This is a genomic window from Gallibacterium salpingitidis (assembly GCF_001678495.1).
GTDB lineage: Bacteria > Pseudomonadota > Gammaproteobacteria > Enterobacterales > Pasteurellaceae > Gallibacterium > Gallibacterium salpingitidis.
This window is the reverse complement of the sequence record NZ_JTJL01000005.1, coordinates 1-57671: the sequence shown is the minus strand read 5'-3', so window position 1 is coordinate 57671 and position 57671 is coordinate 1. Positions and strand designations below refer to the sequence as shown.

Annotated in this window: 52 protein-coding genes, 2 tRNA genes, 2 pseudogenes and 1 riboswitch; of the genes and pseudogenes, 22 read left to right on the top strand and 34 right to left on the bottom strand. The window is 37.4% G+C overall.

Annotated features, from left to right (window positions below):
* Nucleotides 1-10: 10 nt before the first annotated feature.
* The 4 genes from QS62_RS01760 to hflK form a co-directional block, all read right to left on the bottom strand.
* Nucleotides 11-1945 (bottom strand): DNA topoisomerase III, encoded by a 1935-nt coding sequence (locus QS62_RS01760; RefSeq protein WP_066104992.1) that lies wholly within the window; start codon nucleotides 1943-1945, stop codon nucleotides 11-13.
* Between the two features lie 70 nt (nucleotides 1946-2015).
* Nucleotides 2016-3311: an adenylosuccinate synthase gene (locus tag QS62_RS01755; RefSeq protein ID WP_066104989.1), complete on the bottom strand. Its 1296-nt coding sequence runs from the start codon at nucleotides 3309-3311 to the stop codon at nucleotides 2016-2018.
* Nucleotides 3312-3453: 142 nt separating this feature from the next.
* A complete protein-coding gene (gene hflC, locus QS62_RS01750; RefSeq protein WP_066105113.1) occupies nucleotides 3454-4347 on the bottom strand; it encodes a protease modulator HflC in 894 nt (297 codons plus the stop codon).
* A gap of 2 nt (nucleotides 4348-4349) precedes the next feature.
* Nucleotides 4350-5576 carry an FtsH protease activity modulator HflK gene (gene hflK, locus QS62_RS01745; RefSeq protein WP_066104985.1) on the bottom strand — a complete coding sequence of 409 codons (1227 nt, stop codon included), beginning with the start codon at nucleotides 5574-5576 and terminating at the stop codon, nucleotides 4350-4352.
* 260 nt (nucleotides 5577-5836) lie between these two features.
* Here hflK and QS62_RS01740 point away from each other — a divergent pair, with 260 nt between their 5' ends.
* Together QS62_RS01740 and QS62_RS01735 are read left to right on the top strand one after the other, a co-directional pair.
* The gene (locus QS62_RS01740) at nucleotides 5837-6703 is read left to right on the top strand and encodes a DMT family transporter (protein WP_066104982.1); all 867 of its coding nucleotides are present in this window, start codon (nucleotides 5837-5839) and stop codon (nucleotides 6701-6703) included.
* Nucleotides 6704-6744: 41 nt separating this feature from the next.
* Complete coding sequence (locus tag QS62_RS01735; protein ID WP_066104980.1) at nucleotides 6745-7302, top strand: YtfJ family protein; 558 nt, start codon at nucleotides 6745-6747, stop codon at nucleotides 7300-7302.
* Between the two features lie 55 nt (nucleotides 7303-7357).
* On the opposite strand, the gene QS62_RS01730 is transcribed toward QS62_RS01735, so the two are convergent.
* On the bottom strand, nucleotides 7358-7621 hold the full coding sequence (locus QS62_RS01730; RefSeq protein ID WP_065237022.1) for a GrxA family glutaredoxin: 264 nt from the start codon (nucleotides 7619-7621) through the stop codon (nucleotides 7358-7360).
* A gap of 152 nt (nucleotides 7622-7773) precedes the next feature.
* Between QS62_RS01730 and nfsA the strand changes: the two genes are divergently transcribed.
* Genes nfsA through QS62_RS01715 form a run of 3 tightly spaced genes read left to right on the top strand, consistent with a single transcriptional unit; the run spans nucleotide 7774 to nucleotide 10316 of the window.
* Entirely contained in the window at nucleotides 7774-8493 is a 720-nt protein-coding gene (gene nfsA, locus QS62_RS01725; protein WP_066104975.1) for an oxygen-insensitive NADPH nitroreductase, read from the top strand.
* Between the two features lies 1 nt (nucleotide 8494).
* The gene (locus QS62_RS01720) at nucleotides 8495-9418 is read left to right on the top strand and encodes a RimK family alpha-L-glutamate ligase (RefSeq protein WP_066104972.1); all 924 of its coding nucleotides are present in this window, start codon (nucleotides 8495-8497) and stop codon (nucleotides 9416-9418) included.
* Between the two features lie 13 nt (nucleotides 9419-9431).
* Nucleotides 9432-10316: a ferritin-like domain-containing protein gene (locus tag QS62_RS01715; RefSeq protein WP_156550034.1), complete on the top strand. Its 885-nt coding sequence runs from the start codon at nucleotides 9432-9434 to the stop codon at nucleotides 10314-10316.
* Nucleotides 10317-10366: 50 nt separating this feature from the next.
* Here QS62_RS01715 and QS62_RS01710 read toward each other — a convergent pair whose 3' ends face one another.
* Genes QS62_RS01710 through QS62_RS01695 form a run of 4 tightly spaced genes read right to left on the bottom strand, consistent with a single transcriptional unit; the run spans nucleotide 10367 to nucleotide 14583 of the window.
* Nucleotides 10367-10825: a PTS sugar transporter subunit IIA gene (locus QS62_RS01710; protein ID WP_066104966.1), complete on the bottom strand. Its 459-nt coding sequence runs from the start codon at nucleotides 10823-10825 to the stop codon at nucleotides 10367-10369.
* 11 nt (nucleotides 10826-10836) lie between these two features.
* On the bottom strand, nucleotides 10837-12186 hold the full coding sequence (locus QS62_RS01705) for a glycoside-pentoside-hexuronide (GPH):cation symporter (RefSeq protein WP_066104963.1): 1350 nt from the start codon (nucleotides 12184-12186) through the stop codon (nucleotides 10837-10839).
* A 60-nt stretch (nucleotides 12187-12246) separates the two neighbouring features.
* A complete protein-coding gene (locus QS62_RS01700; protein WP_066104960.1) occupies nucleotides 12247-13770 on the bottom strand; it encodes an FGGY-family carbohydrate kinase in 1524 nt (507 codons plus the stop codon).
* A 33-nt stretch (nucleotides 13771-13803) separates the two neighbouring features.
* Nucleotides 13804-14583: an SDR family oxidoreductase gene (locus QS62_RS01695; RefSeq protein ID WP_066104957.1), complete on the bottom strand. Its 780-nt coding sequence runs from the start codon at nucleotides 14581-14583 to the stop codon at nucleotides 13804-13806.
* Nucleotides 14584-14786: 203 nt separating this feature from the next.
* Here QS62_RS01695 and QS62_RS01690 point away from each other — a divergent pair, with 203 nt between their 5' ends.
* Both QS62_RS01690 and QS62_RS01685 read left to right on the top strand, forming a co-directional pair.
* On the top strand, nucleotides 14787-15905 hold the full coding sequence (locus tag QS62_RS01690; RefSeq protein ID WP_066104954.1) for an ROK family transcriptional regulator: 1119 nt from the start codon (nucleotides 14787-14789) through the stop codon (nucleotides 15903-15905).
* A gap of 188 nt (nucleotides 15906-16093) precedes the next feature.
* Entirely contained in the window at nucleotides 16094-17575 is a 1482-nt protein-coding gene (locus tag QS62_RS01685) for a DASS family sodium-coupled anion symporter (protein ID WP_066104951.1), read from the top strand.
* A gap of 74 nt (nucleotides 17576-17649) precedes the next feature.
* Here the strand turns inward: QS62_RS01685 and QS62_RS01680 are convergent, their stop codons facing one another.
* Together QS62_RS01680 and QS62_RS01675 are read right to left on the bottom strand one after the other, a co-directional pair.
* Complete coding sequence (locus QS62_RS01680) at nucleotides 17650-18981, bottom strand: SLC13 family permease (protein WP_066105108.1); 1332 nt, start codon at nucleotides 18979-18981, stop codon at nucleotides 17650-17652.
* Nucleotides 18982-19227: 246 nt separating this feature from the next.
* A complete protein-coding gene (locus QS62_RS01675; RefSeq protein ID WP_066104948.1) occupies nucleotides 19228-20109 on the bottom strand; it encodes a VirK/YbjX family protein in 882 nt (293 codons plus the stop codon).
* 171 nt (nucleotides 20110-20280) lie between these two features.
* Between QS62_RS01675 and argA the strand changes: the two genes are divergently transcribed.
* From argA to QS62_RS01650, 5 genes are all read left to right on the top strand, one after another.
* Nucleotides 20281-21609 carry an amino-acid N-acetyltransferase gene (argA, locus tag QS62_RS01670; protein WP_066105105.1) on the top strand — a complete coding sequence of 443 codons (1329 nt, stop codon included), beginning with the start codon at nucleotides 20281-20283 and terminating at the stop codon, nucleotides 21607-21609.
* Nucleotides 21610-21657: 48 nt separating this feature from the next.
* Nucleotides 21658-21702, top strand: a riboswitch (PreQ1 riboswitch).
* A gap of 3 nt (nucleotides 21703-21705) precedes the next feature.
* A complete protein-coding gene (gene queC, locus QS62_RS01665) occupies nucleotides 21706-22362 on the top strand; it encodes a 7-cyano-7-deazaguanine synthase QueC (RefSeq protein WP_066104945.1) in 657 nt (218 codons plus the stop codon).
* A gap of 13 nt (nucleotides 22363-22375) precedes the next feature.
* Nucleotides 22376-22804, top strand: a complete 429-nt coding sequence (queD, locus tag QS62_RS01660) for a 6-carboxytetrahydropterin synthase QueD (protein WP_066104939.1) — start codon at nucleotides 22376-22378, stop codon at nucleotides 22802-22804.
* The gene (locus QS62_RS01655; RefSeq protein ID WP_066104935.1) at nucleotides 22804-23418 is read left to right on the top strand and encodes a 7-carboxy-7-deazaguanine synthase QueE; all 615 of its coding nucleotides are present in this window, start codon (nucleotides 22804-22806) and stop codon (nucleotides 23416-23418) included. Before queD ends, QS62_RS01655 begins: the two co-directional genes overlap by 1 nt.
* 87 nt (nucleotides 23419-23505) lie before the next feature.
* Nucleotides 23506-24366 carry a phosphoribosylaminoimidazolesuccinocarboxamide synthase gene (locus QS62_RS01650; RefSeq protein ID WP_066104931.1) on the top strand — a complete coding sequence of 287 codons (861 nt, stop codon included), beginning with the start codon at nucleotides 23506-23508 and terminating at the stop codon, nucleotides 24364-24366.
* A gap of 58 nt (nucleotides 24367-24424) precedes the next feature.
* Here the strand turns inward: QS62_RS01650 and mog are convergent, their stop codons facing one another.
* The 16 genes from mog to rsgA all read right to left on the bottom strand — a co-directional run bounded on the left by mog (nucleotide 24425) and on the right by rsgA (nucleotide 39300).
* Nucleotides 24425-24994 (bottom strand): molybdopterin adenylyltransferase, encoded by a 570-nt coding sequence (gene mog / locus QS62_RS01645; protein WP_066104928.1) that lies wholly within the window; start codon nucleotides 24992-24994, stop codon nucleotides 24425-24427.
* A gap of 6 nt (nucleotides 24995-25000) precedes the next feature.
* Nucleotides 25001-25471 (bottom strand): DMT family transporter, encoded by a 471-nt coding sequence (locus QS62_RS01640; protein WP_066104925.1) that lies wholly within the window; start codon nucleotides 25469-25471, stop codon nucleotides 25001-25003.
* Nucleotides 25471-25809: a nitrogen regulatory protein P-II gene (glnB, locus tag QS62_RS01635; protein WP_066104922.1), complete on the bottom strand. Its 339-nt coding sequence runs from the start codon at nucleotides 25807-25809 to the stop codon at nucleotides 25471-25473. The genes QS62_RS01640 and glnB overlap by 1 nt, the downstream gene beginning before the upstream one ends.
* 21 nt (nucleotides 25810-25830) lie before the next feature.
* Entirely contained in the window at nucleotides 25831-26991 is a 1161-nt protein-coding gene (gene rlmC / locus QS62_RS01630) for a 23S rRNA (uracil(747)-C(5))-methyltransferase RlmC (RefSeq protein ID WP_066104916.1), read from the bottom strand.
* On the bottom strand, nucleotides 26992-28026 hold the full coding sequence (nagZ, locus tag QS62_RS01625) for a beta-N-acetylhexosaminidase (protein WP_066104913.1): 1035 nt from the start codon (nucleotides 28024-28026) through the stop codon (nucleotides 26992-26994).
* Nucleotides 28027-28038: 12 nt separating this feature from the next.
* Nucleotides 28039-28398 (bottom strand): YcfL family protein, encoded by a 360-nt coding sequence (locus QS62_RS01620; RefSeq protein ID WP_066104910.1) that lies wholly within the window; start codon nucleotides 28396-28398, stop codon nucleotides 28039-28041.
* Nucleotides 28399-28409: 11 nt separating this feature from the next.
* Complete coding sequence (gene epmA / locus QS62_RS01615; protein WP_066104905.1) at nucleotides 28410-29390, bottom strand: elongation factor P--(R)-beta-lysine ligase; 981 nt, start codon at nucleotides 29388-29390, stop codon at nucleotides 28410-28412.
* Between the two features lie 76 nt (nucleotides 29391-29466).
* Complete coding sequence (locus tag QS62_RS01610; RefSeq protein ID WP_066104900.1) at nucleotides 29467-30264, bottom strand: TatD family hydrolase; 798 nt, start codon at nucleotides 30262-30264, stop codon at nucleotides 29467-29469.
* Nucleotides 30265-30277: 13 nt separating this feature from the next.
* A complete protein-coding gene (locus QS62_RS01605; RefSeq protein WP_066104897.1) occupies nucleotides 30278-30619 on the bottom strand; it encodes a SirB2 family protein in 342 nt (113 codons plus the stop codon).
* A 67-nt stretch (nucleotides 30620-30686) separates the two neighbouring features.
* On the bottom strand, nucleotides 30687-32174 hold the full coding sequence (locus QS62_RS01600; protein WP_066104893.1) for a carbon starvation CstA family protein: 1488 nt from the start codon (nucleotides 32172-32174) through the stop codon (nucleotides 30687-30689).
* A gap of 171 nt (nucleotides 32175-32345) precedes the next feature.
* Nucleotides 32346-32813: an anaerobic ribonucleoside-triphosphate reductase-activating protein gene (gene nrdG, locus QS62_RS01595; RefSeq protein ID WP_066104889.1), complete on the bottom strand. Its 468-nt coding sequence runs from the start codon at nucleotides 32811-32813 to the stop codon at nucleotides 32346-32348.
* A gap of 9 nt (nucleotides 32814-32822) precedes the next feature.
* The gene (gene nrdD, locus QS62_RS01590; RefSeq protein ID WP_066105103.1) at nucleotides 32823-34967 is read right to left on the bottom strand and encodes an anaerobic ribonucleoside-triphosphate reductase; all 2145 of its coding nucleotides are present in this window, start codon (nucleotides 34965-34967) and stop codon (nucleotides 32823-32825) included.
* 375 nt (nucleotides 34968-35342) lie between these two features.
* The gene (crr, locus tag QS62_RS01585; RefSeq protein ID WP_066104886.1) at nucleotides 35343-35843 is read right to left on the bottom strand and encodes a PTS glucose transporter subunit IIA; all 501 of its coding nucleotides are present in this window, start codon (nucleotides 35841-35843) and stop codon (nucleotides 35343-35345) included.
* A 74-nt stretch (nucleotides 35844-35917) separates the two neighbouring features.
* Nucleotides 35918-37645 (bottom strand): phosphoenolpyruvate-protein phosphotransferase PtsI, encoded by a 1728-nt coding sequence (ptsI, locus tag QS62_RS01580; protein ID WP_066104882.1) that lies wholly within the window; start codon nucleotides 37643-37645, stop codon nucleotides 35918-35920.
* 58 nt (nucleotides 37646-37703) lie between these two features.
* Entirely contained in the window at nucleotides 37704-37961 is a 258-nt protein-coding gene (ptsH, locus tag QS62_RS01575; RefSeq protein WP_065235270.1) for a phosphocarrier protein Hpr, read from the bottom strand.
* Between the two features lie 280 nt (nucleotides 37962-38241).
* A complete protein-coding gene (gene rsgA / locus QS62_RS01570; RefSeq protein WP_066104879.1) occupies nucleotides 38242-39300 on the bottom strand; it encodes a small ribosomal subunit biogenesis GTPase RsgA in 1059 nt (352 codons plus the stop codon).
* Between the two features lie 72 nt (nucleotides 39301-39372).
* Between rsgA and orn the strand changes: the two genes are divergently transcribed.
* The 3 genes from orn (at nucleotide 39373) to QS62_RS01555 (ending at nucleotide 40172) form a co-directional block, all read left to right on the top strand.
* Nucleotides 39373-39933 (top strand): oligoribonuclease, encoded by a 561-nt coding sequence (gene orn, locus QS62_RS01565; protein WP_066104876.1) that lies wholly within the window; start codon nucleotides 39373-39375, stop codon nucleotides 39931-39933.
* Between the two features lie 69 nt (nucleotides 39934-40002).
* A tRNA-Gly gene (locus QS62_RS01560) sits at nucleotides 40003-40078 on the top strand.
* 18 nt (nucleotides 40079-40096) lie between these two features.
* Nucleotides 40097-40172 (top strand) — tRNA-Gly (locus tag QS62_RS01555).
* A gap of 17 nt (nucleotides 40173-40189) precedes the next feature.
* Here QS62_RS01555 and QS62_RS01550 read toward each other — a convergent pair.
* The 7 genes from QS62_RS01550 to QS62_RS01520 all read right to left on the bottom strand — a co-directional run bounded on the left by QS62_RS01550 (nucleotide 40190) and on the right by QS62_RS01520 (nucleotide 49651).
* Nucleotides 40190-41173, bottom strand: a complete 984-nt coding sequence (locus QS62_RS01550) for an ornithine cyclodeaminase family protein (protein WP_066104874.1) — start codon at nucleotides 41171-41173, stop codon at nucleotides 40190-40192.
* 30 nt (nucleotides 41174-41203) lie between these two features.
* Nucleotides 41204-42544, bottom strand: coding sequence for an L-pipecolate oxidase (amaA, locus tag QS62_RS01545; protein ID WP_066104871.1), 1341 nt, complete (start codon nucleotides 42542-42544; stop codon nucleotides 41204-41206).
* A 52-nt stretch (nucleotides 42545-42596) separates the two neighbouring features.
* Entirely contained in the window at nucleotides 42597-44063 is a 1467-nt protein-coding gene (nhaC, locus tag QS62_RS01540; protein ID WP_066104866.1) for a Na+/H+ antiporter NhaC, read from the bottom strand.
* Between the two features lie 139 nt (nucleotides 44064-44202).
* Complete coding sequence (gene amaB / locus QS62_RS01535; RefSeq protein ID WP_066104863.1) at nucleotides 44203-45696, bottom strand: L-piperidine-6-carboxylate dehydrogenase; 1494 nt, start codon at nucleotides 45694-45696, stop codon at nucleotides 44203-44205.
* A 234-nt stretch (nucleotides 45697-45930) separates the two neighbouring features.
* The gene (gene hglS, locus QS62_RS01530) at nucleotides 45931-47337 is read right to left on the bottom strand and encodes a 2-oxoadipate dioxygenase/decarboxylase HglS (RefSeq protein WP_066104861.1); all 1407 of its coding nucleotides are present in this window, start codon (nucleotides 47335-47337) and stop codon (nucleotides 45931-45933) included.
* Between the two features lie 50 nt (nucleotides 47338-47387).
* Nucleotides 47388-48659: a 2-aminoadipate transaminase gene (locus QS62_RS01525; RefSeq protein ID WP_066104858.1), complete on the bottom strand. Its 1272-nt coding sequence runs from the start codon at nucleotides 48657-48659 to the stop codon at nucleotides 47388-47390.
* 74 nt (nucleotides 48660-48733) lie between these two features.
* Complete coding sequence (locus QS62_RS01520) at nucleotides 48734-49651, bottom strand: LysR substrate-binding domain-containing protein (RefSeq protein WP_066104856.1); 918 nt, start codon at nucleotides 49649-49651, stop codon at nucleotides 48734-48736.
* 262 nt (nucleotides 49652-49913) lie between these two features.
* Between QS62_RS01520 and tsaE the strand changes: the two genes are divergently transcribed.
* From tsaE to ggt, 7 genes and pseudogenes are all read left to right on the top strand, one after another.
* Nucleotides 49914-50399 carry a tRNA (adenosine(37)-N6)-threonylcarbamoyltransferase complex ATPase subunit type 1 TsaE gene (tsaE, locus tag QS62_RS01515; protein WP_066104853.1) on the top strand — a complete coding sequence of 162 codons (486 nt, stop codon included), beginning with the start codon at nucleotides 49914-49916 and terminating at the stop codon, nucleotides 50397-50399.
* A 56-nt stretch (nucleotides 50400-50455) separates the two neighbouring features.
* Nucleotides 50456-50773, top strand: a pseudogene (locus tag QS62_RS12210) (AMIN domain-containing protein); the annotation flags it as partial.
* Nucleotides 50774-50941: 168 nt separating this feature from the next.
* Nucleotides 50942-51868: pseudogene (locus QS62_RS01510) on the top strand (N-acetylmuramoyl-L-alanine amidase family protein); the annotation flags it as partial.
* An 8-nt stretch (nucleotides 51869-51876) separates the two neighbouring features.
* Nucleotides 51877-53757 carry a DNA mismatch repair endonuclease MutL gene (mutL, locus tag QS62_RS01505; RefSeq protein WP_066104847.1) on the top strand — a complete coding sequence of 627 codons (1881 nt, stop codon included), beginning with the start codon at nucleotides 51877-51879 and terminating at the stop codon, nucleotides 53755-53757.
* Entirely contained in the window at nucleotides 53747-54685 is a 939-nt protein-coding gene (gene miaA / locus QS62_RS01500) for a tRNA (adenosine(37)-N6)-dimethylallyltransferase MiaA (protein WP_066104844.1), read from the top strand. The genes mutL and miaA overlap by 11 nt, the downstream gene beginning before the upstream one ends.
* Before the next feature lie 161 nt (nucleotides 54686-54846).
* Nucleotides 54847-55128 carry an RNA chaperone Hfq gene (gene hfq, locus QS62_RS01495; RefSeq protein ID WP_066104841.1) on the top strand — a complete coding sequence of 94 codons (282 nt, stop codon included), beginning with the start codon at nucleotides 54847-54849 and terminating at the stop codon, nucleotides 55126-55128.
* A gap of 225 nt (nucleotides 55129-55353) precedes the next feature.
* Nucleotides 55354-57138 (top strand): gamma-glutamyltransferase, encoded by a 1785-nt coding sequence (gene ggt / locus QS62_RS01490; protein ID WP_066104839.1) that lies wholly within the window; start codon nucleotides 55354-55356, stop codon nucleotides 57136-57138.
* Nucleotides 57139-57671: the final 533 nt, after the last annotated feature.

Here is a 57671-nt window from a genome sequence, read left to right as displayed (position 1 = left end):
AACCATTATGTTACTCCTTTTTTTGACTCTTAAGATTTCTCTTTTGCTTAGTAGATTGAACCGGAATATTACGTAATAATTGTAATTTTTGTAGATCAATATTCCTGACTAAGTGTGGTAATTGCGTGGTTAGCTGCTGCATAAAAACTTGGTAATTTAATTGCTTACGGTAAATCTGATCTAGCTGAGATTCCCATTGTGCCGTCATATCAGGTTGTGTTGCAATATCTGGTAACGCTTGAATCAAAATACGTCCCGCTTCAGTACTATGAATATAACGCCCTTTTTTATATAAAAAACCTCGCTTAAAGAGTAATTCAATAATACCAGCACGAGTTGCTTCCGTTCCCAAGCCATCGGTTTCACGCAAGATTTTCTTTAGCTCTTTATCCTGCACAAAACGTGCAATACCCGTCATCGCTGATAACAGAGTCGCATCAGTAAAATAACTCGGTGGTTGTGTTTTTTTACTGACTACTTCGCCATCAAGACAATAAAGCACATCACCTTTTTTCACAGTGGGTAATGCTGCCGCTATTTTTTGTGGATCACTCTCTTCCTTGCCTTGCAAGCGCTTCCAACCAGCATTCGCCAGCCCTCGAGTTTGTGCAACAAACATTCCGCCTTCAATTGTTAAACCAATTTTTGTTTTATGATATTCCGCATCAGGATAAAACTGCATCAGATATTGACGAGCTATTAGCTGATAAATTTTTTGCTCTTGTGCATTTAAACGTAAATTTTGTTTTGCGGTGGGAATAATGGCGTGGTGAGCTTCCACTTGTTTATCATTCCAGCAACGATTACGTTGTTCAGCATTAAATCCCTCCACAAAGGTTTGATAATCTGAGCAATTCGCACTGATTGCAGCAAAAATTGCTTGCCGTTCGCCAAAATGTTCTTCGGGTAAATAACGACAATCTGAACGTGGATAAGTAATCGCTTTATGCGTTTCATACAAACGTTGGCAGCTATCTAACACTTCTTGTGCTGACATCCCATACATTTTCGCCGCATCAATTTGTAATGCCGATAAAGAATAAGGTAACGGAGCGGTTTCTGTTTCAGTTTTATTTTGGTATTCATTGACTAACGCAGGCTTCTGTTGAATCCGTTTCACTACGTGTTCTGCCAATGATTTCACTAATACCCTGCCTTCTTCATCTTGATAAGGCTCACACGCTTCACTCGGTTTCCATTGTGCTTTAAAAGGATAACCTTGAATTTGCGGCTGTTGTGTTACCGTTTCCGCAGAAAAATAGATATTTGCTTGCACCTCAAAAAAATCTTTCGGTACAAAATTTTCAATTTCTAAATCACGACGCACAATCAAGCCTAATACTGGCGTTTGTACCCGTCCAACAGATAATACGCCTTTATAGCCCACCTGTTGCCCTCGAATGGTATAGGCTCGTGTCATATTGATACCATATAACCAATCTGCCCTAGTACGAGCTAATGCAGAAATCGTCAGAGAACGAAAATCTAGATTTGTCTGTAACTTATTAACTGCTTTTGTTACTGCTGCCGGATTCAGATCGTTAATCAAACAACGCTGAATAGCATCAATCTTTGTTTTCGGTAAATTAAGGTAGGCAAACAGTTCATCAATTAATAATTGCCCCTCTCGGTCAGGGTCGCCTGTATGTACAATCACATCTGCTTGTTGTACCAAACGGCTAATGACTGATAATTGTTTTTCTGTCGCTTTTTTGGGTAAAAATTGCCATTTTTCAGGCATAATCGGCAAGTGTTCCAATCGCCATTGCTTAAAAGCTGGATTATAGCTATCTGGTTCAGCTAGTTCTAAAAGATGCCCAATACACCAAGTGACATAATCATTTTCACCGCAACGAATAAAACCATCACCCCGTTGATGCGGTTTTGGCAACACTTCCGCAACAGCTCTTGCTAAACTTGGTTTTTCGGCAATAAATAGACGCATAATTCAGATAATCAGATAAAAAAGATGGCTATTCCATCATAGGAATAGCCATCTATCAGCGATAAATTATTTAGGCAAATGGATCTTGTAAGATCATAGTTTGTACACGATCCGGACCAGTTGAAAGAATTGCTACTGGTACACCAGTGACTTCTTCAATACGTTTAATATATTTACGTGCATTTTCTGGTAATTGAGCAAGATCAGTAACACCAAAGGTATTTTCTGACCAACCCGGTAGAGTTTCATAGATTGGTTCTACTCCTTCCCATTTTTCTGCTGCTAATGGTGCATATTCGATGATTTCACCATTTGGCATTTTGTATGCCACACAAATTTTGATTTCTTTGAAACCATCTAAAACATCCAATTTCGTCATACAGAAACCAGAAATTGAGTTAAGTTGAATCGCGCGACGTACTGCAACCGCATCAAACCAACCACAACGACGTGGACGACCAGTTACCGCACCAAACTCATTACCTTTACGAGCAATTTCTGCGCCAACATCGTCAAATAATTCAGTAGTGAATGGACCACCACCAACACGAGTACAGTAAGCTTTAATAATACCAAGTACATAATCAAGATTACGTGGACCGAAACCAGAACCTGTCGCTACACCACCTGCAGTAGTATTAGAACTGGTTACATAAGGATACGTACCATGGTCAATATCCAACATTGTACCTTGCGCACCTTCAAATAGGATATTATCGCCACGTGCTCTTGCTTGATGCAGAATCGTAGTAACATCTGCCACCATGGATTTGATCACATCTGCAACTGCAGTAATGTCAGCTAATGTTTTATCGTAATCAACAGGTTCTACTTTGTAATAATGCACTAATTGGAAATTATAATAATCAAGAATATTTTTTAGCTTCTCTGCAAACATTGGCATATTGAATAAGTCGCCAACACGTAAACCACGACGAGCTACTTTATCTTCATACGAAGGACCAATACCACGACCCGTAGTACCGATCGCTTTCTTACCTAATGCAGCTTCACGCGCATGATCCATTGCTACGTGATAAGGTAAAATTAATGGACAAGCTTCAGAAATCAAAAGACGGCTGCGCACTTCAACGCCACGTGCTTCTAATTCACCCATTTCTTGCATTAACGCTGATGGTGATAACACTACACCGTTACCAATCATACAAGTAACATTATCACGCAAAATACCTGATGGAATAAGGCGTAATACGGTCTTTTCACCATTAATAATTAAAGTGTGACCCGCATTGTGCCCACCTTGATAGCGAACTACATATTTCACACGATCAGTTAATAAGTCAACAATTTTACCTTTACCTTCATCGCCCCACTGAGCGCCAAGGACTGCTACACTTTTTCCCATAATTTTACCTTTAGGTTCTCTCTATTTAGTTTAAAAAAGGTCATTCCAACGCAATACTTTACTACCGCTTATCTAAAACTACAAATCTAATCTATAGTTCCTTGATCATACATAAGAAAAGCCTCTATTCGAGGCTTTTACATTACTTTTGTTCTGTTGGACGCTGCATAAATTTGAAGAATTCGCTATCTGGTTTCACAATCATTAAATTGTCAGATTGCGCAAAACTCTTCTCATAAGCTTTTAAGCTACGAATAAAGTTATAGAATTCTGGCGCTTGTCCAAAACCGTCAGCATAAATTTTTGCCGCGACCGCATCACCTTCACCACGTAATTCTTGTGCTTTTTTATTCGCATTAGCCAAAATCACTGTCACTTTACGATCAACATCAGCTTGAATAAAAGCTGCTTTTTCACGACCTTGTGAACGGTGTTCACGTGCTACTGCATCACGTTCTGCACGCATACGTTGATAAATAGATGATGAAACTTCTTCTGGTAAATTGATTTGTTTAATACGCACATCAATTACTTCAATACCTAACTCTGCGGTACTGTCTGTTCCGGTATTTAATGCTTTTCTTGCATCTAACATCAATTCACCACGTGTACCAGATACAATATCTTTAATTGTTCTTGAACCAATCTCTGAACGGAGGCGGTCATTGACTTTACGTCTTAATAAGCTATCTGCACGCAAATAATCGCCACCACCTGTTGAAGTAAAGAACTTACCAAAATCAGCAATACGCCATTTCACATAAGAATCAACTAATAAGTCTTTTTTCTCAACAGTAACAAAGCGATCAGCTTGTCCATCTAAAGTTTGAATACGGGCATTTAAAATTTTAATTCCATCAATTACAGGAATTTTAAAATGTAATCCCGGATTATAAACAACAACTTTGTTATCTGCATCACGTTGCACCTTACCAAAACGCAACATAATACCTCTTGCACCTTCAGGCACAACAATAATACTGGTATATAAAATTATTGCGACGATAACAATAACTGGCATTAAAAACTTACGCATCATTAAAATCTCCCTTGACGATCAGCATCAATAGTTGGCTCTTTTACTTGAGTATTATTCGGCACTTTTGGCACATCTAATGTGTTCTTAGGTGCTTCATTACCATTGTTGCTGGTAGAGATTTCAGATGAAGTTGTTTTACCTTTCTTCATCAACTGTTCTAATGGTAAAACAGTTAAGTTATTACCGTTGTTATCCAATAAAACTTTCGGCGTTTTCGCCATCACTTTTTCCATTGATTCTAGATAAAGACGCTCTTTTAATAATTGTGGATTCGCCTTAAATTCAGGGATTAATTTAGTAAAACGTTCTGTTTCCCCTTTCGCATCTAGCACAATTTGTTCTTTATATGCCGTTGCTTGTTCAATAATTTGTTGAGCATTACCACGTGCAATTGGTTCACGTTCTCTCGCATAAGCTTCTGCTTCACGAATCAAACGTTGTTCATCTTCTTGCGCTTTAATTGCATCATCAAAGGCATCTTTAACTTCTTCTGGTGGGCGCGCAGATTGGAAGTTCACATCTAAAATTTCTAAACCCATATTGTAAGGTTTAATAATTTCATTTAAGGATTTCCACGTACGTTCACGCACAACCGAACGTCCTGTGGTTAAAATATCATCCATTGACATATGTCCAATCACATAACGTAAGGCACTGTCCGTTGCTTGGCTTAAACTATCTTGTGGATCAACAACATGGAATAAATAATTAGCAGGATCTTGAATACGGTATTGTACCGTCATTTCTACTGTCACCATATTTTCATCTTGTGTCAGCATAGAACCTTGCGTTTTTAACTCACTAATTCTTTCCACATTCACTGGTAAAACGGTATCAATAAAAGTTGGTTTCCAATTTAAACCTGGTTGCACAATTTTTTCTAATTTACCGAAACGCAATACCACGCCACGTTCCGCTTCCTTGATGGTGTAAAAACCACTGGCAATCCAAATGATCACTGCCGCAATCGCAGCAAAAATCACTAACTTTCCAAAACCTTTTGCTGAATTTGTCGTGTTGGCTGAACCTTTACTACCTTGTCCGCCGCCTTGGCTAAGTTTATTGAAAAACTTTGTCAATTCTTCTAATAAATCAGGTGGGTTGTCATTGTTTTGATTTTGATTGGGTTGTTGATTCTGTCCAGATGAATTGTTCTCTTTTCCATCTTTTCGATCCGAACTACCAGGCTTTGACCAAGGATCCTGTCCTGAATCATTCCACGACATATTTTTCTCCATTTAAAGGTAAAGATAATGAAATAATATTGATAAACAAATGTAATTTATCATACTTTTGCGCACTTCAGCATAAAAAAGCAAAAAAATGCCACAAAAATACAATTTTTCGACAAGCATTCAGTGTAAATAAACTTGCTTTATAAGTCTAACAGATTTCCTACAACAGATACCAACAATAAATAGGGTTGCGGCATTTTTATTTTCAGTCTTATAATGCCCATTCTGTTTTATCTGCATAGGCGTAATAGATGCTTCCGCTTTTTATTGCAATTGCAATCTGGGGGAGTTCTCTCCCCGTAGGCAAATTAGCTTACAATTCATTTGATCCCGTCATCTTAGTGCAATTTCGTTTCAGTATTGCAGCGCTAATTGTTTTGCCTACCTTTGTGCGCTTTTTTCGTAAAATTCCGCATCATTTATATAAAAGTCTAGCAATTCTTGCTTTTCTTAATTATCCGCTTGTCTTTTTATTGCAATTTATTGGTTTAAAATATACTTCTGCCTCTAGCGCAGTCACTATGTTAGGCTTACAACCATTAATTATGGTTTTTGTTGGTCATCTGTTTTTTAAAGAAAAAGCGAGCAAATTTGAATATATTCTCGGTTTATTAGCTTTTATTGGTATTGCTTTAGTAGTCAGTGATGATGATCCAAATAGCCAAATTGATGTGTGGGGTTGTTTTTTAATTTTAGCTTCTACGATTACTTTTGCTTTCACCGTTCGTTGGGCACAAGAAGTTATGAAGGAGATCCCTCCACGTAGTTATACCGCAGTGACCATTATGTTTGGTATGATTTTTTGTATTCCATTTACTTTATTACTCAATCAACAATGGCATTTTTCACCTTCATTCATCGATACAATGGCATTGTTATATTTAGGAATTGCTTGTAGTTGGCTGGCACCAAAATTATGGAATAACGGATTACCCTATGTTTCTGCCAATATTTCAGGGGTTATTTCGGCGCTAGAACCGATTTTTGGTATTCTATTCGCCATTCTGTTTTTACATGAACAAATTACTTGGAAGATTGGTATCGGAATAACATTAGTATTAGGTGTGACCTTTGTGTTTATCCTCTATTCCGTAAAAAAACAGCAACCAGCAACTTAATTTCAGTTTATTAACCCATCATTTTTCAACAAGGATTTAGAATGAAACGAGTACGACAACTTTTTATGCTGAGCTTAGTATTTCCATTTTCAGCAATGGCGCATAACTTAACGGTTGGACAAGCACCAATAGCCGTTAATAATGTCCAAAGCGGAGAAATCATCTTAAATGGTGATAAAGTGCAATATCAAGCCTGGAACAGTAATACATTGGCGGGCAAGGTACGTGTTGTACAACATATGGCTGGACGTATTTCTGTTAAATCAATGAATGATCCACTAATGGATAAAATTAAAGCCGCCCACTTTCCACACGACAAATATCAAACTACCACAATTGTCAATGTCGCTGATGCCACTTTAGGAATGAGTAGTATGGCGAAAAGTAAAACAGAAAAAGGGAAAAAAGAGTTTCCTTATACATCCGTTATCGTTGATGAAAATGGTAAAGTCAAAAATGCTTGGCAATTACGACCAGAAAATTCGTTAATTTTGGTATTAGATAAACAAGGCAAAGTGCAATTTGCTAAAGAAGGAAAACTGTCTGACGCAGAAAATAAACAAGTGGTTGATTTAGTTTCAAAATTAATCCAACAATAGGTACAAAAAAACGGAAAGGCATCTGCGCTTTCCGTTTTTAACTCTGATAAAAAAATTAAGCAACTACGCCAAATTTTTCTTTCATTAATGCTTCAAAATCTGTACAACCACCAATTGGTTTTTCATCAATGAAAATTTGTGGTACGGTTTCAACAGTTTTACCAACTGATTTAGAAAGATCTGCTTTAGAAATCCCTTCTGCAATGATATCTACATAACGATAGTCAAAATCTTCAACGGTATTTTTTAATTTTTCCGCTAATTCTTTTGCTCTTGCACAATATGGGCAGCCAGGGCGACCAAAAATAACTGTATACATAATTGACTCCTTATTTATCAATGAAAACGTAGCTATTCTACTCAATCTCAATAATAGATGGAAAACTATTTTAAGCATTATAACGATTGGTATATTATATCAATCCGCAAAATGACATCCGCAAGTTATTACATTCATTCGAGGTATTTACTATGTCAACAGAAGCCTTAGAGATACTACATTCTCATCGTTCTATTCGTAAATTTTTAGATAAAGAAATCGATAACGAAACTCGCCAGCAGCTGCTGCAATCCGCAAGAATGGCATCCTCTTCTAATCACTTACAGTGTGTATCTATTATTCGTGTCACCGATAAAGCAATGCGCCAACAGCTGATGCAATACTGCTCTAATCAAGAGTATGTCTATACTGCGCCTGAGTTTTGGGTCTTTTGTGTTGATTTTGCGAAACACGCTGAAATTTGTCCAGAAGCACAATTAGACTGGGCAGAAGTATTACTGATTGGTGCCGTTGATACTGGTATTATGGCGCAAAATGTATTAGCTAGCGCAGAATTATTAGGATTAGGCGGTGTTTACATCGGTTCTTTACGTAATGAAATGGAAAAAGTTGGTGAGTTACTCCAATTACCAAAACATACTTTGCCTATTGTCGGTATGTGCTTAGGTTATCCAAATCAAAATCCACCGCTAAAACCACGTTTACCTGCTGAACTAATGTTCTTTGAAAATCACTATCAAACCCTTGACCAGGATAAATTAGCGCAATTTGATCAAGTGACTGCCGATTATTATCAAGCTCGCAGCAATATTGATAATAATTGGAGTAAAAATGTTGCGAAGGCGCTTAATAAACCTGTGCGTCCTGCAGTATTAAGCTATTTACAAAAACAAGGCTTTGTGAAGAAATAACATGAGATTATTAATGTTATGTCGTGAACCACGCTTATACAGTTGCGTGCGTTTACAAGAAGCAGCGATTGAAAGCGGCCATCAAATTGATATTCTCGATCCTAACCGTTGTATTTTACAGTTAGTCTATCATTCGCAACCAAAACTCTATTACCAAGCGGCGAATGAACCTTTCTATCAAGAGCTACCGCACTACGACGGCATTATTCCCCGTTTTGGTACTGCTAGTACTGAAATGGGCTGCCGAGTATTACGTTATTTTGAACAGCGTAATATTCCAATCCTCAATCAGGCAGATGCTTTTGCTTTAGCTCGTGACAAATGGCAAAGTTTGCAAGTATTGCATCAACACCATTTACCGGTACCTACTACCAGTTTTGGTGGTTGTGAAGTGAATGCGACTGCGATTGCCGATAATATTGGCGCACCAGCAATCCTCAAAACGCTTGCTGGTTCACAAGGTATTGGAGTGATGTTAATGCCTGAAAATAATAGCACGATCAGTGTATTAGAAACCTTGAAACACGCCAATATCCCTGTATTAGCACAACAATTTATTAGTGAAGCTAAAGGCGATGATTTACGCTGTTTTGTCATTGGTCAGCGTGTGGTTAGCGCAATGGAACGACAAGGAAAACTTGGTGAGTTTCGTGCTAATTTTCATCGTGGTGGTAGTGCAATCCCTGCAGAATTGACTAATGAAGAGCGTGAATTAGCGACTAAAGCAACGCAACTTATTGGTCTGGACGTTGCCGGTGTCGATATTATTCGCACTAAACAAGGCCCAATGATTCTTGAAGTCAATGCCAGCCCAGGTTTAGAGTTAATCGAAAAAACCAGCAAATTAGACATTGCCTTACAAATGATCGCCTACTTAGAACGCAAAATTGCCGATAAGCATACACACTTAGCAAATAATACTTAAAGGAATAGTTATGATGAATGATGCAGCAGCGCAGTTTTGGCTAGCTGTTACGAATGCTTTAGCAGAAAAAAATCCTGATAAAAAATGCCAATTAGTCAATCAACTTATGGCGACCGATTGGCAGTGGGATTTACTTAATCAAGAAGAAAATTACCCAATAGTGACACCACAAAATGAGCTTGTTGGTATTCCTGACAAGCCTGTTTTAGTTGCGCCACAAGATGTACCAAAACGTTCATTCGTTACTCCGGAAGGATATGCTGCTACTTTCCACGCTATCGCCCATATCGAATTTAACGCGATTAATCTCGGTTTAGATGCTGCTTGGCGTTTTGGTTTAGCTGCCCAACAACAATTAGGTGAAGGAATTGCATTTGTTAAAGATTGGCTTCGGGTAGCACACGAAGAAACCTATCACTTTGGTCTAGTTAATCAACATCTACAAACGCTTGGCTATCAATATGGTGATTTTGAGGCACACACTGGTTTATGGGAAATGGCACAAGCCACTGCTCACGATATTTGGCAGCGAATGGCATTAGTTCCGCGTGTATTAGAGGCTCGCGGCTTAGATGCTACACCACCATTAAGAGAGAAAATGGCACAGCGTAAAGATTTTCGTGCAGTGGAAATTCTTAACATTATTCTTAATGATGAAATTGGTCACGTTGCTATCGGTAACCATTGGTATCACGCACTCTCTGCCAAACGCAATCTTGATCCTCTAACCAGTTTCTCTGATCTATTACGCCAATACCGTATTGTTATCTTTAAAGGTGTGGTAAATACTGATGCACGCTTACAAGCGGGTTTTACGCAATTTGAACTCGATTGGATTAAAGAAATTGAGGATTCGTTAAAGGCGGAAAGACAGAAAGTAGCATTGAATCAACAGTAACAAACAAGGCGTAATTACTACTAATTACGCCTTCTGTTATCTAAATTATTTTAGTTAATCGCAAAAGTTATCGCCTGCTCATCACCAAGCACAACATTTTGATTTTGTTTGTGTAATTGTACCTTTATATTTGGATTACTAAACACAATTGGTGAAATTAAGTCTTCATCACTGCGGATAGCTAATAGCGTTTTATCCACTTGCACCAAAACATCACCCTGTTTAACCTTCTGATACTTTTCCACTTTCATTTGAAAAGCTTCCGGCTTATTTGCTGAATTTAATCCTAAATGAATTAATACCTCTAAGCCATCTTTACGACGAATGATAAAAGCGTGTCCAGTTGGAAAAGCGGCTATCACAACGCCATCAAAAGGACTAATCACCTGCTCACCAGTAAGTTTAATGGCAAATCCTTCACCTAATTGTTTTTGCGAAAAATGTACATCTGGCACTTGTTCAAGTGATAACAATTCACCCGAAAACGGAACAATAAACTTTTCTGTCATAATGCTATCTCCTAATTTTGTTCTGCATAGGCAATTTGTTTTCTACGTAAATCTAACACGCGACTCATTTCTGCACGAATACCATCTAATTTATAAAAATACATACAGCCAATTACACCGACACAAATTACTAATGGAATCCAAATAAAGCAAAGTTCAATACTAAATAGTGCTGATGCACTTTGTTCAGCATTTGGTTGATAACCACCAGCTTTTAAAATCCAACCAATTAAAGCGCCCGCGACACCCATACCAAATTTCACAAAGAAACCTTGTAAAGCAGCTATCATCCCAGAAATGCTACGATTCTTTTCATATTCAGAATAATCAATAACATCAGGTTGAATCGCAAAGGTTACGCCAAAAATACCGTACATTCCTAAACCAGTAATAGCTAAACTAAGCACTAACATCACCGGTGAATTACTGCCGACATAACAGAGAAGATCACCCACAATATAGACTAATGAAAAGATGATAATTAACTTTCTTTGCGGGAATAGTTTTTGCAATCTTGGCAAAATTAACAACACCGGTAATCCAGATAAAATGCCGAAGAAACCAACAAAAATTAACCAATCAGTGCGTTGCAAATTGTAAGTAAAGTAATAGATTACTGATGTGTTACGTACTACATACAAAGCAAAATAGAGGAAATTAACGAATACTAAAATCCAAGTTTGACTAGTAATCCCTTTAAAATCATCTAAGACACTATTATTCGTACGCACAACAGTTGATGGCACAACTTCTTTAGTTTGCGAAAAGGTAAATCCAAAAATAAACATTGCTAACACACCATAAAGTGTCATCGTAATAAAATAGCCCTGTTTATAATCCCCTTGCCCGAAAAATTCGACTAATGGTGAAGTAATTCCCATCACCACTGCTGTACCTAGTAATGCACAAACCATACGACTTGACACTAAAACATTACGTTCATGAATATCTGAAGTTAATCTTGGCACAATAGTATTTAATGGAATATTCACAACGGTATAAGCTAAAGAGAGCATAATATAAGTCATATACGCCCAAGCGATCTTCCCAGCAGTACCAAAATCAGGCACATAAAACGTCAATGCAGTAAAGATCGCAAACGGAATTGCACCAATAATGAAATAAGGACGTCCTTGCCCCCATCGAGTATTAGTTCTATCTACAACTAATCCCATTAATACATCTGTCAGTGCATCTAATAAACGAGTGGACAAAAGCATTGTGCCCACTACGGCGGCTTCTATACCAAAAACATCTGTATAGAAAAACATTAAATAAGAGGCCATGGTTCCGAATACAAGATTACAGCCAAAATCTCCCATTCCATAACCGATACGTTTTAGCCAAACATTATTTTTCATACAAACTCCTTACGCTCTCTCGCTGTGAGTATTCATTACACAAAACTAGCTCTCCGCTTACTAAACAAGCGTGGATAGTTTCGCCATATCTGTTTTTAAGTTTTGATATATAGATTTATATAACTCGTAATATTGATTATATATTTCATGTGCTTGCGGATTTGGCATCACCTTCTCATCGAAAACTTGCCATTTTTTTACATCAGAGAAAGTCAAAACACCTGTACCCACACCAGCTAAAATCACATCACCTAAATTTGCTTCTGCATCATTTCGTGGACAAAGAACAGGATAGCCAGTCACATCGGCAAAAATTTGTCGCCATAATTTAGATTTAGTTGCGCCACCGGCAATAATGATATGTTCACCTTGATAGTCGCCAGTAGCTTCCATTGCTTGTCTAAACGAATAAGCCACTGCTTCCATAAAGGCTCTAAATAGATGAGCTTTGGTATGTGTTAAAGATAGGCCAACAATAGTACCTTTTGCATGAGAATCCCAAATTGGACTACGCTCTCCCATAAAATAAGGCAATACCAGCAAACCTTGGCTGCCAGCAGGAATATCTTTCGCTTGTTCATTCAACACATCATAAACATTACGTTGATGTGCTTTCGCAAACTCTTCTTCCCATTGACACAATGTCTCTTTAAACCATTTAATTATCGCGCCAGCGGTATTAGCGCCTGCAAAATAATAATTTAAGCGTTTTGCATCATATAAATATGGCCAAATGATAAGATCTTGATTTTGTGCTGGCTTTTCTGAAATCAGCGCACAACACATTGAAGTTCCAACCGTTGCAGAAAAAATATTCGGTTCAAAAATACCTAACCCAATACTTGCAGCACCACAGTCAATACCACCAGCGATCACTGGTAAATCAACCGGCAAACCTAATTCATCAGCGATCTCAGCTGTCAAATAACCAACAATATCGGTCGATTCCACAATTTTTTGCGGCATTTTATCTAGTGGAATACCAAGTTCTGCCATCATCTCTTCCGACCAGACACGCTGATTCATATCGAAAATTCCGCCAATATTACCGGCTGAAGAGTAATCAATAGCTATTTCATTTGTCAGCTTATAAATAACGTAGCTATTCGGTGGTAAAAACAGTGCTGTCTTTCCCCAATTCTCAGGTTCATTATTTTTCAACCATAACATTTTGGTATAGCCATAATAAGGATCGACGCCATTAAAGGTAATCCGTTGCAATTTAGCTAAATCAATATGTTGTTTTACCCATTCTGTTTCTTTATCTGCTCGGCGATCCATCCAGATCATACAAGGACGAACTTGTTGCATCTCCTTATCAAGCGGAATACCTGAACCACCATACAACCCACTGATGGCAATTCCCTTAATCTGGTTTACATCAATATTGGCTTTTTTAATCGTATTTTTAATTGAGTTTTTACTCGCTTCTAACCACACATCTGCCCACTGTTCCGCCCATAATGGTTTTGGTGTTAATACGCCATATTCTTGTAAATCTTGTGCAATTAAATTACCTGCCACATCCATTAAAATAGTTTTTGTGCCTGATGTGCCTATATCTGTACCTAATAAATACATCATAGTTGCTGTCTCCCTCAGTATTACTGTTATCCACTAGAAGCAAGTAAATGCGCCATCCACAATAAAATCTGCACCAGTGGTAAATGAACTAGTATCACCTGCAAGATAGACACAAATTGATTGCAATTCCTCAGGTTTGCCTAAACGATGCATTGGTGCCATTTCATTCCAAGTTTTAATTAGCGGTTGTAAATCTTTAGAATTGAGTGTTAATTCAGTACCGATATACCCCGGACTTAAACTATTCACTCGTACATTATGTTGCGCCCATTCAATGGCAAGTGATTTTGTTAATTGAATAACGCCGGCTTTTGATGCGTTATAAGCACATTGTGGTTGCGGTACATTCACAATATGTGCAGACATAGAAGCTGTATTGATAATTGAACCGCCAGTACCTTGTTCAATCATTAATTTACCTGCAGCTTGTGCAGTTAAGAACACACCGGTCAAATTCACATTGATCACTTTTGCCCATTGTTCATATGTCATTTCCTCTGCCGGAACATTTAAACAAATGCCTGCATTACAGAAAGCAATATCTAAGCGTCCAAATTCTTGTTTAATCACTTCAATTAAATGATTCACGCTAGCCGGATCTGTAACATCAGTTTTTACGGCAATCGCTTTTACTTGTTCTGTTGTCGCTATTTCTGTAGCAGTTTTTTCCGCTTCAGCAATATCAAAATCTGCAATTACAACATTTGCTCCTGCTTGTGCAAATGCAGTAGCAACACTTTTACCAATTCCTCTTGCTCCGCCAGTAACAAATGCAGTTTTACCAGTTAATTTCATTTTTTCTAAAATAGACATAAGAAACTCCTTACTATGTTATATAAATCAACTTTATTAAAATAACTTTAAATAAGTGACTTTAAGTTAATGCTTTTATTTTCTTTTTGCAATTGACTTTGTTAAAATGACTTTAAAAAAGTAGGACTTTTTTATAGATTTGTGAGATAGCTCACAAGATGAATGAAATAAAACAGCGATAAAGTTGCAAAAGAGAGGAAAAAATGAGTAATGAGGATGTGCTAGATATCAAACAAAATAATTATCGCAATATTTACCAATTATTTTTTCAGCATGGCCCTCTTTCAAAGCCACAAATCGTAAAATTACTCGGCTTAAGCTTACCTACAGTAACGAATAACATTACGTTGTTGGAACAAGAAGGAAAAATCAAAGAAAACGGTTTATGCCAATCGCAAGGCGGACGCCCTGCTATCGCTTATCATTTAGTTGAAGATGCTTTTATCAGTATTGGTGTTGAAATCCAGCAACGCAAAATACGCTGTTTAGCGGTCAATTTACAAGGTAATACGATTACACATAGTTCTACAAAATTGGCTTATAAAGACAATTTGAATTACGTACAAAACTTATGCCAAATAGTGAATCAATTTATTGAACAGCTGCATTATCAAAAATCGCAAATTCTAGGCATTGGTTTTTCGATCCAAGGGATTACTGATAAACAAGGCCATGCTATTATTTATGGTAAGTTGCTCTCTTGTGATGCATTAAATCTCGACAATATCCAACCTTATTTCTCTTATCCACTTAAATTGTTGCATGATGTTAAATGTGCTGCGCTTGCTGAATTGCACTCATCAAAAAAAATTGATAACGCTATTTATGTGTCTATCAGTGAACATCTTGGTGGTGCGATTATTTTGAATAATCAAATCGATCTAGGTAAACAAGGCTATTCTGGCGCATTAGAACATTTACAAATTCATCCAAATGGCCATCAATGCTATTGTGGACAAACAGGTTGCTTAGAAACTTACTGCTCACTTTCCGCATTGTTATTACCTGATGAAACCATTCAACAATTTTTCGACTTACTCAGAAAACAAGATCCACAGGTATTACAACGTTGGGAAACTTTTTTGCAGAATCTCGCCTTAGGGCTAAATGCTGTTTATTTACTTTTAGAACGAGATATTATTTTAGGTGGTGAAATTGCTCTCTACTTAGAGCAACAAGATTTGTCACTTTTGCAACAAAAAATTAGACAAAAAGCGACTTTTCCAATTGAAGGAGATTTCATTCGTATCGCCTCACAACGGCAATATCCTAGTGCAGTAGGGGCTGCATTGCCATTTATTATTGATTTTTTAAATAATTAATTTTCCTTAGCCATACCTAGAAATCGAACGATTTCTAGGTATTTTTGACTTCTGTTCTCCTACGCTCCATTCGGATTTCGATCAAAATATGATCGATATCAATTTTTTGTTATTTTTTGTGATCTTCATCACACTTTTCACTATAATTCTTCTTATTTTGTTAAAAAAATAAACTAAGGAGTAATTTAATGTGCAGCGCAAAAGTCGCACCCACATCACCTTCAACACCAAATGGTGTTGAAGTAAAACTAGGATTTCAACTCAAAGGCTTAATTATTGCCATTGTTGTTGGGTTAATTATCTGGCTAATACCAACCCCTGAAGGTTTAAGTAATCGTGCTTGGGGAATGTTAGCGTTGTTTGTAGCCACCATTGTTGCCATTATTGCTAAAGCAATGTCAATGGGTGCAGCAACATTGATTGCATTGGTCATCAGTGGTCTAACTGGACTTACCCCAATTAAAGCCAGCAATGCCGATGTTGGTATGTTGTCTGGTTTCTCTAATGCGACTATCTGGCTGATTGGGATTGCGATGTTTCTCTCTCGTGCCGTAATAAAAACAGGATTAGGTAATCGTATTGCACTATTCTTCGTATCACGTTTTGGTCATCGTATGATGGGCGTTGCTTATGCAATTGCGTTAGCTGATACCATTATTGCGCCGGGAATTCCATCTGCTTCTGCTCGTGGTGGCGGTATTATGTACCCAATCATGCAATCTATTGCAGATGCTTATGACTCTAAACCTGGCCCAACAGCTCGTCGTGCAGGTGCATTCTTGGCTATCGTAGTATCACAAATTGATACTATTGTGTGTACCATGTTCTTAACTGCTATGGCTGGTAACCCATTAGTTGCAGAATTAGCAGCAAGCCAAGGGGTAACTATTTCCTGGACTACTTGGTTCTTAGGCGCTATCGTTCCAGGTATTGTTAGCCTTATTGTTTTACCTTATTTAGTCTATTTGGTTTACCCGCCAGAACTAAAACATACGCCAAAAATGGCAGAAATGGCGCGCGAAGAATTGCAACGTATGGGGCCAATGAGTAAAGCAGAATGGATTTTAGCGTTAGACTTTATCTTATTGTTATTACTTTGGACAGTCGGTGATCTCGCTTTTGGTATCAATGCCACAACCTCTGCTTTTATCGGTTTAGTGATCCTCTTAGCCTCTAATATTATGACTTGGAAAAATATTGTGTCAGAAACAACTGCTTGGGACACAATGTTCTGGTTTGCAGTATTAGTAATGATGGCGAATGCGTTAAACAAATATGGTGCTATCTCTTGGATTTCTGGCCATATCTCATCATCAATCGGTACTTTCAGCTGGCCAATTGCCTTTAGCATTTTAGTTCTTGTTTATTTCTATACACGTTACTTCTTCGCTTCCGCAATGGCGCATATTTCTGCAATGTATTTAGCATTCTTAGCTGCCGCGATTGCTGTTGGTACACCACCAATGATTGCCGCTATTGGATTAGGTTACACTTCAACTTTATCAATGAGTTTAACTCAATACGCTGGCGGTCCCGGCCCTGCATTATTTGGTTCCGGATATAACACCACAGGTCAATGGTGGGGTGTAAGTTTCATCATCTCAATTGCATCATTGATTATCTGGTTTGTTGTCGGTGGTTTATGGATGAAACTACTTGGTTGGTGGTAGACAAATCTCACTAACTCGACATAATCGATAAACCTCAAAGGCTTTCCTTTGAGGTTTATGCTATTTAGCAATAACTAAAAAAACATCATCACCAAACTTACACAAATAATACTAAGAATCGGCCCTAACACACCAATCACAATACCGCCTAAACGGAACTCAGATTGACGAATTAAGCCTGTACTAAACGCAATAGCATTCGGTGGTGTTGATACTGGTAGGAATAACGCACAAGAGGCGCTTAATCCAATAACTAGTGGCAAAATTGCTGGCGACACATCGCCGGAAAAGACCTTAAGCAAAGATAGCCCAACCGGAATAAGAATAGTCGTTGCTGCCGTATTACTCATAAAGTTGGATAAAATAACCGTAATAAAAGCAAACAAAATCAGTAGCTGCATAAAACTAATATGAACATGACTTAATTGATTAACAAAATGGCTCGCAATCTGTTGCTCTTCAATTGCCAATCCTAACGCTAAACCACCAGCAACTAACATCAAAGTGTCCCAAGGCAATTTACGTACATCATCAGAATCAATCACACCTAACATAGTTAAACCTACGATTGGAATTCCTGACGCTGCCGCAATAGGAATACCGAACAATTTTGCTGTTAGCCAGAAAAATAAAGTAACCGCCAAAATCACCAATACAATCCATTTTTGCGTACGATGTTCTTGTTCAAGTTGAGGATCGACTTCTGTACCAGCATTTTTTAAGAAATCAAATTCAAGATGCTCATCAGAATTAATCCGATAACGCTTTAACAATACTCGCCAGAAGATAAAAATCAAAATAGCGGCAACTGGTGTTCCCATTAACATCCATTCTAAAAACGAAATATGGTAACCAATATTTTCTAATGCCCCAACAGCGATCGCATTCGGTGCAGAACCGATAATTGTTGCCATACCGCCAATAGAAGCTGCTGCTGGAATGCCTAACAATAATGCACGTGAGAAATTCGCTTTTTTATCTAAAGTAACAAAGAGAGGGCTTACTGTTGCAATCATCATTGCCGTAGTCGCCGTATTACTCATCAACATTGACATCACCGCGGTAAGCACCATCAAGCCGAGTAAAATATTTTGTGGATTTTGGCCAAATTTAGGCAGCATTCTTTTCAATAACAAAATGTCTAATTCTGTTTTCTTCATTGCTTCAGCAAGGAAAAAACCGCCTAAAAACAACCAAATAACACTATCAGACCACGTCTGCAAATATTGCATCGCATTTTCTGCATCACTACGCCCCATAATTAATACTAGAAAACCAATGATCAATATACCTACTGAAAAAGGTGGGATGGCTTCGGTAACCCATAATGAAATAGAGAAAAAAATAAGGAACAGGACGTAGTTTTGTGTATCGGTAAAAGCTGGATCGCTCAATAGATCTTTCATTATCCAACCAAAGGTTAATGAAAATAGGAATAAAGCAATTTTACTATGGCGTGCTTCCGCTATTGGATGCTTCACAAGCTTTTTCAACGACGTATAAATAGAATCAGACATAAACACCCTCTTTTCATCTATCAACAACCGTCATTAATTATAGAAAAAATTACTTGCTTTATCCCTGCTTCACATCACAGATTTGATGATGAAAAAAGCGTCTTTTTTAACACAATTGTTATGTTTATGAAACAGTTAGATCTTAGTTTTGATACCTTGTTCAATCTGGGTAAACAATTCATAACGCTTACGATACATTGAACGTTTTTTGCTTTGAATTTCTTCAAGTGGACGTTGCTCAACCTGTAAAGGTAATTGCCAATAGTTGTATTGGTAAACCGCTTTATTTTCTTGCCAAAATTCATCATAGTTCATATAAATTTTTTTACTGCCATGTAAACGAATTTTGGTTTGATATCGGTGTGGAATTCCGACTAATTGCAACTGCCAATGCTGAGCTAGCCATTTAAAACATTCCACCATCATAAACATTGGTCGCATACCATGTAATTGCTTGGTCAAACTTTTTACAATTTCCGCAGCCTGTTCCCCTTTTGGACCTTGAATACTCGCAATCAGCAGCCGATTTCCCTCAATAATCGCAAATGAAGCATCATAATAACGTTGTGTCGTATCATCTTGGATATTGATCGAAAATAATCCTTCATACGGATCAATAGGATTAATATTGAGATGTAAACGTAAGCCATTACCTAGATCAGCTAATGCTATCGTTTCTGAAGCAACTAATGTCGCACACTTTTCCAAACCTAATAATTTTTCCAACATTACCAAAGTATGTTGTATTTGCTTGGCACGTTGATTCGGTGAAAAACGTTTATCACAATAGTGAAATAAAATAGTATGAAAGCGGTGTTTATGTTGCTGGAACATTGGCAGCCAAACCGGGTGTTGATTCAAAAATTGAATAAAAGTATTGCCTGCTTGATAACTAATTAAACGTCGTCCGAAATAACGCAATATATGACGAATTTGCTTTAATACACGCCGTTCTTGTCCCCATGGATACATCTCACGCACAGTAGGGAAATGGCTAAATGGTTGTTGTTCTGACATATTCTTCTTCATTCTGACTTTGAGTGGCGTTATTCTATGTAACTAAATCTCAAGAGTAAATTTTCTGGTTCGATTTTTTTGCTAAATCGTAGAATTATCTTGCAAAGCAACTCCTTTTTGCATATAAAATCACTTTTATTACATAATTATTCAAAAATAGGAAGTTTTATGATTCGCAGCACTGAACTCGTGCAATGGTTCCGTCAATCAACCCCTTACGTTACTGCACACAGAGGCAAAACCTTTGTCATTATGTTAGACGGAAATACCACTGCCAGCCCTAATTTTATTAATATCATCGACGACATCAGCTTATTACATAGTTTAGGTATCAAATTAGTTATCGTTTTTGGCGCGCGTAAACAAATTAACGATGCGCTACATTTAGCCAATATTGAAGAACGTTACCACAAAAATATTCGTGTTACCGATGCAGAAACTTTAAAACTCGTCAAACAAGTCGTTGGCAGTTTACAACTTGATATTACGGCACGTTTATCCTTAAGAATGAATAATATTGCTCATGGCAGCGTACCTAATGTTGTCAGCGGGAATTTTGTTATTGCACAACCAATCGGTGTTGACGAGGGTGTGGATTATCAATTGAGTGGTAAAGTGCGTAAAATAGATAGCGAAGGGATTAAACAACAATTGGAACACAATGCAATTGTGGTGATTGGGCCGATTGGTGTTTCTGTGACTGGTGAGAATTTTAATCTTGCTTTTGAGGAATTAGCGGCACAAATTGCCATTAAATTAAAAGCGGAAAAGGTGATCGGTTTTTGTGAGCAACAGGGTATTCTCGATGAAAATCAACAAGTTATGCCAGATCTCACCTTACTTTCAGCAGAACATCATTTACAACAATTTATCGCCAATAATCTCTACCATAGTTCAGAAGCAAGATTCTTACAAACTGCATTAGAAGCTTGTCGTAATGGCGTTAAACGTGCACATTTATTAAGTTATTTAGAAGATGGCGCTCTACTACAAGAGTTATTCTCTCGCGATGGTATCGGTACACAGGTTTCGTTAGAAAGCTCTGAAATTGTCAGAATTGCAACCATTAAAGATATTCCAAATCTCCTCGCTTTAATCCAACCTTTGGAACAGCAAGGCATTTTAGTGAAACGTTCTCGTGAACAATTAGAAATGGAAATTGATCATTACACAGTGATCGATCGCGATGGCGTAATGATCGCCTGCGCTGCTTTAAACCCTTATTTTGATGAAAAAATGGCAGAAATGGCGTGTGTTGCTGTGCATCCTGATTATCGTAACTCTTCTCGTGGTGATATTTTATTAACCCATATCCAAAAACGGGCAATTGCATTAGGTATCGAAAAATTATTCGTGCTTACAACCCGTACAGTACATTGGTTCCAAGAACGAGGATTTAAAATTGCTAATGTTGAAGATTTACCAAAAGAGAAACGGGAAAAATATAATTACCAACGCCGTTCCAAAATTTTGATCCAAGATTTGCAACAGGAAAATTAACATCTTTTATTGAGTTTCAGCAAAATTTCGCTAGAATGACGCCCTTTGATTGTCGTGGTTCGCAAACCTCCCACGTTAAAAAACTAGGAACATCTTATGCAAAACAAAAAAGCGGTCGTCATTTTTTCTGGCGGTCAAGATTCTACTACCTGCTTATTACAAGCATTACAAACCTATGGTAATGGCAACGTCGAAGCCATTACATTCAAATATGGACAACGCCACAGTATCGAACTGGAAAAGGCACAATGGATTGCTAATGATCTTGGCGTAAAACAAACCATTATAGATACTTCAGTTATTACATCCATAACCCACAACGCACTGTTAGATAGTCAACAAACAATTGAACAGCAACAAGGTGAATTACCCAATACTTTTGTTGATGGTCGTAATGCGCTCTTTCTTCTCTATGCTGCTATTTATGCCAAAGGACAAGGTATTAGTGACATTATTACAGGTGTATGCGAAACCGATTTTAGCGGCTATCCAGATTGTCGAGATATTTTCATTAAATCAATGAATGTTACGCTTAATCTAGCTATGGATTACCACTTTAACCTGATCACACCATTAATGTGGCTTACTAAAAAAGAAACTTGGGCTTTGGCAGATCAATTAGGCAAACTCGATTACGTCATTCAACATACACATACTTGTTATGAAGGTGTCGAAGGTGGCTGTCATCAATGCCCTAGCTGTTTACTGCGGGAAAAAGGGCTAAAAGAATATCTTGCCAGTAAAAAACAATAACTAGGACAAAATGATGTACAAAGTTGCTAAAGAATTTAGTTTCGATATGGCGCATCTACTAGATGGTCATGATGGAAAATGTCAAAACTTGCATGGTCATACCTATAAATTACAAGTTATTGTTACTGGCGATACTTACCAAGAAGGAGCAAAAAAAGGTATGGTGATTGATTTTACTGATTTAAAACAAGCAGTAAATGAAATCATTTTACAGCCTATGGATCATGCTTTTATTTATGATCAAACAAGTGAGCGCGAATGCAAAATAGCTGCATTGCTTACTGAACTTAATTCAAAAACTTTTGCTTTACCTTATCGAACTACAGCAGAAAATCTTGCTCGATTTATGTTTGCACGTTTAACTCAATACACAGCATTAAAGATTACTTGTATTCGGTTATGGGAAACGCCAACTTCTTTTGCTGAATATGAGGCAGACTAATGCAAACACCTTATCAAATTGTTGAGATATTTGAGAGCTTGCAAGGTGAAGGGTTTAATACCGGTATGCCCGCAATTTTTATTCGTTTTGGAAAATGTAATTTGGCTTGTCCTTGGTGCGATACAGATTACCACCATTTCCAAACCATGACACTCCAGCAAATTGCTGAACGTGTTGCAACATATACGGCGAAAAATATTATTATTACCGGTGGCGAACCAACTATACAGCCACATCTACGCAAATTATTAAACTATTTAAAACAACAGGGGTATTTTCTCGCGATTGAAACGAATGGGTTAAAACCGATACCAAGCGAAATTGATTACATTGCAACTAGTCCAAAACGTTTATACCAAGACAAATATTGGCAACGCAGTATTGATTTTGCTGATGAAGTGAGAATTGTGAATGACTGTGATGACATTTTGCAGTTCTGCGAAAAAATAGCCACAAAAATTCATGCAAAACATTATTACTTATCACCTTGTGAACAAAATGGTGAGATGAATATTCTTGATACTATTCGCACAATAGGAATCTTAAACCAACATAGCAAAACTATTAAATGGCAGCTCAGCTTACAAACACATAAACTAGTTGGTATCGAATAAATAAAAAAACAAGCAATCGTTTGCGTGAAACTTAAGATGAAACGGAGTATAATTCGCATCGGTTTTCTTTTTAATACAGGTATCGTTATGCAAACTATTAGCCTAAAAAAAATTTATTCTGGTAAAGTACGTGATCTTTATGAAATTGATGATAAAAGAATGTTAATGGTCGCTTCTGATCGCCTTTCGGCATTCGATGTCATTCTTGATGATCCTATCCCTCGTAAAGGAGAGATCCTCACCCAAATTTCCAATTTCTGGTTTAAAAAATTAGCACATATTATGCCAAATCACTTTACTGGCGATACTGTGTATGACGTATTACCAGAGGCTGAAGCAAAAGCAATTGAAAAACGTGCTGTTGTCTGTAAACGTTTAACACCAATTAAAATTGAATCTATCGTGCGCGGTTATTTGACTGGTAGTGGCTTAAAAGATTATCAACAAACAGGATCTGTGTGCGGTATTGAATTACCAAAAGGTTTAGTTGATGCCAGCAAATTACCTGAACCGATTTTCACACCATCAAGCAAAGAAGAAATTGGTAATCACGATATTAATATCAGCTATGCTGAATGTGAAAAATTAATCGGCGCTGAATTAGCGGCACAAGTCAAACAAAAAGCAATTGAGCTTTATACAACAGCAGCAGAATACGCTTTGAGTAAAGGTATTATTATCTGTGATACTAAATTCGAATTTGGTTTAGATGAAAATGGAACCTTAACATTAATGGATGAAGTCTTAACCCCTGACTCAAGCCGTTTCTGGTCAATTGATACTTATAAAGAAGGCACAAATCCACCTTCATTCGATAAACAATTTATTCGTAACTGGTTAGAAAACAGTGGCTGGAATAAACAACCACCAGCACCAAGAGTACCACAAGAGATTATTGAACAAACTGTGGCTAAATATCAGGAAGCGTTTGATTTATTAACAAAATAATTATGCATTGAAAAAAGGAAATGCTTTTTAAACAAAGTTTAAAAAGCATTTTTTATATCTACTTCTTCTTCGGGCGGAAACTATCCACTACTGATTTATGGGTATCAATATAGATCCCACTAAGCAGTTCTAGACAATAAGGTACAGCAGCAAAAATCCCTTTCACAATCACTTTACCATTTTCATCTTTTAATCCTTCTAGGGTTTCTTTAATCGCTTTTGGCTGTCCCGGTAAATTTAAAATCAAACTCTCTTTTCTAATTACACCGACTTGACGTGATAGAATCGCTGTTGGCACAAATTGCAAACTAATTTGGCGCATTTGCTCACCAAATCCCGGCATTTCCCGATCGGCGACAGCTAATGTTGCATCTGGTGTAACATCGCGTTTTGCCGGCCCTGTTCCGCCAGTAGTAAGCACTAGATGACAACCACATTCATCAACTAACTCTTTTAAGGTTTGTTCAATCAAAGGTTGTTCATCAGGAATTAATCTTGTTTCTACTAAAAATGGTTCAATCAATGCTTGTTCTAACCATTCTTGTAACGAAGGTAATCCTTTATCTTGATAGATTCCTTGTGAAGCACGATCTGAAATTGATACTAATCCGACTTTAAGTTGTGTCATTTTTTCCTATCCTTTTATTGCAAACCATTTATCACCAAAGAAAAAGACAATTAACCCCGCCATCACAATCAACATTCCGCCAACTTTCCAGAGGGTAATTTCTCGTACAGGCATATAAATCAAACCAAAATGGTCAATTAACATTGCTGCCAATAATTGTCCAATAATGATAAAAAATAACATATTGGTAATACCGACCTTTGGCGCTAAAAAAATAGTCGTGAAAACAACTAATGCCCCTAAAGGCCCGCCAATAAATTTCCAAAATGGCTGGCTAGCCAAATTTTGCAAACCTTCCCATAAATTGGTTTTTACTAAACAAACAATAAAAAGCGCTAATGTTCCGGTAGCAAATGAAATTAAAGCGGCAATCAGCGGTTGTCCAGCAACCACTTTACTAAGCTGACTATTAATAGCGGCTTGCGAAGCTAAACCAACACCCGCTACTAATGCAATCACAACATAAATAATACCCACTAAATTGCATCCTCGTTTTCTTCACCAGTACGGATACGAATCACGCGTTCTACGTCATAAACAAAGATCTTACCGTCGCCAATTTTTCCTGATTGCGCGGTATCAATAATCGCATCGACACATTGCTCAACTTGTTCATCTGCAACAATAATTTCCAATTTTACTTTCGGTAGAAAATCCACCATATATTCTGCACCACGATATAGCTCTGTATGCCCTTTTTGACGCCCAAATCCTTTCACTTCGCTTACCGTCATTCCAGTAATACCAATATCAGATAAAGCTTCACGCACATCATCTAATTTAAATGGTTTAATAATGGCTTCAATCTTTTTCATACATGCCTCCTATGGCAAAAGTTATGCTAATTCTAACAATCCCAAAACTTCATAATGTGAAGTATGTGGGAACATATCGAATAATTGTAATTTAGTTAAGCGATACGAACTAAGATGATATAAATCTCGCCGCATACTCTCTACATTACAACTGGAATACAATAAAAAACATGGCTGTAACTGATTGAGATAATCTGCTAAAGACTGCCCAATGCCACGTCTGGGTGGATTTACAATCACTAAATCCGGTTTAACACCTTGTGATGCTTGATATTGACTCGCATCTAAATCTTGAAAACGCACATTAGTTAAACCAATATGCTCTGCGGCTAATTTTGCCGCCTGAATTGCAGAAGCTGAAATCTCAATACCGACTAAACTTACATCAGCAGCCAATTGCTGTCTTGCTGCTGCACAATGTAAACCAAAACCGCCCACACCACAAAACAAATCCCAAATATGTTGAATCGGTAATGCTTGCGTCCATTGTTGCGCCGTACGGTAAAGTGCAGCAGCTACTTGCGGATTAGTCTGGAAAAAGCCTTGCGGACGAATAAACAAAGTAATCTGATTGAATTGCTCTGCTAGCATTTGTTGTTCAGTTAAATAGATCTCTTTTTCACCTTCTAAAATAGCAGCTGGTTGCGGCTGAATATTGGCGCTAACTACAACAATTTGCGGTAATTTTTGTAGTAATGCAGGCAATTCTCGTTGTATCAATGGCAATTTCACTTCGCTACGCAAGACAAAACGCAACATATATTGTTGATTAAATTGGCTTTTCGTCAACAAAATATATTTTAGCTCTCCTTTACGTTTGGCGATGTTATATGGCACTAAACCTGCTCTAGCAACAAAATCTTTTAACTGCATAAAGATCGGTTGGAAATCGTCAGGATATAACGGGCAATCCGTTAAATCTACCGCACTTGTACTATCTTGCGGATCAGGCAAAATCCCCAAAATTGGTCGTTCCACCATTCCACTCACTACCATTTTGGCACGATTACGCATTGCTTGATGAGCCGATTCATACGCAGGAAAACACACCGTAGTTGGTTGAATAAAATCCACTAACTGTTGCTGTAAATGCTGCTGTTTTTGAGCTATTTGCGAAACATAATCTTGTTCAAGCCAACTACAAGATTGACACTGCTTCTGCGCAAAATGTGGGCAATACATTTATCCCTTCACCTCTAACCACTTTTGCTGCAAATTCGTCAAAGAGTGATGCGCATTTACCCATCTACTGGTTGCTTGAAGTTCTGATAGCGAAAAATGTTGTCGTTTTGCTAACTGCAAATAGGCTGTTTTTTCTTGTTCTGTTGGTTGATAAACTAAATTATCCAACACTTCTATCACACCAGCTCGTTCATTACAGAGCAACAAAATATCACAACCAGCTGCTAATGCTTGACGGCTACGCTCAACAAAACTTCCCATTACACCAGCACCTTTCATCCCAAGATCATCTGAAAAGATAATACCTTTAAAACCTAATTGTTCTCGTAAAATTTGTTTCAACCAATACGCTGAACCACTCGCTGGTCGCTCATCGGCTTGTGTATAAATCACGTGTGCCGGCATAATCGCTTTTAATTTATTACGATCAATTAACTGCTGAAACGGTTGTAGATCTTGTTGGAAAATTTGGTTTATTGGACGTTCATCTTTTGGTGTTTCTAAATGAGAATCAGCGACTACATGGCCATGTCCCGGAAAATGTTTCCCTGTTGTCGCCATTCCAGCTTGTAGCATACCATCACAAAATGCTTCTGCTAACGGTAATACTTGCTGCCAATCTTGATGAAAACTACGATCACCAATTGCCTTACATTGATGTCCAACATCTAAAACAGGCGCAAAACTCAAGTCAATATCCATTGCCATCATTTCTGCCGCCATTAACCACGCACTCTCTTTAGCCCAATATTGCTGTTCTTCCACTGTTGGCAATAATCGTGCAAAAGCCTGCATCGCTGGTAATTGCGTAAAACCTTGACGGAAGCGTTGAACCCGTCCACCTTCTTGATCAACGGTAATCAATAATGGATGCTTAACTTTTTGGCGAATATTTTTGATTAATTCTCGTAACTGCGGAATATCAACAAAATTACGCGTAAATAGGATTACACCAGCAACGAGAGGATGATTTAAGATCTCTACTTCTTCTTGTTCTAAAACCGTACCTTGTAAATCAACAATTAACTTTGCCATCGTTTTTACCTCTTAATACGCTTTGAAATAGACTCGATAATTCACACTCTGATCGGTCGGTTTTGACAAAGGAATATTCACCTGTTGTTTAGCTGGCAAAATTAAGTGCTGCCACAATTCATCCTGCTGCCAATTAGTACGTTGCGTAACGCCATTACGATCGTACCAAGTCAGTAAATAAGCGGTTTTAATACTGTTATTAGTCAGATTTTTCACTGCAATTTGTTTATCGGCAGGGGTGATAGCTATTGCATTAGCAATATTAGATTCAATATTCACAATTGGCGCTGATTGATATAAAGGTGAAATATTTTTTGATGAACAAGCACTCAATCCTACTACTAAACAACATAAATAAATTAGCTTACGCATTGTCTGCTCCGTTACGCATTTTGAATTGAAAATGAAATTACATCTTCAATATTGTCTGTTGATAACGCAATCATTAATAAACGATCGACCCCTAATGCCACACCAGAACAAGATGGTAAACCTGATTTCAATGCAGCTAAGAAACGCGTATCCATTTGTTGTGGCGGTAAGTGCAATTTCTCACGTAATAAATTATCTTGCTCAAAACGATGTAATTGCTCATTTGCATCTGTTAATTCATGGAAGCCATTTGCTAATTCCAATCCTTTGTAATAAAACTCGAAACGCTCTGCCACACGATGATCTTCAGAACTAATTTGTGCTAATGCCGCTTGTGCCGCCGGGAAATGATACACTGCAACAGGATGTTCTTGCCCAATATTCTTCTCGACAACTTCACTAAATAGATATTGCAACAAAGTATCACGCCCTTCCATATCTGCATTAACCAGCCCTTGCTGTTTCGCTTTCTCCACTAATTCCGCTTTCGTTGCCGATAAAGGATCTAACCCAACATATTCTTGGAATACAAACTGGTAGCTGAGAGATTCTGTTGGTGGGCAATCCAAAATTTGTTGCAGTAAATCATCAACCTCATTGATCAAACGGTACATATCAAAAAATGGGCGATACCATTCCAACATCGTAAATTCTGGATTATGGCGCTTTCCGGCTTCCTCATTTCTAAATACTTTGCAGATTTGGAAAATAGGGCCGCTTCCTTCCGCCAACAAACGTTTCATATGATATTCTGGGCTGGTAATTAGATGTAATGTTTGTGGGTTTGGACCAAATGGCGGAGTAAACTCTGTTTGGAAAGTTGCAAGATGTACATCAGTCACTGAAAAAGCACTTAAAATCGGTGTTTCCACCTCTAACAAACCTCGATCGACAAAAAATTGTCGAATATCGCTAATAATTTTCGCTCTTTTAAGTAAATTTTGAATTGAAGAGGTTGATTTCCAATTTTCACTTGGTACTACAGCTGACATAGTTGATCCTTTGTTGGCAATAACAAACGCTTTATTTTAATGGGTTCATCGCTAAATAACAATTTAGCATTCACGATTAGACAGTTTCAGATAAAGCAAACAGTTCAAGGCTATTTTGCCAAATTTGTGCTTCAATCTGTGCTGCACTTTCGGTTCTAAGTGCAACTAAACTTTGAAAAATTAAAGGTAAATGCGCTGGATGATTAGGTTGCCCCTGCCAACCAAATACTGGCATATCTGGGCTATCTGTTTCTAATAACAATGCTGAAAGTGGTAATTTAGCGATTGCTTGACGAGTTTTATTGGCTCTTTCGTAGGTAATGGTACCGCCTACCCCAATTTTATAGCCAAGATCGACAAAGCGTTTTGCCTGCTCATAACTTCCAGCAAAGCCATGCACAACTCCTCTCTGTGCTAAATCTGCTTTTTTCAAAAAGGTATAAAGCTGATCATGACTACGGCGAGAATGCAAATTAACTGGCAGTTGATATTGCTTCGACAAAGCTAACTGCGCTTCCAAAAAATAACACTGTTTTTGCCATAACTCATCAGTTGTGATCTCTTTTGGATAGCGATCTAAACCAATTTCCGCAACCGCAATACACTTACCATCTCGTTTTGCTAAAGACTGTTCCAGTAGGAGCAAATCATCTTCGTGATGTCGCGCAATAAACAGTGGGTGTAAGCCTAAACCATAATAAACATTTGTTTGATTTGATACCCATTGTGGCATTGTTAAGATATTTTGCCGATCAATTGCCACCACCAACAGCTTGGTCACTTGTTGCGATTGAGCGCTCGCCACAATCTGTGCTAACGATTGCTGCAAATCCATGGCTAAATAATCAAGGTGGGTATGAGTATCAAAAAACATTGTTCAGAATAACTTAATGAAAATAACCTAATAGCATCGCAACCAGAAAACAGATCAATGCGAGTGGCAAAAATTTATTTTGTGGTCTTTGACGTTTAAACGCCTTCGCTGCAAAAATAATATATAACACTAATGCTACGATTTTGATTAACAGCCAATCAACTAAACTAAAGTTGAATACTATTAAGAACGTTAAACCTGTCACTAATAAAATGGTATCTGCAATATGCGGCAAGATACGCAGTATCTTATATTGACGCCAATCTTTACCTTGCCATTGCAACGCTCCACGAAGGATAAACAGAATTAAACTTGCCCATGCAGAAAAAAGATGAAAATAAAGTACAGTTGTCATATTACAAAAAAATAGCCGTCTAAAAACAGACGGCTATTGTGCATAATCAATATTTCAAAATCAATAATTAAGCTGGGGTAGTTTCTGAATCAGGATCACCATCAGCAATTGGTTTTAACATTGTGAAGAAACACACTGTTGCAACTGCGGTTAAACCAACACCAACCCATACCGCTGTATCGTATGCTAAACCGAAACCGATCTTCGCATAAGCGAGGAATGTTGCAGAAACCATTGTCATAAAGATAGCTGGGATTGTACAAATCCAGTGGAATTTATGATAACGATAAAGATATGCTGCAGCAGTCCATAACATTACCATTGCGGTAGTTTGGTTTGCCCAACCGAAATAACGCCATAATACTTGGAAATCTAATTTAGTAATAATGAAACCAGCAATAAATAAAGGTACTGCAATTAATAAACGTTTTACTAAGCTACGTTGTTCAATATTGAAGAATTCAGCAATGATTAAACGTGCTGCGCGGAATGAAGTATCCCCTGAAGTAATTGGTAATACAACTACACCCAACACTGCTAAGATACCACCAAAGTAACCTAACATTTGTGTAGCTGAATCATAAACTACTTTTGATGGTGTACCCATATTGATTGCTTCATTCATTTCTGCTGGATTGTTATAGAAAGTTAAACCAACCATACACCAAATTAAAGCGATAATACCTTCACCAATCATCGCACCATAGAATACGAAACGACCTTCTTTTTCATTTTCCATACAACGTGCCATCAATGGAGATTGAGTTGCATGGAAGCCTGATACAGCACCACACGCAATGGTCACGAAAATTAATGGCCAAATTGGTAAGCCAGTCGGATGTAGATTTTCAAAGAATTTAGAGAAACTCATATCGCCAACAGTATGGAACAACGCTTTATCTTCAAAGAGTAAAGCAAAGAACATACCGAAAGACATAAATAGTAATAACGCACCAAATAATGGATAGATACGACCAATAATTTTATCAATTGGCACTAAGGTTGCGATAATGTAATAGACGAAAATAATGGTTGTCCAAGCAACAAGAGTATTACCACGATCTAAGCTCATTGATTCGCCAAGATTATCCATTGTAAGGTTGGTGAGAAGTCCTGCTGGAGAGATAACGAATACCACCCCTACAAGTACTAATAACACTAATGCAAGCGCATTCATAAAATGTTTAACTGGCGCACCAAGATATTTACCAGTTAAATTTGGTACTGATGCACCGCCATTACGCACGCTTAACATTCCGCTGAAGTAGTCATGTACTGCACCAGCGAATACACAACCAATTACAATCCATAACATTGCAACTGGTCCATATAATGCACCTAAAATAGGTCCGAAAATTGGACCTGTTCCAGCAATATTTAATAGCTGAATTAACCAAATTTTTCCTTTAGACATTGGTACATAGTCAACACCATCATTTTGTAAATGTGCTGGCGTTTCACGTTTCGGATTGATTTTAAATACTTTTTCTACGATAGAACCATAGATAAAGTAGCCTGCTAGCAAGAACGCCACAGAGAAGAGGAACCACACCATAATTTTTACCTCAAAAAGTTATTTAGAGCGGCGAGATTGTAACAAAAGAAAAAATTAGATGTTAAAGATTTATTTAAAGATGTGATTAATATCACATCTCCTGATTGATAAGTGCTGAAAAGTTAGCAAGGAAAAATAAGCGTATGAATACTTTTTAATCAAAAGTGTTCTTTATAAAGAAAATCGATAAATAATTTGATTCGCTGAACCTCGCCAAACTAAGGAAGGATCGGCTTGTTCCTGAATAAACTTGCCATCAATTAATACGTCTATATAAGCTAACATCTCTTTTTGCTGCTGATTTAATTCAGCTAACTGATAGCCAGTCCAACACCAAATATCTTTACCTTGGCATTCCGTTTTAACTCGTTTCACTAATGGTAATAAACGTTCTACATTACGTGGATGCAGAGGATCACCGCCAGATAATGACAGACCTTGTCGCCGAATTCGTGTATCTTGTAAATCACGAATAATCTGATCTTCCATCGCTTGGTCAAAAAATACACCAGCATCAAAAGACCAGCTTTTTTGGTTATAACAGCCACGACATTGGTGAGTACAACCCGCCACAAAGAGGGTACAACGTGTACCCTCACCATTTACCACATCAACAGGATAATATTGTAGATAATTCATCATTTTGCCCTATAAATGTTTCACTCTACGTTTTACTTCTTCCTGTTTTCCTGGATTAAACGGACGTGCATCAGGGCTACCTAAATAGCCACAAACACGACGTGTTACTGACACTTTAGTACTATCATGATTACCGCATTTCGGACAAACAAACCCTTTACTCGTGCAATCAAATTCGCCGGTAAAGCCACATTCATAACATTCATCTATTGGTGTATTAGTTCCATAATATGGCACTCGGTCATAACTATAATCCCAAACATCTTCTAACGCTTTGAGATTGTGTTGCAAATTCGGATATTCACCATAACAAATAAAACCACCACTCGCTAATGGTGGATAAGCCATTTCAAAATCAATTTTGTCATAAGGATTGACTTTCTTTTCCACATCTAAATGGAAACTGTTAGTGTAATAGCCTTTATCTGTAACACCCTCAATAATACCGAATTGCTTGCTATCCAAACGACAAAAACGATCACACAAACTTTCGCTTGGTGTTGAATATAAGCTAAACGCATAACCTGTTTCTGCTTGCCATTTTTTCATGGTTTCACTGAGATAGCGAACAATCGCAATACCTTTTTCACGCAACAAGTCGCTATCAAAAATATGTCCTTGTGCATATAACGCATTTATTGTTTCATGAATTCCGATATAACCTAAAGAGATCGATGCTCGCCCATGTTTAAAGATTTCAGCAATACTATCATCAGCTTGTAATCTTACGCCACAAGCTCCTTCCATATAAAGAATCGGCGCAACTCGTGCTTTTGTTTGTTCCAAACGAGCAATTCGTGTTAATAACGCTGTTTTGGCAATCGCTAACCGTTGTTCCAGAATTTGATAAAAACGTGCTTCATTATGCTCTGCTTCTAACGCAATTCTTGGTAAATTAACGCTGACAACACCTAAATTATTGCGTCCTGCATGAATCTCTTTACCATTTTCAACATAACGACCTAAAAAGCTGCGACATCCCATTGGTGCCTTAAATGAACCTGTTACTTTTACTACTTGATCATAGTTTAAAATGTCAGGATACATACGCTTAGAAGAACACTCTAAGGCTAGCTGTTTAATATCATAATTAGGATCTTGTGGTTGTTGATTCAGACCCCGTTTAATCGTAAATACTAATTTTGGAAACACTGCAGTTTTGTGATTTTTGCCTAAACCACGAATTCGGTTTTGCAAAATAGAACGTTGAATTAACTTCGCTTGCCAACTAGTACCTAAGCCAAAACCAAACGTAACAAATGGCGTTTGTCCATTCGCTGTATGCAGTGTATTGACTTCATACTCCAAGGATTGAAAAGCATCAAAGCACTCTTTCTCAATTAAGGCTTTTGCATAAGCTTCAGCAGCAGGAATTTGCCAAGTTTTCGCATTAGCTAAATGTTTTTGATAACTTTTTTCCACATATGGTGCTAATACTTCATCGAGTCGATCAATGGTAGTCCCACCATAAATATGGCTAGCTACTTGCGCAATAATTTGCGCAGTCACTGCAGTTGCCGTAGTAATAGATTTTGGTGGTTCAATTTCAGCATTTCCCATTTTGAAACCTTGTGTCAACATACCTTCAAGATCCACTAACATACAGTTAAACATCGGGAAAAACGGCGCATAATCAAGATCATGATAATGAATTTCGCCTCGTTCGTGCGCCTGCACTACTTCTGGCGGTAGAATATAACTTTTCGCATAATGACGTGCCACAATACCTGCCAATAGATCGCGTTGTGTAGGAATCACTTTCGCATCTTTATTCGCATTTTCGTTAATCAATAACACATTATTTTGTTCGATTAGCCCTTCAATTTCTTGCGTTAAACGGCTTCTTTTTTCACGTTCTTTATCACGATCATGACGATATTCAATATAAGCACGAGCAACTTGTGGGTACTGCCCTTGCATTAAATGATCTTCGACCACTTGCTGAATATAAGCAATATCAACTTGTTGCTTAAAACTACTAACAATGGCTAAGCTAATGGTTTGGCTTAATTGTTCAAAATATTCATCATCATGAATACCTACTGCCTGCGCAGCTTTCTTCATTGCGTTAGTAATAAATTGCGCATTAAAGCTTGCTTGAGAACCATCTCTTTTAATTACTGTTAATAGTGCAGTGGCATTCGGATAAGTCATTTCTTGTGGTTGGGAGTGGGGGATTTGAGCAAACATTTTCATCTCCTTGTAAAAATCGGAGATACTATATATTGATATTTTAAATAATTCAACACACAATATATTGTGTTTTGTTACTAATAATTGAGAATAGTTATCAGACTGTAACAGCCATTTTTCATAACGCTAAAATATAGCTTTAATTATGTGGACTTAGCTAAAATTAACAAATTTAACAATTTTGGCTGTATGAAAAAAATTTTTTGGCTAAAGACATTACTCTTTTGAGATAGGGGTTATTTTTGGATAAATATTGATCAATATCCAAATCATAGACATAAAAAAGGTTGGACATTAACGTTCCAACCTTTCATCAGATACTTAAAAAATTAGCAATTATTTTTTAATTACTAATACAACAGATTCTCCAGCGACAGTTTCACCAACTTTTTTCTCCATATGAGAAATTTCATCCATATTAGAAATCACGATTGGTGTTAATACTGATTTCGCTTTCGCTTCTAATAAGTCTAAATCGATTTCAATTACAGTATCGCCACGTTTTACAGTTTGACCTTCTTGTGCAATACGGGTAAAACCTTCACCTTTAAGTTCTACGGTATCAATACCGAAGTGAACGAAAAGTTCGATACCTTCTTTTGATTCCATTGAAAAGGCATGGTTAGTTTCAAAAATTTTACCAATAACCCCATCTACCGGAGCGACAATTTTGTTGCCTTTTGGACGAATCGCAACGCCATCACCTACGATTTTTTCAGAGAAAACAACATCAGGAACATCTTCAATGTTGACAATTTCACCTGTTAATGGCGCATAAATTTCTACTTCGACAGCTTTATTGTCTTTTGAACCGAATAATTTATCGAATAAACCCATTTTTTTCTCCTTATCAGAAACATTTTTAATCTCAGATCTGTACGTAATATTAGCTGAAATTTTTACATTTGTATCTAGTTTAGTGCTTTTTCAGCTAAAAAATTCCCGATCAATTGATCAATATCTGCTGCTGTCGGTTGTAATAAAACCTCTTTTGCCAGATCTTGGGCATCTTGATAATTCACATTACGGATTAATTTCTTAATCTTCGGTACCGAAATCGAACCCATACTGAATTCATCTAACCCCATACCTAACAAGAGAATCGTTGCTTTTTCATCTCCTGCTAACTCACCACACATTCCTGTCCATTTACCTTCAGCGTGAGAAGCATCAATTACTTGTTTAATTAAAGACAATACTGATGGTGTTAATGGATTATATAAATGTGAAATTAACTCATTACCACGATCCACCGCTAAGGTATATTGTGTTAAATCGTTAGTTCCGATACTAAAGAAATCTACTTCTTTCGCTAAGAATTTCGCATTGACCGCTGCTGATGGCGTTTCCACCATTACCCCAACTTGGATATTTTCATCAAATGCTTTACCTTCTTCACGAAGTTGTTGTTTTAATGTTTCTAATACTGCTTTCAGTTCACGAATTTCTTCAACGGAGATGATCATCGGGAACATTACAGCTAATTTACCAAATGCAGAAGCACGTAATACCGCACGTAATTGTGCATTTAAAATTTCACGACGATCTAAGGCAATACGAATCGCACGCCAACCTAAGAATGGATTCATCTCTTTTGGTAAGTTCATATATGGCAAATCTTTATCGCCACCGATGTCCATAGTACGCAAAATTACCAAACGATTATTCATTGCTTCAACAACTGCTTTATACGCTTGGAATTGCTCTTCTTCTGTTGGTAATTGGTCACGATCCATGAATAAAAATTCAGTACGATATAAACCAACGCCTTCCGCACCATTACGCTCTGCACCATCAATATCACGAATGGTACCAATATTAGCGCAAACATCTACACGACGACCATCTAAGGTAACAGCTGGAAGATCTTTTAATTTGATTAATTCTGCTTTTTCTTCTTTGTATTGTTGTTCTAATACTCTTAAACGAGCAATCTCTTCCTGAGTTGGATTAACATAAATTGCATTATTCAACGCATCAAGAACAAGATAATCGCCTGTTTTAACTTTTTCAGTAACATTATTTGTTCCGACAATCGCTGGCAACTCAAGAGAACGTGCCATAATTGAAGTGTGTGAAGTACGTCCACCAATATCAGTAATAAAACCAAGCACTTTATCTAAGTTTAATTGTGCAGTTTCTGATGGAGTTAAATCATAAGCGACTAAAATAGACTCTTCAGAAATTTCTCCTAAATCAATGATGTGCATACCTAAAATATTTTTTAACAAGCGATTTCCAATATCACGAATATCTCCGGCACGTTCTTTGAGATACTCATCATCAATATCAGAAAGCATTGCAACTTGTTGGTCGATTACCACTGAAGCAGCGACATCTGCAGTTACATGATGTTCTTTTAAATAAGCAATGATTTCTTCTTCAAGCTCTTCATCTTCAAGAATCATTAAATGACCTTCGAAGATAGCTTCTTTTTCTTCACCCAATGTCTGACGAGCTTTTTCTTTAATCGCAGTTAATTGCGCCGATGCAGCTTCTCTACCTTGATAAAAGCGTGCAATCTCACTCTCAACTTCATCATCAGAAATCTTACGTTTATTAAGAACAATTGGTTCTTCTTTCAACACTAAGGCCTTGCCAAAAACAATACCTGGGGAAGCTAAAATACCTGAAATCATAATATAACCTTCTTTAAAATCACTAAATTAACACAGATGCCGACTTCGTACGGACGACTTATTCTAAAGTTGGGATTAATGCAACAAGGTGATCTACTGCTGCTTTTTCATCTTCACCTTCTGCAGAAATAGTGATTGTTGTTCCTTGAGTTAACCCTAAAGTTTGTAATTTGAACAAACTTTTTGCACTCGCACTTTTACCACCAGAAGTCACAGTGATATCAGATGAAAAGCCTTTCGCTTCTTTTACAAATTGAGCTGCTGGACGAGTGTGTAAACCATTTGGTGCGGTGATGGTAATTTCTTGAGAATACATTTTTCTCTCCTTAAATCTCATGGATAGGTTAGGATCATAAAAAATCTGCACTTACATTTCTGTCATTTAACTAACCAAGAACGTAAATGCAGCATAACAAATTTTTAATATTTATTTTATTCTATAAAATAAATGTCATCGCTAGTATCGACATTCTCTCTCAATAATCAAGCACAATTCCTCAAAAATTTGCGTTACCGCACAAAAATAATCGTTTTTTGGTATTCAAGAGATAATAAATGCTTACTTTTTAAGCGATCAATTTGTTCTAACAGTCGTATTATTTTAGTTTTGTACTACTAAAATGACGTTGCGATTTTGTTTCATTTTTACTACTTAACAAGCGATGATAATTCTCAAAGCGGATGGGATTTATTTCTCCTGACTCTACCGCTTCACGAATCGAGCAACCAGGATCTTGTAAATGCTTGCAATCTTTAAATTTGCAGGTACCCAAATAAGGTAAAAATTCCCGATAACCGCGCGTAATATCTTCATTTTCCAGATGCCACAACCCAAACTCACGAATCCCCGGTGAATCAATTAAATTTCCACCTTGTGGTAAATGGTATAAGGTCGATGCAGTGGTAGTATGTTGTCCTAAGCCAGATGTTTCGCTAATTTCACCGATTTGCGTTTCTACTTCAGGCAAAATGGTATTCACTAGACTTGATTTCCCTACTCCTGATTGTCCGACAAAAATTGAGTTTCCTTGTGCTAATAAGGAAGTTAATTCAGCAATGCCTTCTCCTGTCAAAGTCGATAGCATCAAGGTGCGATAACCAATCTGTTGATAGATAGCTAAGGTTGCCTCTAATTCGGTACGTTCTGCTGCAGTTAATAGATCTATTTTGTTAATTACAATGAGCGGTTCAATTTGTGCTTTTTCACAGATTACCAAATAGCGATCGATAATGTTGAGAGAAAGTTTTGGTGCAATCGCAGAAACAATCACAATTTGGTCAATATTGGCGGCAATAACTTTTAAACCATCATAGTAATCTGGACGGCTTAATTCACTAGTTCTAGGATGCTTCGCTTCAACCACCCCACTAATGCCCTGCATTTCAGCTAACCCTTGTCGCCAAATAACACGATCGCCAACTACTATATCACTCAATGTACGTCTTAAATTACAGCGAAATTTTTCCCCATTCGTCGTTTCCACATCGACATGTTGAGAATATCGTGTCACAACAACCCCTTCTTGAGCTGCCCCTAACATATCCTCTTGCCAAGCTGGTTCTTGTTTTAATTTTTGCTGATGTTTTTTTAAATTTTTATGCTGATTGGACGTGATGCGCCTTTGTTGATTATGGGTTAACTTACGTTTACTCAAATCTACTCCTTATCGTTTCTGAAAATATGGCGTAAAATGCCATACAAATGAATCAATAGGATACCTGATATTATGCAATTAGATAAACAAAATCTCATTTGGATTGACTTAGAAATGACAGGTCTTGATCCCAATACAGACCGAATTATTGAAATCGCCACTATTGTTACCGATAAAAATCTCAATATTTTAGCGGAAGGTCCAGTACTCGCGATCCATCAAGATGAGGCTATTTTGGCGGGAATGAATGAATGGTGCCAAAAAACACACAGTGCTAATGGCTTAATCGAACGTGTTCGCCAAAGTCGCTTTATCGAACGTGCAGCTGAATTACAAACCATTGATTTTCTAAAAAAATGGGTGCCAAAAGGCGCTTCCCCAATTTGTGGTAATAGTGTGGCACAAGATAAACGTTTCTTATTCAATTATATGCCTGAATTAGCCGATTACTTCCACTACCGTTACCTTGATGTCAGCACATTAAAAGAGTTAGCAGTACGTTGGAAACCAGAAATATTGGATGGCTTTCAAAAGAAAAATTCTCACCTTGCCTTAGATGATATTCGCGAGTCGATTGCCGAATTAGCTTATTATCGTCAGCATTTAATGAAGTTAGATGAATCGGATGCTTGATAAAACAGCAACTTTTCTATTCTAATGGTTGCACAACACTATTTTTTTCGTATAATGCTCTACCGTTAAGCGGGAATAGCTCAGTTGGTAGAGCACAACCTTGCCAAGGTTGGGGTCGCGAGTTCGAGCCTCGTTTCCCGCTCCAATTTTACTCACCCTTAATGCGGGAATAGCTCAGTTGGTAGAGCACGACCTTGCCAAGGTCGGGGTCGCGAGTTCGAGCCTCGTTTCCCGCTCCAGATTATCTTAATTATCATTAATTTAGTAATTCCAAACCTAAGCCTTCTGATTTTGCTTTTTTAACAATTGCATCAGCTACAACAACATCCAAAACGGCAGATCCTACCGATTTGAACAATGTTATTTGTTGATCACTATCGCGTCCTTTGATCTCACCATTAATCAACTGCCCTAATTCACCATCATAATCTTGCAAATTAACCAGTCCATTTTGTAATGGTGTAATAAAATCACCCGCTTCATGTAACACACCATCCATCGTATCAAACAAAATAATATCTGCTTGTTGAATCAACTCGGTTGGAATTTCACACATTTCCGGCGTAAAAGAACCAATGCCATTGATATGCGCTCCTACTTTTACCCATTCAGCCTGAAATGTTGGCGTCTTAGCTGTAGTCACAGTAGTAATAATATCTGCATCAGTAACGCAAGCTTCACTGGTTTTTACTGGTATAAGTTCACAATCATAATGATGCTGCATTTCAGAACAAAATCTTTTCGCATGTTGAAAATGTAGCGAATACACTCGCACCTCTTTAAGTGAGCGAGCGGTAAGCATTGCTTCCAGTTGTGCTTCCGCTTGACCTCCGGTACCTATTAACGCTCCAATCTTGGCATCTTTTCTGGCTAATAAATCAGTCGCTGCACCCTGTACTGCTCCAGTGCGTAGCTGTGTAAAATAAGTACCATCTAAACAAGCGGTAACAATCCCCGTTACCGGATCTAATACTAACATTAAGGCAAATATACTCGGCAAATTACGCTTAATATTCTTAGGATAAACAGAAGCAATCTTAATACCTAATGCACTATGATCACCTTTAACATAAGCTGGCATATATAAACTTTGCCCTTCATATTGGGCAATATCGAGATTTGTACGTAAAGGCACTTCTGCCATTCCATTAGAATAGGCAGATAGTGCTTTTTTACTTGCTTCAATAGCCTCTCGCATTGAAAAGCTTTGTTTAATATCATTTTTTCTTAGATATAACATACAGTTTCCTCAATTTTTACCTTATATAAATTAAGGAATGATTTTCAAAAATTGTCCTGCATGATACAAAGTTAAACCGGCTTCTGTTGCCCAAGAACGTGCTTTACAAAATGAAAGTTCACACTCATCCACCTGTTTGAACGGAATCGGTAACACTTCTTGATCACCTGTTTGTAAATAATCCGCAAACGCTTTACCAAATAGCGTTCCCGTAGTGATACCGCGTCCATTGAAACCTGATGCTGCTACAATTCCCGGTGCTGGTTCAAAAATACGCATAATATGATCAGGGGTAAAACCAAACTTACCACACCATTCATACTGCCAAGAAAACTTAGGTAAATCTGGGAAATAGTGTTTCTGCACATGATTAGCCCAATTAAGGAAGAAAGATTTTGGTTTGCCACTAAGTTTTCCTACAGTACCCAACAGCAAACGATCATCTTTATCACGACGAATACTAGACAACGCCATACGTGTGTCCCACGAACCATTACGATAAGGCAAGATACGTTCCGCAACTTCACCACTTAACGGTTCTGAAGCAATTTGATAATACTCCACAAAATAAAAGCATTTATGGATATTAGTCCATTCACCCTCTGTATAAGCATTGGTTGCAATCACTACTTTTTGAGCTTTTACTGTATATTGATTGCAGTGAACTAACCAATCATTACCTTCACGAGAAATTTGTGTTACTGGTGAGTTTTCAAAAATAGCGACACCTTTGTTATTTGCCGCTATCCCTAAACCTGTAACATAAGCAAAAGGATTGACTGTTCCTGCTCGCTTATCTAACAACGCTTTATTAATCTTTGTTGTTCCACAATATTCATGGCATTTTGCACCAGTTAATACTTCAACATTGGCACCACGTCTGCTTAATTGTTGATAGCGAATATCAACATCAAGCTCGCCGGTTTTATTGTGCGCCATATGTAAATTTCCTGTACGAGTATCTTGTGCATCAATGCCATATTTATCGATCACATCAAAGACAAGTTTTGGTGCTAGCCCCAATGCTGTTGTTAGTTTCTCACCAGCCTGCTCACCTAAATATTGGTTTAAATCATCTGGTCTTGCCCAAGTTCCAGCATTCACTAACCCAACATTACGACCAGAACCACCAGCACCGACTGTATGAGCTTCTAATACACAAACACGCTGTCCATACTCTGCCAAATGTAATGCTGCAGATAATCCCGTAAACCCTGCGCCAATAACACAAACATCTACGTTTAAGTTCTGGTTTAATGTGGGATAACTTGGAATTTCATCTACCAACGTTGACCATAAACATTTTGTTTCACACGCTTGTTTTTCTGTTCCACCTTGTTGTGTATGGTGAGTTGAATGCCCGTTACTCATTATAAATACTCCTTATAAAATCACTTTCTGTATATTTGTTACTTGTTATCTATTAGCGATTGGTCGGTTTATCTCTTGGCATAAATCTACCAATGAATGCCCATAGTAAACCAAATAGAGGAGACAACCAGCAGGCAAAAGCAAAAGGCGCATATAATAACGTGCTTACTCCAAGCGTTGCCGCAACGAAACTTCCGCCCATATTCCAAGGGATTAATGGAGAAAGTAAGGTACCGCAGTCTTCAATTGAACGTGTCAATATCGTCTTTTTATAACCTAGCTCTTCATATTTATCTTTTAATAAGCGCGCTGGTAATACTAAGGTGGTATAAACATCACCTACCAAAGCGCCTACACCAATGATACTCCCGTATGTAGATAGAATTAAACCGAAACGTGTTTTAATGTAACGATTTAAGCGGCCCATAATCGTACGTAGGGTACCGTAATATTCCAATGAACCGACAAATGCCAATGCAAAGAAAGTCAATACAATTACCCATGTCATCGACATAGCTCCACCTTTGCTTAATAACTTATCGACAACTTCAAGGCCAGTATTACTAACAGCACCATTTTGTAAGGTATTAAAAATGTCATGCAAGCCAACACCTTGCATAAAGAAGGCAATAATACTCGCAACAACAACCCCACCATAGATGGTTGGCATCGCAGGATATTTTCTAAACGCAGCAAAGATAACTACTGCGGCAGGTAACAAGGTAATTGGACTGATAATGTAGTCTTCTGCCAATTTTTCTTTAATCAATTCAATCGTACTCAAATCAACCGCTTGATCTGAATATTGCATACCGAGTAATGCATAAATAATTAATGAAACTGTCATCGCTGGAATAGTGGTCGGCATCATTCCTTTAATATGATCCCAAAGTTCCACGCCACAGGCAGCAGGTGTTAAGTTAGTTGTTTCTGATAAAGGTGACATTTTATCGCCAAAAAATGCACCAGATACAATGGCACCGCCAGTTAAATAGGCTGGAATACCTAATCCCATACCAATTCCCATTAACGCAAGCCCTGCTGTACCTACCGTTCCCCATGATGTTCCCGTTGCTAAGGATAAAATGGAACAAAGGATACATACAGAAACTAAGAAAGTACTCGGCGTAAACCAGCTAAAGCCATAATAAAGAATCGTCGGTACAGTACCTGCAATGATCCAGCCACCAATTAACATTCCTACACCAAGTAAAACCATGACAGCAGGAATACCTATTTGGATAACTTGTAAGAAATATTCTTCCATTTCTTGCCATCTTGCTCCTCGACATTTTAGGAACAATCCAGTAATCAAAATACCGCAAACTAAAGGAATATGCGGGGTGAAATCATCAAAATAGAAGAATTGCACCATCAAAATAATGGTCGCTAAAATAAGTGGTGCTAAATCAAGTAATACTGAATTTGATCTTGGCGTAAATTCTGGATTTGGAGTATGTAATCCATTATTACTTTCACTATAAGAGACACCTTTTCTGTCTTTTTTGTCGTTAGTCATAAGCTTCTCTCCTCGATATCGGAAGGCTAATCTGGGCTTTTTTCTTAGTTAGATCTTGAGAAAAAAACAGTAGGTAATAGCCAGACAACTTACTTGGCTATTATTGTACGCTTGGTACTTAACAAATGATTAAAAAGAATTAGCCGAAATTAATGCCTTGAGCTAACGGTAATTCAGTCGAATAGTTAATAGTATTGGTTTGACGACGCATATAGTTACGCCATGCATCAGAACCAGATTCACGTCCGCCACCAGTTTCTTTTTCGCCACCAAATGCACCACCAATTTCAGCACCGCTTGTACCGATATTGACATTGGCAATACCACAATCACTACCGCGATGACTCATAAATAATTCTGCTTCACGCACGTTATTAGTAAATACGCAAGAAGATAATCCTTGTGGTACGTCATTTTGTAACTCAAGCGCCTGATCAAAATCCTCATACTCCATAACATATAAGATTGGCGCAAAAGTTTCGAGTTTCACACATTCACTCTGACCTGGCATTTCAACTAAAGCAGGTTGTACGTAATAGGCATTTGGATATTGATCAACTAGCACACGTTCACCACCAGTCACTTTACCACCAGCTGCTGCAGCTTTCTGTAATGCTGATTGCATTGCATCAAAGCTTTGTTTATCAATTAATGGCCCGACTAAATTACCTTCTAATGGATGACCAATAGTGACAGAAGCATAAGCTTTCTTAATTCGCGCCAATACTTCTTCTTTAATTGAAGAATGTACAATCAAGCGACGAAGAGTTGTACAACGTTGTCCTGCGGTTCCCACTGCAGCAAACAAAATACCGCGAATCGCTAAATCTAAATCGGCACTAGGAGTTAAAATCATGGCGTTATTACCGCCCAACTCAAGAATACATTTACCAAATCTTGCCGCTACTTTTGGCCCTACTTCACGTCCCATACGAGTACTACCCGTTGCACTAATAAGTGGAACATCTGGGTGAGAAACCAAAGCATCACCAACATCGCGCTCGCCAAGTAATAATTGTGACAAATATGGTGGTGCATCATTACCAAATTTAGCTAATGCTTTTTCAAACAAGGCTTGACAAGCAATTGCAGTTAAAGGTGTTTTTTCTGAAGGTTTCCAGATCACTGGATTACCGCAAATTAAAGCCAAAGCCGCATTCCATGACCAAACCGCAACTGGGAAGTTAAATGCAGAAATCACACCGACAACACCTAATGGATGCCAAGTTTCACGCATATGATGTCCTGGGCGTTCAGAAGCAATAGTTAATCCATAAAGCTGACGAGATAAACCTACCGCGAAATCGCAGATATCAATCATTTCTTGAACTTCACCCAGTCCCTCTTGTTTAATTTTTCCTGCTTCCCAAGAAACTAGTGCGCCAAGATCTTCTTTATGCTCACGTAATACTTCACCTAAGATACGAACTAATTCACCACGACGTGGTGCCGGCACTTGTCGCCAAGCTTTAAATGCAGTTACTGCTCGTTGCACTTTTTCTCCAACAACTGTCGCTGGCTCCAAATTAATTGCACCAATTTGTTCACCTGTAATTGGGCTTCTTACTTGATAAGTACCGCCTTGATATAGACTTTTCTCAACACCCATTGCTTGCATATATGAATTAATCATATCTTCACCCTCATTCAAATATCTATTATTGATCTGTTGCGTAATTGTTAAATTAGCAATAGGAAAAGTACTATATTTATTAACATTCTCCAAAGTAATATAATTCTTGACGACATTCCGTTTTGGAATAGAAGCGACGATATCGTAGGCACTTTTCTTCGCTATCAGACATAAAAAAATCAACATGCCATTGACATGTTGATTTTGACTTATTATAGGGGGTTCTTGATATTATTAATGATGCAGTTTTCGTAGTTCAGATAAACAACTTACTAAGCTATCATTTTGAATTTTTTGATAAATTTCATTAATTTCTAATACTTTGGCACCTAATGAATTTTCAAAAATAGCTTGATTCGATTGACTATCATAATGACCTTGTCCACCTTCTCCTAAATTAGATTGGAAAATACCTGCCGCACTAACTGGTAAGAAATCTTCATAAACAATCGGTTCTAGTTTCACGATACCTGCATCAATTAAGGTATTGATATTGTCACTCGTAATATCATTGATTGAAAAACTCGCTAATTTTTGTGCTGCCACTGCTAAATTAGGTTGATAGTAAAAATAAGCCAATCCTTCATCATATAACGCACGATAATCATCTGGAAAATCAACAAAACTTTCTGCTAGATTTTTCATATATTGTGCTGCATTAGCTTCTGTCGGTGCACCACCAGTTTTTTCTCGTGCGACATTCAACATACGATCATACATTTCGCGCCCTTTCGCAGTTAAAGCAACGCCACGTTGTTCAATTTCTCCGAAACGAGCTGTATGCGTTCCCTCTTCTTCACCATTTTCACAGCTAAATTTCACTGCTTCTTCTAATGCTTTAAAGCTAGTTTGACGTAAAAAGATTGGGCATTTACGACGTGGAGGTCCTTCAACAACCGCTTTCGGCGTAATACCGCGTTGGCTCATGCCAACTTGTACTGCATCAATATCTAATGTTCTAGGCGTCAAGTGGTTAATATGCGGGCCTTGGAACGCTACCACATCAGCAATTAAACGATGTTGACGATGTAAATCTTCATATAAAGCTTTACTTACTGGTGAACGATCATGCCAACGGAATGTTTCTAAGGCTTCGCTGACAAACTCTTCAGCATCTTGCTGATTTAAACCGCCATCTCGCTCAAATTGTGCAATCAACTCCAATACTCTTGGTGTAAATATATGACGTTGATATAAAACAGCTTCCGCTTTTTCACGTAATTCCTGGTTATCAATAAGTTCCAAACGCAATAATGAAGTAAATACACGGAATGGGCTTACATTTAATGATTCAGCATCAATAGCACGAAATGCGGTAGAATGTACAGGTACTCCTGCTGGTGCAAGATCATAATATCCTACCGGGTACATACCCATTACAGAAAACAGACGACGCATAGTAGCCAATTCTTCTGGTAATCCTAAACGAATTGCACCATGACGTTCGATATCTAAACGCGCTAACTCACCCGTAGCAATCAATTGTGCTTTTACCGCTTCATCTGTTGCTAATACATTAGCATTTACATCATTTACTAATTGAATAAGATCGCTATATAGCGGTACTTCTTGCTGATACATTTTTGACATTGCACTAGAAAATAGGCGTCGGATATCAGCTGCTGCAACAAAATTACTCATATTTCTCTCCTTTTCACTGACAAAATTAGTTGTGTTCAAATAGGATTACATTACGCTGATATTGTATGCGGCAATGTTTTTAAGGCTTCTTCAAATATCGCCAATCCCTTAACTAAAAGTTCTGGCTCAATTGTTAATGGTGGTAATAAACGGATAATATGACGATATTTACCACTCGGCATTAGCAATAGCCCTGCTTCACGCGCAGCAGTAAGTAATTGCGGCATCACTGCTGTACCATAACCATATTCCGCATGTTCTAATGTGATCCCACGCATTGCACCAACACCAGTCATTTCACCTAACCAAGGAGAAATATTCTCTGATTTCCAACGTTGATATGTGCTAACCAAAATATCTTCATACGTTTTTGCTTGTTGCCAAATTGTGTCGCCTTGCATAATTTCAATAACAGCCAATGCTGCTGCACAAGCTACAGGATTACCTGAATAAGTACCGCCTAAAGCACCTTTTGGTAATCCATTTAATAATTCCGCTCTACCAATTAATGCGCCAAGAGGTAATCCGCCAGCAATACTTTTTGCTAATAGAATTAAATCTGGTTCGATACCTAAGTGCATAAAAGCAAAAGGTTTACCCGTTCTACCAAATCCAGCTTGGATTTCATCTAAAATCAAGACAATGCCATGTTCATCACAGAATTGACGCAGATACTTAGCAAATTCCGGATCTAATGGAATAAAACCGCCTTCACCTAATACTGGCTCGACAATGACTGCGCCAATATTGTCAATATCAGTTTCAATCGCAAATAAACGCTGCAACGCATCTTTCGCAGTTTGAACACTCACTCCATTACAAACACTCGGATAAGGAATGTGATAAACACAACTTGCTAATGGGCCTAACGATTTTTTATAAGGCGCAACTTTACCGTTTAAATTGACCGCTGCTAAGGTACGTCCATGGAAACCACCATCAAACGCAATCACACCTACCTTACCCGTTTTCATACGCGCCACTTTTAACGCATTTTCTGTTGCCTCTGCGCCACAATTGGTAAACATTCCGGCAAGTGGTGCATTAATTGGTACCAATTCACATAATTTAGGCATTAATTCTTGATAAGGTTGATGTCCTACCGCGTTGTAGGCGTAATGGATTAATTTATCGACTTGAGCATGAATTGCTGAGGTAATTTTAGGATTGAGATGGCCAAAATTTAAAACACCGATACCGCCAATAAAATCGATATATCTATTGCCTTTATCATCCCAAACTTCTGCATTTTGGCCGCGTACTAAGGTAATTGGATGCACTGTCGTTAATGCATCTGTAATATGGTATTGTTGATTAGTCATAACGATAATCCTTTGCTTGATAGAGTCATTTCATTGTAGAAACCGCCCCTATCGTCAGCAAACGAATTATTGTCTTAACTACATTCCATTTTTTCTTTGTTAGTTTTTTCTATGTAATTTTTTACCCACTCAATCATCACTTTTACTTTGGGCATACTGCCTTTATGACAAGGATAAGCCAAATAATAATTGCCCATATTTTTCATTTCATAATCCCAGGCTTTTATTAATTTCCCTGTCAATAATTCATTTTTCACCATAATCTTTGGTACTAATGCGATACCACAACCTAATTCTGCTGCAGTAATACACGCATAAAAAGTTTCAAATCGCGGGCCAATAAACGAACAATTTGAATTTACACCTTGCCGTTCAAAATAATAGTACCAATCACTCGGACGCGAATTAGATTGCAATAAGACATAACTATTGATCTCGCATAAACTAGTTAGTGGTTTTTCTAAATAATCTGGACGGCAAACCACGATCATTTCTTCTTCAAATAATTGGATCGCTTCCATACCAGACCACACACCATCTCCATGCAAAAATGCAATATCTAAAACATGATCCTCAGAAAAAAAGGATTGTGTTAACTCTTTTACATCTAAATGAATATTTGGGTGAGCTTTACTAAAACCTTTTAATGCAGGAATTAACCATCTTGCACAAAATGTGGGATGAGCAATAATTTTGATCGTTTCTGTTTCTGCGCCATGCGCCATCACATCAATCGTTGATAATTCAATTTGCTTTAATATTTTTTCGACTTCCAGATAATATTTTTTACCTACTGGCGTTAAATATAAACTTTGTGAGGAACGTTGAAATAATTGTAGCCTTAATAACTCTTCTAATTGAGCAACTTGTTTACTGACTGCACTTTGTGTCATATGCAATTCTTGCGCTGCTTTAGTAAAACTTAAATGTCTTGCTGCAGTTTCAAAACATTGCATCGCCGTCGTGGACGGGTACTTCCGGAAACTAAGCATTTCTATTGCCTCGATCACTGTTCTAAATCTTATCAATTCACAGTTTAGTTTTGCTGATCACAATTTACAATCCATCTTATCGATAAAAATTAACTTTAAACAAAATATCGCTAAATTTGGCTTTTTTAACTTAAGCAAAATCTACCAGATACAATTTGCAAATTGTCTGATAACGATTTCACCATTTTTGTCAATTTTTTGCTATGATAAGCGCCCCTAAAATCAAGCATTACCTCAATTTCTTTAAATTATAGGGAGTTTTATGGCATCAATATTCAATACTTTTCTTGAAAATGAAGAAGCAACCCTTGCCTTTGGTCAAAAATTAAGTCAACTATTGGCTACACAAACCGCAAATTTTGTTATTTATCTTAATGGGCAGCTTGGTGCAGGTAAAACTACACTTACTCGTGCAATTATTCAAAATATGGGATATCAAGGTAATGTTAAAAGTCCTACATATGCTTTAGTGGAAGAGTATCATTTGGCTAATAAAAGCATTTATCACTTTGATCTCTATCGACTTAGTGATCCTGAAGAATTAGAATTTATTGGTTTTCGTGAATATTTTCGCCAAAATACGCTCTGCTTACTTGAATGGCCTGAAAAAGGTGGCGATATTATTCCTCCTGCCGATTTATTTATTACTATTAATTATCAAGGCAATGCACGTGAAATTACTTTAACAGCAAATTCCGTTGCTGCTGAGCAAATTGTTTGCGCTTTAAATAGAGATCAAGCAAAATAATTATTCGCCACTTTATCTAGAAAAATCCAAATAGCTTATTGAAATAAAAGAAAAAGATGAGAAAAATCACAACATTAACTTATTGGTTAATCACCATTTTATGTTTTACCTTTAGCCTATCAAGTTTCGCTGGTACGCTAACTTCCGTTAATATCCGTAATACAACTAAAGAAACAAGAGTAGATTTTCGCTTTAACTTACCAAGCAAATACAGTTATTTTTATCTAGAAAAACCTAATAGGTTAGTTATTGATTTTGTTAACAGCCAAACTCGTTCAGGTATCTTGCCTCGAACCAATAATAGTAACGTACAAAAAATTGAACAAAATAAATCGAATCGTCCTAATAATTTACGGATTGTTATCTATTTAGAACAAACAACACGTGCTGTTTTTATTAATAATAAAAATGGTATTTCTGTAAAAATTCCTAATCCAAAAGGTGCTGTTGATAATAAAAAGAATAGTCAAAACAGTAAAACCACAAAAAGCAGTAATAACAATGCTGTACATCAGCAAGATAACAATGAAAGCGATAACGTATTGCCTGTTGTCACTAAAACTCCATCTCGCTCAGCGCCATACGTCGTCGCGATTGATCCAGGTCATGGTGGTAAAGATCCTGGCGCTATTGGCAAGATATTAAAAGTAAAAGAAAAAAATATTACGCTTTCCATTGCTAAAGAGTTGAAAGCTCTTTTAGATCGAGATCCAAATTTTAAGGCGGTTTTAACTCGTAATGGAGATTATTTTATTTCCGTACCAAATCGTTCTGATATTGCACGTAAATATAAAGCTAACTTTTTAATTTCAATCCATGCTGACTCAGCACCAAGCACTGCCCCAAAAGGCGCTTCTGTCTGGGTACTCTCTAACCGTCGTGCCAATAATGAAATGGGTAAATGGCTTGAAGATCATGAAAAACAATCTGAATTATTAGGTGGTGCTGGTAATGTATTGTCCACACATAATGAAAAATATCTTGATCAAACCGTTTTAGATTTACAATTTGGTCATTCACAACGTGTTGGCTATGAATTAGGCGACAACATTTTGCGCCGCTTTGGGCAAATTACGCAATTAAGCCGTAAAGATCCTCAACATGCGAGTTTAGGTGTACTGCGTGCGCCTGATATTCCATCTGTACTAGTAGAAACAGGATTCGTAAGTAACAAAATTGAAGAACAGAAATTAAATACCTTAACCTATCGTCGCCAAATTGCACGTGCTATTTATAATGGCTTGGTTGATTATCGTAAAAATAATTTGGTGAATATTGTGCCTATTCCAAAATCAACGGCACAGAAAAAACATGATGCAGCAATGCCAGAATTCCATATCGTAGGTAAGGATGAAACGCTATATCAAATTTCTCGTACTTATAATATTTCTATCAACCAACTATTGAAACTTAATCCTAAGCTCAATCCAGATCATTTATTGGTTGGACAAAAAATACGTTTGAAAGAGAAATAATTATGCCAATTCAAATTTTGCCACCATTACTTGCTAATCAGATTGCCGCTGGAGAGGTTGTCGAACGTCCTGCTTCTGTGGTTAAAGAGCTTGTCGAAAATAGCCTTGATGCTGGTGCTAGTAAGATTCAAATCGATATTGAACAAAGTGGCAGTCACTTAATTCGTATTAGAGATAATGGTTATGGCATTCCAAAAGAGGAATTAAAACTCTCTTTGATGCGCCACGCCACCAGTAAAATTGCGACATTAGACGATTTAGAACATATTCTTAGCTTAGGGTTTCGCGGAGAGGCTTTAGCCAGTATTAGTTCAGTTTCGCGTCTGACTTTAACTTCTCGTACCGCCGAACAGAACGAAGCGTGGCAAGTCTATGCACAAGGGCAAGAGATGGAAGCGACCATTATCCCAGCTTCTCATCCTGTAGGCACAACCGTTGAAGTGGCTAATCTCTTTTTTAACACACCAGCACGCCGTAAATTTTTACGTTCTGAAAAAACTGAATTTGCTCATATTGATGAAGTAGTAAAACGAATTGCGCTGGCAAAACCTACCATCCATTTTATTTTGACTCATAATGGAAAACTCATTCATCAATATAAACCTGCTAATGATATTGCCTCACAATTAAAACGACTTGCTGCCATTTGCGGCCAAGATTTTACTGAACACGCATTACGCATTGATTGGCAATATGATGATATGTATTTACATGGCTGGATTGCCGCACCACAGTTTTATCGCTCACAAAATGATTTTAATTATAGCTATGTAAATGGTCGTATGATGAAAGATAAGGTGATTTTGCATGCCTTACGTCAGGCTTATGCCGATTATCTATCAACAGAACAATATCCGGCTTTTGTACTGTTTTTAGAAATAGATCCAACCTTAGTCGATGTTAATGTTCACCCAACAAAACACGAAGTCCGTTTTCACCAATCACGATTAGTGCACGATTTTATTCTACAAGGTGTTAGTAATGCTTTAGCACAAAGCAGTCAATTATTATCAGATGATGTTGATGAGCAAATTGAAATACCAACACAAAATGAAATAGCTGCTGAACCCACTAGTTCGTATCATTCCGTAACAGCAACAGAACGTTTTTCAGCATTGCCACAAAACCGTTCTGCTGCGGGTAAAAATATTTTTAACCAACCAAGAAATTACACCAGTTCAGCAAAAACTAATGATAAAGCCGCTTTCCAACAATATGCTCACTTCATACAAGCTGCACACCAAGCGGTACAAACGAATGATCTAGACACAATCACAGAACTACCTTCATCAAACATCATTGATCAGCAGAATAATATCTCTGTAACTGCCGCAACTCAACCCAACTCAACAACAGAGCATTTAAAAGTATTAACTCTATTACCGCAGGGTTATGTCTGTTTGCAGCATTATGACAAAATGTATCTCCTTTCAACAAACAAGTTACAGAAACTCGCTTGTATCCAACAATTACAAGATAGCAACAAGGTATGCCAAGCTTTACTGATTCCAATTACATTTCAATTGGATAAAACACAGTTATCTCATTACGAAAAGTACCAAACCTATTTTCAACAAGCAGGTTTTACAATACAACGCTATAACGATCGCATTACCATTACTCATATTGCGACTTTCTTGCGTCATCAAAACCTACAACAATTAACTATCTCATTATTAAATTCTGAGATTGCGACGTTTGCCAACTTTATACAAGCAATTTGCCAACAAGTTATCTTCACACCAATTAGTGTGTTAGCTGATGCAATCAATCTAATTCAAAATATAGAACAACAAGCTGCTCATAATAGCAATCTCATTTTAGCTGCCAGTACAGAAATCGACTTAACCCCTTACTTAAAGGAGATTAATGATGACAACTAAGCCACTCGCTCTTTTCTTAATGGGACCAACAGCTTCTGGCAAAACGGGATTAGCTATTCAACTCAGTAAAGAAATACCTTGTGAAATTATTAGTGTTGATTCTGCGCTTATTTATCGTGGTATGGATATTGGTACAGCCAAACCTACTGCTGAAGAACTCGCAGAAACACCACATCGATTAATTGATATTAAGGATCCTGCCGAAAGTTATTCGGCTGCTGATTTTCGTCTTGATGCATTGCAAGCAATGCAAGAAATTAGCGCAAAAGGGAAAATCCCACTGCTAGTTGGCGGCACTATGTTGTACTATAAAGCCTTGCTTGAAGGGCTCTCACCGCTACCGCAAGCTAACCCAATAATTAGAGCAGAAATAGAAAATAAGGCACAACAATTAGGTTGGCAAGCATTACATCAAGAATTGGCACAAGTCGATCCGCAAGCGGCACTACGTATTCACCCAAATGATCCACAAAGAATTAATCGTGCATTAGAGGTCTATTATCTCACTGGGAAATCACTAACAGACTTAACCGAACAAAAGGGTGAGCCGTTACCATATCAATTATTACAATTTGCGATTGCACCTCAAGATAGAAGCGTTTTACATCAACGTATCGAAATACGTTTCCATCAAATGCTAGCACAAGGTTTCCAACAAGAAGTGGAAAAACTTTATCAAAGAAATGATCTTCATCTGGATTTACCCTCTATTCGCTGCGTAGGATATCGCCAAATGTGGGAATTTTTACAAGGTAAATATGATTACGATGAAATGGTATATCGTAGCATCTGTGCTACAAGACAATTAGCAAAACGACAAATTACTTGGCTGCGTGGTTGGAATTCTCCAATTATTTGGTTAGACAGCTTAAATATTGAACAAGCTAAACTAACAATTCTTGAAAAAATAACACAAATCGAAACTTAACAAAGAATCTTGCAATTTCAGGGATGACATAACAAAATATTACTGTTATATTGTTACGCGGGCTTTCAAGCGTTTTGGCTTCTTAGTTTCATCCGTTACACAACATCAAAAACTAAGATTTTTGCAAGATTATTAGCATTTTAACCAAAAAGGAAAAGAAAATGGCAAAAGGACAATCATTACAAGATCCTTATTTAAATGCACTTCGTCGTGAACGTATTCCTGTTTCAATCTACCTAGTAAACGGTATTAAACTACAAGGACAAATTGAATCTTTTGACCAATTCGTCATTCTTCTTAAAAATACTGTCAGCCAAATGGTATATAAACACGCTATTTCTACTGTAGTGCCTGCACGTGCAATTGCACACCATAATCATCAATCTAATGGATCTGCTACACAAGAAGAATCTGCTGACATTATTACTACTGAAGAAGAATAATTTCACTTCATCTCATCATTCTTGCTAAGATTTCCTTATACTATTAATAAGGAAATCTTTTGTTATTTGTTAAATAATATAATCCTCCTCTTACTTATATCACCAAACAGCCAATTTCTTCTTATAATTATTATTGTTACGTAAATATTTTTATTGTTGCAACAAAGTAACTTATTTGTTAAAAATAGATTTCTTTTTCATCTAACTCACTTTAGGGAGAATCCTATGCAAAAAAATCCTCATCCTTGGAAAAAGAATATCTTCACTTTATTATTAGCATTACCTTTAATCAGTCTTAGCGTTTCCGCTAACAATAGCCCTCCTACCACGACACAACCAACTCAGCAAACAACAGCTGCTGCACAACGCTATGATAGTAGCAAAGATATTTTCCATCCTGTCTATGGCAAACAAGGTATGGTCGCTACAGAACAACACCTTGCCACTGAAGTTGGACTTGCTATTTTAAAAGAGGGTGGTAACGCTGTTGATGCTGCAGTTGCTGTCGGTTTTGCCCTAGCTGTAGTATTACCAAATGCTGGTAATATTGGAGGCGGCGGTTTTATGGTGCTACATGATGCGAAATCTGGCGAAGATTTTGCAATTGATTTCCGTGAAGTTGCCCCATTAAAAGCACACAAGGATATGTACTTAGATGAAAAAGGAAATGTTATTGATGGTAAATCACTATTTACCCATTTTGCTGTCGGTGTTCCCGGCACAGTAGCTGGTATGGAATATGCGTTGAAAAAATGGGGAACCATGCCACTAGAAAAAGTAATCGCACCTGCAATTAAATTGGCAGAAAATGGATTTACAGTGAGCGATACATTAGCCGATACTCTTGAAGTTGAAAAAGATAATTTAGGTAAATGGGAGAGCACAAAAGCTATCTTCTTCAAAGATGGAAAACCATTAGCAAGCGGTGATAAATTGGTACAACGCGACTTGGCTCACTCTCTTAGTTTAATTGCTAAACAAGGTGCAGAAGCTTTCTATCAAGGAGAAATAGCGCAAAAGATCGTCAAAGAAATGGAAAAACATGGCGGTTTAATTTCACTTGAAGATATGAAAGGTTATCAAATCGTAGAAAGAAAACCTGTCGTAGGCGAATATCGTGGATACAAAATTGTCACTATGCCTCCTCCGAGTTCTGGTGGTGCACACTTAATTCAAATCTTAAATATTCTAGAACGCTATCCATTACAACAATATGGAGCTAATAGTGCAAAAACAATCAGACATTACGCTGAAGCTATGAAATTAGCCTACGCTGATCGCTCAGAATATTTAGGAGATCCTGATTTTGTTAAAATCCCATTAAAAGGATTAATTTCGAAAAAATATGCTGATGAATTAGCGAAGAAGATCTCTGATAAACATATTGTCCCAGCAAGTGAAATAAAACCTGGTAAACCTCAGCCATATGAAAGTGATCAAACAACACACTATTCTATTATGGATAAATTTGGCAATGCCGTTGCGGTAACTTATACACTGAATTTGAATTTCGGAACCGGAATTGTAGCGGAAGGTACTGGAATTCTATTAAATAATGAAATGGATGATTTTTCTGCTAAACCTGGTGTTCCAAATGCGTTTGGTCTAATTGGCGGTACCGCAAATGCTATCGATGCGAAGAAAAGACCACTTTCCTCAATGACACCTACCATTGTAATGAAAGACAATAAACCTTGGTTAGTAACAGGAAGCCCTGGTGGTGCAAGAATTATTACTACTGTACTACAAAGTATCCTTAACACTATCGATTATAAAATGAATGTTGCTGAAGCCATTTCTTCACCAAGGGTTCATCATCAATGGTTACCTGATGAATTACGTATCGAAGAAGGTATTAGCCCTGATACAATTCATCTATTAGAACAACAAGGTTATAAGGTTGTCACCAAAGCATCTATGGGTAGAGTGCAAATTATTCAATCTACAGATGAAGGATTCTTTGGAGCTTCAGATCCGCGTAACCCAGATGGAAAAACTTTAGGATACTAATGCTTTAAATTTATTATTTATCTCAAGCGCTAATCTTCAAAAGTTAGCGCTTTTTTATTCTATAAAGTCTTAGCTTAATAGAGGTCTAATAGACAAAAGTGCAGAAAAAATGGTTGAAATCTTATAGTAAAAAGCTCTAAGTCACTTTTCTAGCAATCATTCTTCTACTATTATATCCATCATATAATTTATAAAATTGCCACTGATTTAAGTGGCAATTTTTTTCTCTCTTTCCTTCCTACTTTGTTCATTTCTACAACTTCTCTTCCTTAGCCATTTCAATGGTATGAATAGTGAAGGGATTCACATATCCAAAAATCAACTAGTCGCTTAATAGACACAGAGAAGGTGATAATTGGTGATTGGTGATTGGTGATTGGTGATTGGAACAACCTAAGTAAAATCCAATCATCTATAAAAATCAAAAAATAGAAATCAAAAAAACAGAAAAACAGAAACCCAAAATCACAAAATAAAAAAATAAAAAACACAAAAAATAAAAAAACGCTAGTCGATTCCTCAACTAGCGTCCT

Coding starts and splice junctions, on each gene's coding strand:
- QS62_RS01760 (WP_066104992.1), bottom strand. CDS start 1,945: ATGCGTCTATTTATTGCCGAAAAACCAAGTTTAGCAAGAGCTGTTGCG.
- QS62_RS01755 (WP_066104989.1), bottom strand. CDS start 3,311: ATGGGAAAAAGTGTAGCAGTCCTTGGCGCTCAGTGGGGCGATGAAGGT.
- hflC (WP_066105113.1), bottom strand. CDS start 4,347: ATGCGTAAGTTTTTAATGCCAGTTATTGTTATCGTCGCAATAATTTTA.
- hflK (WP_066104985.1), bottom strand. CDS start 5,576: ATGTCGTGGAATGATTCAGGACAGGATCCTTGGTCAAAGCCTGGTAGT.
- QS62_RS01740 (WP_066104982.1), top strand. CDS start 5,837: ATGCTTCCGCTTTTTATTGCAATTGCAATCTGGGGGAGTTCTCTCCCC.
- QS62_RS01735 (WP_066104980.1), top strand. CDS start 6,745: ATGAAACGAGTACGACAACTTTTTATGCTGAGCTTAGTATTTCCATTT.
- QS62_RS01730 (WP_065237022.1), bottom strand. CDS start 7,621: ATGTATACAGTTATTTTTGGTCGCCCTGGCTGCCCATATTGTGCAAGA.
- nfsA (WP_066104975.1), top strand. CDS start 7,774: ATGTCAACAGAAGCCTTAGAGATACTACATTCTCATCGTTCTATTCGT.
- QS62_RS01720 (WP_066104972.1), top strand. CDS start 8,495: ATGAGATTATTAATGTTATGTCGTGAACCACGCTTATACAGTTGCGTG.
- QS62_RS01715 (WP_156550034.1), top strand. CDS start 9,432: ATGAATGATGCAGCAGCGCAGTTTTGGCTAGCTGTTACGAATGCTTTA.
- QS62_RS01710 (WP_066104966.1), bottom strand. CDS start 10,825: ATGACAGAAAAGTTTATTGTTCCGTTTTCGGGTGAATTGTTATCACTT.
- QS62_RS01705 (WP_066104963.1), bottom strand. CDS start 12,186: ATGAAAAATAATGTTTGGCTAAAACGTATCGGTTATGGAATGGGAGAT.
- QS62_RS01700 (WP_066104960.1), bottom strand. CDS start 13,770: ATGATGTATTTATTAGGTACAGATATAGGCACATCAGGCACAAAAACT.
- QS62_RS01695 (WP_066104957.1), bottom strand. CDS start 14,583: ATGTCTATTTTAGAAAAAATGAAATTAACTGGTAAAACTGCATTTGTT.
- QS62_RS01690 (WP_066104954.1), top strand. CDS start 14,787: ATGAGTAATGAGGATGTGCTAGATATCAAACAAAATAATTATCGCAAT.
- QS62_RS01685 (WP_066104951.1), top strand. CDS start 16,094: ATGTGCAGCGCAAAAGTCGCACCCACATCACCTTCAACACCAAATGGT.
- QS62_RS01680 (WP_066105108.1), bottom strand. CDS start 18,981: ATGAAAGATCTATTGAGCGATCCAGCTTTTACCGATACACAAAACTAC.
- QS62_RS01675 (WP_066104948.1), bottom strand. CDS start 20,109: ATGTCAGAACAACAACCATTTAGCCATTTCCCTACTGTGCGTGAGATG.
- queC (WP_066104945.1), top strand. CDS start 21,706: ATGCAAAACAAAAAAGCGGTCGTCATTTTTTCTGGCGGTCAAGATTCT.
- queD (WP_066104939.1), top strand. CDS start 22,376: ATGTACAAAGTTGCTAAAGAATTTAGTTTCGATATGGCGCATCTACTA.
- QS62_RS01655 (WP_066104935.1), top strand. CDS start 22,804: ATGCAAACACCTTATCAAATTGTTGAGATATTTGAGAGCTTGCAAGGT.
- QS62_RS01650 (WP_066104931.1), top strand. CDS start 23,506: ATGCAAACTATTAGCCTAAAAAAAATTTATTCTGGTAAAGTACGTGAT.
- mog (WP_066104928.1), bottom strand. CDS start 24,994: ATGACACAACTTAAAGTCGGATTAGTATCAATTTCAGATCGTGCTTCA.
- glnB (WP_066104922.1), bottom strand. CDS start 25,809: ATGAAAAAGATTGAAGCCATTATTAAACCATTTAAATTAGATGATGTG.
- rlmC (WP_066104916.1), bottom strand. CDS start 26,991: ATGTATTGCCCACATTTTGCGCAGAAGCAGTGTCAATCTTGTAGTTGG.
- nagZ (WP_066104913.1), bottom strand. CDS start 28,026: ATGGCAAAGTTAATTGTTGATTTACAAGGTACGGTTTTAGAACAAGAA.
- QS62_RS01620 (WP_066104910.1), bottom strand. CDS start 28,398: ATGCGTAAGCTAATTTATTTATGTTGTTTAGTAGTAGGATTGAGTGCT.
- epmA (WP_066104905.1), bottom strand. CDS start 29,390: ATGTCAGCTGTAGTACCAAGTGAAAATTGGAAATCAACCTCTTCAATT.
- QS62_RS01610 (WP_066104900.1), bottom strand. CDS start 30,264: ATGTTTTTTGATACTCATACCCACCTTGATTATTTAGCCATGGATTTG.
- QS62_RS01605 (WP_066104897.1), bottom strand. CDS start 30,619: ATGACAACTGTACTTTATTTTCATCTTTTTTCTGCATGGGCAAGTTTA.
- QS62_RS01600 (WP_066104893.1), bottom strand. CDS start 32,174: ATGGTGTGGTTCCTCTTCTCTGTGGCGTTCTTGCTAGCAGGCTACTTT.
- nrdG (WP_066104889.1), bottom strand. CDS start 32,813: ATGAATTATCTACAATATTATCCTGTTGATGTGGTAAATGGTGAGGGT.
- nrdD (WP_066105103.1), bottom strand. CDS start 34,967: ATGACTTATCCGAATGCCACTGCACTATTAACAGTAATTAAAAGAGAT.
- crr (WP_066104886.1), bottom strand. CDS start 35,843: ATGGGTTTATTCGATAAATTATTCGGTTCAAAAGACAATAAAGCTGTC.
- ptsI (WP_066104882.1), bottom strand. CDS start 37,645: ATGATTTCAGGTATTTTAGCTTCCCCAGGTATTGTTTTTGGCAAGGCC.
- ptsH (WP_065235270.1), bottom strand. CDS start 37,961: ATGTATTCTCAAGAAATTACCATCACCGCACCAAATGGTTTACACACT.
- orn (WP_066104876.1), top strand. CDS start 39,373: ATGCAATTAGATAAACAAAATCTCATTTGGATTGACTTAGAAATGACA.
- QS62_RS01550 (WP_066104874.1), bottom strand. CDS start 41,173: ATGTTATATCTAAGAAAAAATGATATTAAACAAAGCTTTTCAATGCGA.
- amaA (WP_066104871.1), bottom strand. CDS start 42,544: ATGAGTAACGGGCATTCAACTCACCATACACAACAAGGTGGAACAGAA.
- nhaC (WP_066104866.1), bottom strand. CDS start 44,063: ATGACTAACGACAAAAAAGACAGAAAAGGTGTCTCTTATAGTGAAAGT.
- amaB (WP_066104863.1), bottom strand. CDS start 45,696: ATGATTAATTCATATATGCAAGCAATGGGTGTTGAGAAAAGTCTATAT.
- hglS (WP_066104861.1), bottom strand. CDS start 47,337: ATGAGTAATTTTGTTGCAGCAGCTGATATCCGACGCCTATTTTCTAGT.
- QS62_RS01525 (WP_066104858.1), bottom strand. CDS start 48,659: ATGACTAATCAACAATACCATATTACAGATGCATTAACGACAGTGCAT.
- QS62_RS01520 (WP_066104856.1), bottom strand. CDS start 49,651: ATGCTTAGTTTCCGGAAGTACCCGTCCACGACGGCGATGCAATGTTTT.
- tsaE (WP_066104853.1), top strand. CDS start 49,914: ATGGCATCAATATTCAATACTTTTCTTGAAAATGAAGAAGCAACCCTT.
- mutL (WP_066104847.1), top strand. CDS start 51,877: ATGCCAATTCAAATTTTGCCACCATTACTTGCTAATCAGATTGCCGCT.
- miaA (WP_066104844.1), top strand. CDS start 53,747: ATGACAACTAAGCCACTCGCTCTTTTCTTAATGGGACCAACAGCTTCT.
- hfq (WP_066104841.1), top strand. CDS start 54,847: ATGGCAAAAGGACAATCATTACAAGATCCTTATTTAAATGCACTTCGT.
- ggt (WP_066104839.1), top strand. CDS start 55,354: ATGCAAAAAAATCCTCATCCTTGGAAAAAGAATATCTTCACTTTATTA.